Genomic DNA, 49,915 nt, shown 5'->3' with positions numbered 1-49,915 from the left:
CGCCACGGAGGAGGCGGAAGTGGTGGCGGTGGTGGCCATGGCGGCAGTGGCAGCGGCGGCAGTGGTTCTGGCCATGGCGGTGCGGCAGGCGGCCATGGTGCCGACGATGGCGGCAACCACGAAGCCGGCGGCCTGCACGGTGTCGGCCACGGTGCCGATGACGGGGCCAACCATGACGCTGGCCAAGCGCACGGCGTGGGCCATGGTGCCGATGACGGCGTCAATCATGATGTCGGCGATGACCGTGGTGGCACCTGATCCTGCTTGATCCTTGGCACGGGTGCCTGCCCGGCGCCCGTGCCGCTTCACCCGCAGGGCTCGGCATGCTAGCCTCCGCGCGCCCCGTCCACCGGGGCAGGAAGCCGTCAAGTCAAGGAGTCAGGCATGGACCTGCAGTTTCTGGGCACCTCATCCGGAGTGCCCACCAAGGCCCGCAACGTCAGCGCCACCGCCGTCATCGAGTCCACCGGCCACGGCTGGTACTTGGTCGACTGTGGCGAGGGTACCCAGCATCAGCTGTTGCACAGCCCACTGTCGCTGCGCGACCTGCGCGCCATCTTCATCACCCACGTGCATGGCGACCACTGCTTTGGCCTGCCCGGGCTTCTGGCCAGCGCCGGCATGTCCGGGCGCAAGGAGCCGCTGCCGCTGATCCTGCCCGACGCCTTGCAAGACTGGGTGCGCCAAGGCCTGGCCGTCAGCGATACCTACTTGCCGTTCGAGTTGCAATTGCAGGCGCTGGAAACGTTCAGCGGCTTCACCGCCGGCAATGTCGAGGTGAGCACGGTCGAGCTGTCGCATCGAGTGCGCTCGTGGGGCTATGTGTTCGACGAGCACGACCCCGAACCCCGGCTGGACACGGCGCGCCTGAAGGCCGACGGTATTCCGGCTGGGCCGCTGTGGGGCCAGCTGGTCCGTGGCGTGGCCGTCACGCATGAGGGGCGCACGCTCGCTCCACGCGACTACCAACAGCCCACCCGCGCGCCGCAACGGATCATCGTCTGCGGTGACAACGACCGCCCCGAGTTGCTGGCCGAGCTGGCCCGGGGTGTCGATGTGCTGGTGCACGAAGCGACCTTCACCCAACCGGTGGTTGAGCGCAGCCAGACCACCTTCGGCCACAGCACCGCGGCGCAGGTGGCGCAATTCGCTGAAGTTGCTGGGGTGAAGAACCTGGTGCTGACGCACTTCAGCGCGCGCTACCAGGCCAGCGCCAACGGGCGTGGCAACTCCATCGCCGAAGTACGCGACGAGGCGCTGGCACACTACAGCGGCAACCTGACCCTGGCGCGCGATCTGCAACGCTATCACCTCGGGCGCGACGGCTGCCTGGTCGAGGCCTGAGAGGGACAAGCCAGTTCCCTCCTGGCGGAATGCCCCCTGTGTAGGAGCGGCCTTGTGCCGCGAAAGGGCCGCAACGCGGCCCCAGGATTTCAAATACGCCTTTAGACTGCCGGGGCCGCAACGCGGCCCTTTCGCGGCACAAGGCCGCTCCTACAGAAGCCTGCGCCAGACAGTTGCTCCTGCAAAGCCTTCAGCGAATCGAATACGTCATGTGCTGATCCTTAGGGATGGATCAGAACCGCTCGACCACCATTTTGAACGGATACGGCTGCGCCTTGTACTTGCCCAGCTTGCCGCGCTTTGGCAGCTCAAGCTTGTGCTTGTGGCTGAGGTCCTTGTAGGGCACCTGTTGCAGCAGGTGGCTGATGATGTTCAGCCGCGCCTTGCGCTTGTCCTCGGAGCGGGCCATGTACCACGGCGCCCAGGAGGTATCGGACGCGGCGAACATGTCGTCGCGGGCGCGGGTGTAGTCATCCCAACGGTTGTACGACTTGAGGTCCATGGGCGACAGCTTCCACAGCTTGCGCCCATCGTCGATGCGGTCTTGCAAGCGACGCGTCTGCTCCTCGGCACTGACCTCCAGCCAGTACTTGAGCAGGATGATCCCCGACTCGACCATCATCCGCTCGAACAACGGCACCACGGTGAGGAACTTGTGCGCCTGCTCGTCGCTGCAAAAGCCCATCACCCGCTCGACGCCGGCGCGGTTGTACCAGCTGCGGTCGAAGATCACCACCTCGCCGGCGGCCGGCAGGTGGGTGAGGTAGCGCTGGGCGTAGATCTGCGTCTTCTCCCGTTCGGTGGGCGCCGGCAGCGCTACCACGCGGAACACCCTGGGGCTGACGCGCTCGGTGATGGCCTTGATGGTGCCGCCCTTGCCGGCGCCGTCGCGGCCTTCGAAGACGATGCACACCTTCAGGCCCTTCTCCACCACCCACTGCTGCAACTTGACCAACTCCACATGCAGCTTCTTCAGTTCGTTTTCGTAAGCTTTACGCCCGAGTTTCGCGGCGTCATCACCCTTGCTTTGCTTTCCCTTGGCCTTGGCCATTCATGCCCCCTTCTGTCATTTGCTGAGCACCATCGCGGATCAGAGCAGTATGGATGACCTTCGGCGATTTGCCGGGCGCACAGCGGGCATGTCCACTTGCCACGATTGCAGCCGCTCTGGCATGCGGGTTTTAATCCCGTCGCCGCTGGCCTGGACCAGCGTTCGCCCCGCACTTTGGTAACTCAAGGAAGCCTTTACGATGAACAGGACGCTCGTACCGCTGGCTCTGCTGGCGACGCTGTTCGGCTGCTCGGAAGACCGGCAAGCCACCGAAACCGGCCTGCGCCAGGCCGCGCAAAGCTGGCTCGACAGCCAATACCCGCATTGTTTCGTGGTCAGCAGCTTCCCCACCCGCACCCGCGACTTCGATATCGACGGCAACAACCAGGCGTTGCACGCCCTGGCCCAGGTCGGTGTGGTCAGCGAAACAGAGATCGCCCGTACCGAAGTGCCCGCCCGCCTCTGGCAACCGGCACGCACCGACATCTACTACGCCTACGCGCTGACCGAGGAAGGCCGCAAGTACTACAAGCCCGATGCCGTCAGCCGCAAGGACGGCAGCAAGGTTGGCGGGTTGTGCTTCGGCAAGGCACAGGTCACGGCCATCGAGCAGTTCACTGCGCCAACCGAACAGGCCGGCCAGACGCGGTCACAAGTGACCTACCGCTACACGATTGCCGAGCTTCCCGCCTGGGCAGCCGACAAATCGGTGCAAGCCAGCGTCAAAGGCCTTGGCCAAGCCATCGACAGCGCCCGCCAGCCACTCCAGGCCACCGCAAGCATGGCGTTGACCAAGCGAGGCTGGGTGCAACAGCAACGCTTGGCCAATTGAGCAGTACAGGAAGACCGCGATCCTCTGTAGGCGCGGCCTTGTGCCGCGATAAGAGCTGCGCAGCAGCCCCAGGGCTCTCAAAGCGTGCCTTAATCCGGAGACAATCCGCGTTCGCCATCCTTGCCCCGCCCCGGCCGCCCAGCGGCCGTTTCCCGGTTCAACGATGGAGTCACACCATGAAATCCCTGTCCTTCGCCCTCGCCTTGCTGGCCGCCACCTCGGTCACTTCAGCCTTCGCTGAAGGCGGCGCCGAGCGCCTGCAAGCCCGCAACGAGCAGTGGGCGCAGCAACGCCAGCAGCAGGCCGAGGCGCTCGCCAAGCGCGATACCCATGTCCAATCGCAGGCGCAAGCGCCGCGCCAGGGCGATGCACTCAACAGCAAGCCTTGCAGCTGATGCCCGCGAGGGCCGGCACAGCCCCGGCCCTCACAACCACCAGGCCAGCACGGCCGGTAACCACACGAACGACAGCAGCGTCGAGCACATCACCAGGTTGGCCACCTGCTCCGGTTCACGGTTGGCCCGCACCGCCAGCAGGTAGTTGAATACCGCCACCGGCATTGACGACTGCACCACCAGCACCGCCCGCTCCAAGTTCTCCAACCCCAGCGCGGTACCCACCGCCCAGCCCACTGCCGCCCCAGCACGATACGCAGCCCACCCAGCAACAGGCCGCTGCCGATGTGCTGTGGACGAATGCTGGCCAGCGAGACACCAAGGGTGAGCATCATTGATGTTGAGTCTCCCTAGGCTTTGTACGAAAAGTGCCTGCGCGACGATCATGCTGCGTTGAAAACAGGCTGGTGCGCCAGCCCGGTCGGAATGCTCATTTACAACCCGTAAAGTCGAGCGCGACTCCGACCGTTCCTCGCCTGTTATCGCCTTGCCTGATCGCCGCTCGGCGACTTTTCGTACAAACCCTAGGGCGCTTGTGCAAATACCATCATATGCAAGCTGTGATTTCTTACCTCGTCGTAAACCTGAATCCAATTAACGGGGGCCTATTCGGTAAGCTTTATTCACGCAGAGGTCCCATTTTTTGCATGTGTGATTTTAACCTATACGGTCTACTTCCGAGCATGTGATGGGTACCACATACCCGGTGATTCCTTTTCCGACCATGGACCGGAAATCGAAAGCCGGCCAGCCGAATTCGCTTGACTAACCAAGATATAGGAAGCGGAACGCTCCAAAGCGGTTGTTTGGCTGGTTTGGTGCCCATCACCATAACGGACCCGTTGTCCAACCTCGCGAATGCCATGTCGCTCAGGCCTGGTGGCTGAAATATCGCTAACCTCTTATCAACGTTGTGAGATCCCGCCTGAGCGCTGAACGAGCGTAGCCTAAATATTGTGAAGCGCAACTGATAATTCTGTCAGTTGCCGAAAGAATATATTTCGGCAACCCTACTCCCAAAGTCATTAAATAAGTCAGGGTGCAGATATGTACAACCCATTCGAATTGAACATTCTAAACATAACATCAGGAGACGAGATTTTCTTAAAACACAAAAGAATTAACAAAACAATCCCGGTTAGATTATATTTTGAATACTGCGGCGAAACAGGTATAACATACCACGCAAAAGAAAACAAGGACACAGGAGACGAATCCACGACTACACTTTTTGGAGCATGGGACGAATTATGTTACATCGGAAAAATCCCATTTGAGCAATACAAGAAAGATATAAAAACCCCATGCATCTTAATGGGTATTGATCAATGGATATTCTTAAACGATGATGACTTCATAATTAGCGAGGCCATTGCGGAAACAAAAGAAATAATTTGGGGGAGCGCGAAAGAGTACGAGACAGCAAAGCGCCTCAGAAAAGTTAAATTAAACAAGCCTGATTATTTTCTAGCGACACCAAACATGAGCGAAAAGCAGATACATGCCTATCTGACCAGCAACCCCACTGAAAAAGCTTATGAAACCTTCACGCCCCTAAAAATTACAGCGTGGCTAGAAAGATACATGCAAGAAAAGAAGGTAATCTTCCTACCAAAAGTACTGCCTGGCGAAAGTGAGCACTTAAGCCGTGTGTTTGATGGCACACCAGTGATTGGCAACTCCTTGTTCAATGTCACCCCTGAAAAACAAGTAATCTTTTTTGCTATTGGTAATACACCTCGACTTCATTTCAAATTTAGCAACTCCATTCCTTACGACGGCACCACTGGAACCGATGGAAACTTTGGAGCCTTTGAAACTACTGGAACCGTTGGAGTTGCTTTTCATAAAAGCGTGAATGCTGAGCAACTGCGTGATGAAATTGCAAAATATTATTCGCTCGAGCCAAACGATCAAGACAAGATAACAGGGCTGGATCTAATTGCATTCGAAGTCGCATGCATAACAGCAGAAAAAAGCAAAAAAGGCAAATATGACTACCACATGATCAATCGGCTATTTTCCGACGGTGACAAAATAACAATAAATGGCATAGGATTTGATATCAAAGATATTAAGCCTGACTACTTGCATACGGACAAATTTAAAATACCTTACCGCGCTATCGACAACATTGTTGAATACGATGGACGATTTGCAATCGTCAATCAAGCACTTGAGCACTTGCGTTCTTCAGGTTGGAAACCACTGAGTAGCGCTCACTGGTCGCGCCTTAAGGAGCTCTCGTTACCAGTGTTAGCCGGCTATCACGGCAGCCCAACCCTTGCTGGCTATAGGTATTCGTGCGGACGCATAGTTACCAAGAAGCTGTACGCCGATGAGTATACAGGTGTAGAGCTGGATGATGAGTGCTGGGGGTTTCTAACGAAAAACACCAACTCCTTTCTCATTGCACGCGACCAATTAAGTAAGTCAATCACCAACGACAGAATCGACTTTGTCTATTATTACTTGCCTTCTGGCGAGACAGAGCCAGTATTCCTCAATGAACCTGACGATTCTAAAAGCACTCCTGAAAACCCAAAAGATGCTGGCACAAAGGACGAACAGTCAGCGCAAGCCCCTGAATCCAGCGATACAAATGAATCAGCTAATGGGAGTAATAGCATGGACAACGAAGAGTCAATATCTCCTGGTCAGCAGGATGATAATACCGCCCCTCCCTCTTCGACAGGCACCAGTGGGGGCAGTCACTCACAGGCACTTGAAATCAGCCGTAATTGGTATGACAGCGACGTGCCCCCCAGGATCTCCAGCGACGCCCGACCACCGGCAGCTATCAATAATGATATTCAGGTAGTGCGGCGTTTCGCTGATCAGGGAAAAAAACTTCCGACAAATTCCGATCAGCTAAGCGCTCAATATGACTCGACCTTCAAGCCAGACATCGACAAACTCACCTCGCCCAAAACCCCGAAAGACACTTGGGCAAGCCGTTTCTTCGCGGAAATTCTGAGCATTTCGACTTTTATCAATACGCACGCAGAACAATGGGGCAGCATCGAGCAGCGAATGTGGGAGCTTAATGATGAAGTTAATTCTTTTACAGTCAGCATGAGTATTTTCCTCCACAAAACCCAAGAGCGGCTTGAGGACAGTCCGACTTTAGGGGACTTTGATATACCCCTCCTGTCTATTGGGCACGAGGACAACCAGTCTAGCAAGACAGTTGCAGAGATGCTTGGGCGGCTACAGGTACTTTTTGTAGCGTTTCACCGTTCGTGCCAGATCATGGCCCACGATATTGAGGCCTTTGCAATACCCATCACGCAAACCGTCGAGCCTTGGCTTGGCGATGCAATATGCATGAGCAACCCTGATCGATGGGAGTGGATACTTTACCGACATAATAAAGAGCTCCTGGCTTTTGACAGTAAAGCAAATGACTCTTCAGCGCAAAATACTTCGGTGCTTCCCATGATTTTTTTAGGACCGATGGGGATGGTGATTCAAGCGCTAGACACGAAGCAGAAAGACCTCAAATCAGCCGCAGGAAGAAAAAATGCACTTAAAGCAATTCGGGATCACAAGCAACTCCAAGAGTTGATGGCAGGCCTGTACAACCAATCCGGATCTATGTTTGATATTTCGGTCGCTGCAGCCGGAGCCCTACGCATGCTTAATAGTCACTGGGAGGGTTTGGCCGACTTGATGGCAAGTTGTGCGAGGCTATGCGCTGAACAGCGAGATGCCCAGATGACAGGTATCCACTTACGGCGTTTCCAGCGAATGACTTGGCTGGTGGCCGTCCTTGGCGAAAATACGCAAGATGTCGCTGCCACGTTAAGAGCTTGATCAATAGTAGAGAAGGAGGGAGCTGTATGTATTCGTTTCGCTTTCAAAGCCCGAATATGTCGATCGTCAGAGACTGCAGGTCGATGCTTGCGTACTATTCAAACATTCATCTGCGATCGCTCACCATCGGCGCCCTGAAGTCCGACCTGACGTACTTATGGAGCTACTTTATTGAACTCGATCAGAACACAAGTGACGCACTCAGAAAAGCCAGCAACTACTTGGACGTCACATTCGTGAGCGACGCACTGCATGACTTCAAGCAGCACGCGGAAGACAGCGATGAGTATGAGGAGCGCTTGAGGCTCGTGATGAATGACGTAAAATGTGAGATTTATAAATGGACACATGAGATTGAAAGGTCACTGATAAATTTTTCAAGCTTCAGCTATACAGGCAATAAGTACAGGCTCCGACAACTTCGAGAAACGGTATCAAACCTGCGCAAAATTGCCGACCTCACCGCAAAAGATTCAAACTATGAAAACCTCTTGACACAAGAAAAGAAACTGAACCTGGCAATTGAAGCCTATGAAAATCAAAACCTATATAATCAGATTGAGCCTGTAGCAAAGCAGATTGGAAGCACTGTTGAATCTGGCCTGGATGCAAATTCGCCAGCCAATTTCAAAAAGGCGATGATTGTGGGTGGCGTGCAAGTCGCGCTGAGCGTACTTAAAGTCGCGTCAGACATCATTACCTATGAGCACCTTTGCTCAGCACGTGACGAAATACGAAATTTGATTGCTGGCGTTCAAAGCAATTTGAGTGACATTCAACTTCAGGTAGGTGAAAAATACAGAGAACTTAGTTTGATCGAGGACTTCGAAAACCTGCAAGCACCAAGATCCGAATTCGTTTCCGAGGTTGAGAAACTGCTAAAAGCGCATTTGGCGTTCATTGACGGATTTGTCGAAGCGTCGGGGCCGGCGCAGGAAGCTGCTCACTATATTAAGTTTGCACCCGCATTCAAAAACTACGTAAACGACACATTGCGCGCCTGGAGAAAAATTTAAATACAACAAAACCACAAGCAGACTCAATGAGGAACTGATCATGCGAATTCCCGTCTCCCAGCTACCTGCATTTAACGCCGAAGTAGCAGTCACACCTCAAAACGAAGATACGACTATATTTAGAAATTGGGTTGGCGAGCGCAATGGAAAAGTCAAAGTCTATCGCTCATCCCAACCAAACTACTCTGGAAAAGACACTGCACCGGTATTCTCTCGCGGCATAATGCGTTGGCTTACCAGCGCCAATCTCAACATAAAACTGGTCATCAGTCTTAACGAGTTCAAATTAGGCGGCGGTGGCTTTGCAAAATTTCAACTTGAGAAAATCAAATACCTTCATGTTCCGGTGGAAGACTTTGGCGTGTGCGAATTAAAGCACCTGAAAGAAGCCTGCGAACTGATGGATCAAGCTTTGAAAGCGAAAAACAGCGTTCTTGTTTTTTGTGGTTACGGACAAGGCCGCACAGGCATGATGGTTACGGCTCATGAGATTTACGACAACATAAAAAACCAGAAGAAAAAGAGCTTGCAAACTTTTCTAGATGCGTCGACCGCGGAAGAAGAGGTTCAAGAGAAGCTACTTATAGATCTCCAAAAATCATTGATTTGACTGATTTAGAATGCATTGATGATTTTAATTGCTGGATATTCTTTCGGTGTCAGACTCGCACTGAGCAGGTGCTCGCGGGCCAGCGACCTCTCGTCGCAGCCCGCAGGCTCTTGGCAAATCCGCCACACCCCGTAAAATCCCGCCTCCCTTTTCGCCCGTCGCCCACCCGGTGGCAACCGCCCGCAAGGACAGCGTCCGCGCATATGCCTCAGGCTCAACCGCCCATGCCCGGCCTCCACTTCAGGTCCAGCGGTTGACTCTTGCCCAGGTCGCACCCGTGCACGCAGCGCAGAAAGGCACTGCTTGGCTTCTTCCAACCTTGAGGTACGTATGTCTCCGCGTTTGCTGGCCATGGCGCTGGCACCCCTGCTTGGCCTGTTCATCATTGCCCTGGGCAATGGCTTCATGTCTTCCCTGACCACCCTGCGCCTGGGCGCCGCCGGCGAATCGGCAACCACCATCGGTGTGGTGTCCTCGGCCTACTTCATCGGCCTCACCCTCGGCGCAGTGTTCAACGACCGGCTGATCCTGCGCATCGGCCATATCCGCGCCTACAGCAGCTTTGCCGCGCTGATCGGCGCGACCATCCTGCTGCAGGGCATGTTCTACGACACCACCTGGTGGTCAATCCTGCGCCTGCTCAACGGCTGGGCCGCGGTGGGCGTGTTCCTGGTGATCGAGAGCTGGCTGCTGCTGGCCGGTGACGCGAAGATCCGCGGCCGCCTGCTGGCGCTGTACATGATCGCTTTCTACGGTGCCGGGGTGATCGCCCAGGCCACCCTCGGCGAGATTACCGGCTGGGGCGAGACCGCGCCGTTCATGCTCGCCGGCATGCTCGCCACCCTGTCGGTGCTGCCGATCGTGATCCTGCCGCGGGTGTCGCCGCTGCTCGACCAGGTCGAGCCGCTCAAGCCGCGCCAGTTGCTGGGCGTGGCGCCTACCGGGCTGGTGGGCTGTTTCGGTTCGGGGGTGGCCATCGCCGGTATCTACGCGCTGCTGCCGCTGTACCTGCAACGGGTCGGGCTGGACGTGGGCGAGGTCGGCAGCATGATGGCCTGGGTGATCCTCGGCGCCATGCTGCTGCAGTACCCAGTCGGGCGCTGGTCCGACCGCAAGGACCGCCAGGACGTACTGATTGCCCTGGCCGCACTGTGCACCGTGCTGTCGCTGTTGATCGTGGTGCTGCCGGTGGACACCGTGCTGTTGCCGGCGTTGCTGTTCCTGCTCGGTGGCGGTGTGTTCGCGCTGTACCCGGTGGCGGTCAGCAGCGCGGCCGACCGCGCCCCAGCCGACGCGCTGGTGCCGATGATCCAGGGCCTGCTGCTGATCAACTCGCTGGGCTCTGCCATGGCGCCGCTGGCCATCTCGCCGATGATGACGTCCTATGGCGAGGTCGGGCTGTTCTGGGCCTTCGCCGTGATCAACCTGGCCATGGTCGGCTTCTTCCTCTGGCGCCGCGGCAAGCGCCCGAAACCCGAGCACCCGGCACCGTTCGCGCCGACCGCGACCTTCTCGCCGACCGGCGCCGAACTGCGGGTCACCGAAGACCTGATGCACGCCGCCCAGGAGCACCCGACGCTGGATGCCATGGACGCCAGCGCCCATTCACCGCGTAGCGAAACGCACTGAAACCCTCCGGGCCGCCTGGCGGCCCCTGCCGACCGCCCGTCGCTCGACGGGCACCTGCGCACTGGCTATGCGGCCGAAACCATGACAGTCCATCCGACAGGAGACTCACCATGGTCCGCACTCGCCCCCTCACTCTGCTGTTCGCCCTGGCCCTGGGCCTCACATGCGCTGGCAGCTACGCCGCCACCGATATGAACAACAGCCAGCCACGCACCGAACACGACAGCGGCGACCACCCCAAAGGCAAGACGGCTGGCGAAGGCAGCAGCGTCAACAGCCCTGGCAGCGGCAACAGCAACGACAGCAGCGATACCGGCACCCATTCCGATGCCGCCGATGGCGCCGCTGGTGGCTCCAACAGCACCGGCGAGGCTACCGGCAGCGGTGCAGGCCATTCTGGTGGTACCGCCGAAGACCAGGACAGCCGCTAGCGGCGCTTGGCTACACTGCTGAACGACATCCCTGCTCTGGAGACCGGGCATGAACCTCAGGTACGGGTTGCTGTTTACGCTGCTGCCGATCGGCGCACTGGCCACGGCGCTGAACTACAGCCCGGCACTGGATATCAGTTCGTCATCCTTCACCGACGGCGGGGTGATCGCCTTGCAACAAGTCGGGGTGGAACCTGCTTGCGGCAGCGGCGAGGAGAAGTCGCCCCAGGTGAGTTGGCGCAACCTGCCCCAGGGCACCCGCTCGCTGGTGCTGGTGATGTTCGACCCCGACGGTGGCAAAGGCCTGGGCGTGGTGCACTGGCTGGCCTACAACATCGACCCGGCAGCCGGTGCGCTGGAGGAAGGTGCTGGCGGGCAGAGCAGCAAAGTGGCGGCCCTGGGGTTGAACACTCGCGGCGCCATGGCCTATCGAGGGCCCTGCCCGCCGGCGGGGGATAACCCGCATCATTACGTCCTGACCTTGATCGCCACCGACCTGGCGCCTGGCAGCCTGCCCGGGGAGCTGGATCATCGCGGCCTGATGAAGGCGCTGCAAGGCCATGCGCTGGGTGCGCAGAGCCTGGTGGGGCGTTACGGGCATTGAGTGCGCGCAGAGTCTGCTACTGGGCCAGACTGATCTGCCTGCACATGCGCCTTGAGCTGCCCGATGATATGCGGGTCGGTCAACTCCACTGTCAGTTCTCGGCGTAGAGTCAGCGAGCGGCCAGCCTTGCTTGTCGCACAATATTGATAGTAGCAATGGGACAACCAGTTCCAGCTGCCTACGGTCGCAACCCGATCATCGGCCAGCAGCAACTTCTCATGAGTACCCTCTGGTACACGGATGACATTGTCATCTCCCAGCTTGCGTCGATAGGCCTTGATGAGCCCCTCATCGCCGTCATCGGCCTCGGGGTGGTCGAGCTTTTTCCAGCCGTAATACACCTTGACGTCGACACCTCGTGCCTGTGCAGCCGCCAGTAGGCGCAAGGGCGGATGATCGTGTTGCCGGCCCTGGAAGATCCACGGCGCAACCACCACGAACGAACGACGGGCGTCCGCAAGCAGCCTTTCGAAGGCCTCGATGTGCTCGCAGTCGTGATAGAGCCGCTCGCCGGCAGGGCGCAGCGCGTCGAAGGAAGGGCTCTGGCGCTCCATGTTGACGAAGAAGGATTCGGCACACGCATTCGCCATGATCTGCAACGACTTGCCTGCCGCCACCAGGCGCTGAAAGTTACCGACCACGATGAACTGCTGCTTTGCGCGCGATACCGCCACATTCAGCAGGTTCGGTTTGCGGTTCTGGAATCCGTCCTTGTCCCCGCGTCGACAGATAACCGGGGAATAGACGATGACTTCGAAACCAACCCCCTGGAACTGATGGACCGTGCCGATCTTCAGGCTCTTGTCATGGGCCAGACGCCCTCCATACGCCTCGATCAACAGCCTCTTCTGGTTGGCATAGGGGGTGATGATGCCGACATGCTCGGTCAGGTCATAACCAGCCTCCTCAAGTTTGTCGAGCAACAAACCGATGGCCTCGACCTCTTCTGGATTGGTGCCTGGCTGGTTGCCACGGCTGCCCTGAACGCCATAGAACATCAAGTTGTGACCGCCCATGTTGGCGCAGGCCGCCTGGATGGGCGCTGCGGGCGCATCAGTGCAGACCTGCACGCCTGCATAGCCGGCAATATCCTTGAACAGCTTCGCGATCTCCGGTTGGCAGCGACGGTGTTCATCCAGCACGATGCCCGCGCCGATATCATCCACGGCTCCCGACCGTGTCCCGGCGGCACGGTGATAGGCCGTCACTTGCATGGGTGAGACCGCCTCGTACTGGGTGTTGTCAGGAAAGAAACGTGCCTTGAGTGCTTCTGCGCTGCCCTCTGCCAACGTGCGGATCGGTTCGATCTGTAGCGGGTCGCCGACCACTACGGCGCGCTCACTGCGCGCCAGCAAGGGAACCAGCGACTCCACGGACACCATGCCCGCCTCATCGACCAGGCTCATTGGATAGGGGGTGTAGCCATCGAGATCAGCCAGGCGATAACCGGCAAGCTTGTGCACGGAAGCCAGTGTCGAGGCCATGACTGGATACGCCAATGTCAGTAGCCGGTAGAACGTCTCCAGACGATCCTTCCACGCATACAAACCCGCGTCCTTGTTGCCGGCGAGCAAGTTGCACCACAGTGGCAGCACCTCGGCCAGCTGCTTCTTCTGCCTGAGCAGCTCTTGCCAGAGATAATCGACCGATAGCTCGAACAGGACGCGGTGCTCGGCAATGAACCGCAAACGCAGGACCTGCGCCCAGTCACCTTCAGGAAAGGATTGTTTCAGCGCGCTGTTGGCGGCCTGGTAGCGCCTCCAGGTAATCAGGTCCTGTTCGACGCGGGTAATCAACGCACAGAGAGAAGCGTGCGCCTTTGCCCGCTGGCTGTCCGCAGCACCTTCGCGCAGGGCCCGAAGCATTGGCTGCAGCGATGCCGTCGTCGACATCGCCTTGCGGTTGCCGGCCAGTGTGGCCAGGCGATCGGCGCTCAGGTCACTCAGACCGAAACGCCGCACGTCGTCACCGAATGCGCCGCTCAAGTGCTTCTTGGCATTGGCGTAGCGTTTCCTACGCCACCAGGCACGTAGTGCCCCGAAACGGCCTGAGGGATAGTCGGCGAAATGGTATTCGACGGAGTCCGCCAATGCGCTTTCCAGCCACGCGGTGTAATGCGCTCGGGGAAACGGCGCCTGGCTCAATCTGCCGTAGCCACGAGCCAACTGCTCACAGGCTTGCTCATAATCGCGCTGTTGTATCAATAACCGGGCATGCTGTTCACGGCTAGCAGCCTGCAGGGTTGCATAACCACTTGCATCGAGCGTCGCTGCTGTCAGCAGGCCAAGCGTATGGCCCTGCTCGGCAATGGTTCGCTGGTTGGCCACCAGGTGGTTGCCAAACGATTGAGGGGCGTTACCCAGAGCCAGACGAGCCTGGTCGATGGCTTGGCACAGCTTTTGGTAGTGCGCGAAACTCCGGTCGATCACTTCCTTGCCGGCGAGGATGCGCGCCGCAAGACCTTGCTGTTTTAAGCCATCGTGCTGCTCGGCATCGAGTTGCTTGAGCAGCGCACCGACCCGTTCCAGCTCGCTGGCAGTGCGGTTCTTGTCGCCACCCTGGAAGTACAGCCATTGCCGGTCTCGGATGCACGGATCCTTACGCAGATCGTCAATGACATTCTCCACCGCTTTGCGCGCAGTGGAGGTCACCACGAGCCCGATGTTGCGGTCGCAACCTGAAATGCAGGCTAACGCACGCTCGACCAGTTGGTTGGCGATCAGCGATTTGAAGAGTGTGGTCTTGCCTGTACCTGGCGCGCCCTGCACGGCCACCAGCGACGCGCCGTGGGCCACGTGCATCAGGGTATGCATCTGCCCGCGGCCCAGAGGGTACTTGCGCTCGAACAGGCCATATGGGAAATGCATGGATGCAGGATCAGAGGCACTACTCGCACTCTCTCGCTGCAAGATATAGCGCTGCAACAATGCCGGCAGGCGGCCTCTTTGTTGCTGCAGCGCCTTATAGTCCTTCAACTGCTCGGCAGTGTTGTAGTCAGGGGCCACCTGGGGGCTTACAAGCGCAGTCACGTGTTTTTCCAATACGACCTTCGCCCCACCCATTTCTCCCTTCAGGGAGTCGAGGCGCTGCCTGATCCAGTTGAGGAAGGCAATGAAAGTAGCCTGGAAACTGTCATGCACCTGCCCCATGCAGGCAGCAGCCAACCCCATCATGTGCTGGTCCGCACCAAGCTCTTCGATGTCCACTTCCAGGTACTGACGCAGCGCCCAGAGATTGGGTACCACCTCGGCGCCCTGCTTGACCGGCACAACCAGGTTGAGGGCTGATAGCTGCAGCGCATCGTCAGGCAAGGTGTAGCTGAACAGCGGGATGAAACAGGTGGTGCCTCTCTCGCACACTTTCAGCAGTGGGAAACCCAACTGCACGTCGTCACGATGCTCCACCTGATTTTCGCCCTGCCTGACGAACAGCTGCCGTAGTTCCTGCGTCTGCTGCTCGGACAATGTGAAGCTGAAACCCGAGATATCTTCCTTGATCCTGTTTCGTGACAACACCACACGTTGTGCTTCGTGAAGCCCCTTGACCTGTACCCTGCTCTTGCAGGCGCCAGTCGCCTCGACGAAAGCTCGCCAACCCTCGAGAACGTCCATGCTCTGTTGCTCTTGCATCTGCCCTTCCAACGTGAAGCGAAAAGTGTTGGCATTCTACGACAATAGCCCTTCGCCATCACTGAGTTCGTCAACGCCAGTACTGCGGCTGGTCGACTATTTGCTGGTGTTCCTGGAATAGCAACGGCAGTTGCTCTTTGAGGTAATCGATCCACGTGCGCACCTTGGCATCCAGGTAATGCCGCGACGGGTAGATCGCATAGATTTCCCGCTGGCGCAGCCGGTGCGGTGCCAGCAACCGGCACAGGCGCCCTTCCTGCATGGCCTGGCTGGCCGAGTAATACGGCAACAACCCCACGCCCATGCCCAGCTCGGTGGCCTTGAGCATGGCGTCGGCGACGTTGGTGAGGAAAGTGTCCTGGGGCACGATCACGCAGTTGTCCGGCCCCCGCCCGAACGTCCAGTCCTCTTCGAACAGTGGATCGACGGTGCGCAAACAGATGTGCTCGTGCAGGTCTTCGGGTTGCTTGGGCACGCCATGCTGGGCCAGATACTCGGGTGATGCGCAAAGAATGCTGTTGATGTTGCCCAGCGGGATGGCAATCAGCTGCGAATCCGGCAGGCCCTGGCCGATGGTGATCACCACGTCGTGCCCCTCGGCCAGCGGGTCGGGGTTGCGCTGCGACAAGGTCAGCTCCATCACCACTTCCGGGCAGGAGGCGTTATAGCGCGCCACCAGTGGCATCATCAGCAACCCCAGGCCGTGGGTGCAGTGGAAGCGCAGGCGCCCACGTGGCGTGAGGTGGGCACCACGGGCTTCGTCCATGGCTTCCTCGGTGAGCAGCATGATCTGCCGCGAACGCTCGAGGAAGCGCTCGCCCGCCTCGCTCATGCGCAGGCGCCGGGTGGTGCGGTGCAGCAGGCGCGTCTGCAGCTGGTTCTCCAGTTCCGCGACGATCCGCGACACCTGCGCGGCGGAGATGTCCAGGGCATTGGCGGCAGCGGCGAAGCTGCCGCATTCCACTACCCGGGCGAAGGTGCGCATCGCATGCAGCATGTCCATGGGCTGGCGCTCTCATTCATACATGAAAGGCAGCAATCTATCACGGGATAGGCCATTTATTGTGAAACGTAAATGAATAGATGATGGGCTCATCCCGTAAAACCAGGAGCCCGTCATGAAACGCTCGATCGCTGTGCTTGCCCTGTCCGCCCTCTTCGCCTCGTTCGGAGCCTTCGCCGACCAAGCCGCCAGTGACACCTACGAATACGGCATGCCGCTAGATGTGGCCAAAGTCATCTCGATCACCCCGGCCAGCAACGTTGCCGACTGCCAGGTGGGCACCGCGCACATGGTCTACCTCGACCATCAGGGCCAGACCCACGAAGTCGCCTACCGTGAGATGGGTAACTGCTCGCAGCTGTGAAATCAGGCCAGCAGCTCGCTGATCCAGCGGGCCTGAAGGGTCATCTCGCGCACCTTGTCTTCTGGCACCGGTTGCCGGGCGCGAGCGAAGTTGGCGAGAGTCTGTTGCTTCTGGCGCAGCATGCGCTGCCACTTGAACAGGAATGCCGGGCTGCGTTGTGCCATCAACAACGGGCCGAAGTACAGCTGTTCGGCGCTGTAGACCACGTTTTCACAGGGTTCGGCGACGATGATCTCGTAGTCGAAGCGATTCTCCCGCAACACCTCTTCGCAAACGATGCGGTAACCATTGTCCATCAGCCACTGGCGTAGCGCTTGCTCGCCACCGTTGGGTTGCAGCACCAGGCGCTCATGCCCGGCCAGGTATTGCTTGCCGGCCTGAAGAATCTCGCGAATGGTCTCACCGCCCATGCCGCAGATGCTGACACAGGTGATGCCATCGCCCGGCTCGATGGCCGCCAGGCCACTGGCCAGGCGCACGCTGGCCTGCTGTTCCAGCCCGTTGTCACGTACTGTGCGCAGGGCCGATTCATATGGCGTCACCGCCACTTCCCCAGCCACCGCCGCGGCAATCGCGCCACGGCGCAGCAGCGCCACCGGCAGGTAGCCGTGATCCGAGCCGATATCGGCCAGCCGTGCACCGGCTGGAATATGCGCCGCCACGCGCTCCAGGCGCATGGACAATGTGTGTTCGTTCAACGGTGGCCTCGTGGTCGCCAGCAGGGTCCGGCCGTACGGCCAGATCGGGGACGCGATTCTGACCGGCGTCGGCGTGCATTTCAAATCCACGCGACCAGGCCCTGGCTCGACCCTGGCGTGGCGCTCGCGTAGGCTTGCCGGTTTCCCTCCGTTGCAAGGCGAAATTCCCATGGCAAACCAAGACATCATCTACACCCCCGACCCGGACGCCGACTCCATCTCCTCGGATGTAGCCGAGTACAACGGCATCCTGGTCAGCACCCAGATCCCCGTGCAGGCCGACGGCAGCCTCGAGCTGGGCGATATCACCACCCAGTGCGAATGCACCCTGCAGGCGCTGAAAGTAGCCCTGGAACGCGCCGGCAGCTCCATGGACCGGGTATTGCACCTGACCATCTACCTCACCGACATGGCTGACCGTGCGGCATTCAACGAGGTGTACCAGCGTTTCTTCAAGAAGCCCTGGCCGGTACGTGCAGCCGTGGGCGTTGCCTCGCTGGCCTTCGAAGGCATGCGCGTGGAAGTGACGGCGATGGCGGCCAAGGGCTGATCCGGTCACGTCATCGCGGGGCAAGCCCGCTCCCACGACCGGACCTGTGTGGGAGCGGGCTTGCCCCGCGATCAAGGCCACCCAGCACCCTGGGCGTGCCCCCAGCGCATTTCACCGCTACAATGCCCGCCTTACCGTGACAGCCCGAACCTATAACGACATGTCCCTTCCAAAGCACCACCTGGAACTGCTCAGCCCTGCCCGTGACGTGAGCATCGCCCGCGAGGCGATCCTGCACGGCGCTGACGCCATCTACATCGGCGGCCCGAGCTTCGGCGCGCGCCACAACGCCTGCAACGAAGTCGGCGAGATCGCCGAGCTGGTCGAGTTCGCCCGCCGTTATCACGCGCGGGTGTTCACCACCATCAACACCATCCTCCACGACAACGAGCTGGAACCGGCGCGCAAGCTGATCCACCAGCTGTACGACGCGGGTGTCGATGCGTTGATCGTGCAGGACCTGGGGGTGATGGAACTCGACATCCCGCCGATCGAGCTGCACGCCAGTACCCAGACCGACATCCGCACCCTGGCGCGAGCCAAGTTCCTCGACCAGGCCGGTTTCTCGCAGCTGGTGCTGGCCCGTGAGCTGAACCTGCAGGAAATACGCGCCATCGCCGCTGAAACCGACGCGGCCATCGAGTTCTTCATCCACGGTGCGCTGTGCGTGGCCTTCTCCGGCCAGTGCAACATTTCCCATGCCCAGACCGGGCGCAGCGCCAACCGTGGCGACTGCTCCCAGGCCTGCCGCCTGCCGTACACGCTCAAGGATGACCAAGGCCGCGTGGTGGCGTTCGAAAAGCACCTGCTGTCGATGAAGGACAACAACCAGACCGCCAACCTGGCCGACCTGGTCGATGCCGGCGTGCGCTCGTTCAAGATCGAGGGCCGCTACAAGGATGTGGGTTATGTGAAGAACATCACCGCCCACTATCGCAAGGAGTTGGACGCGATCCTCGAAGGCCGCCCCGAACTGGCCCGTGCTTCGAGCGGGCGTACCGAGCACTTCTTCGTGCCCGACCCGGACAAGACCTTCCACCGCGGCAGCACCGACTACTTCGTCAGCGACCGCAAGATCGACATTGGCGCCTTCGACTCGCCGACCTTCACCGGCCTGCCGGTGGGCGTGGTGGAAAAAGTCGGCAAGCGCGACCTGCAAGTGGTCACTGACGTACCGCTGAGCAACGGTGACGGCCTCAACGTGCTGGTCAAGCGCGAGGTGGTGGGCTTCCGTGCCAACATCGCCGAGCTCAAAAGCGAGTCCGAGGAAGACGGCCAGAAGCGCTACCGCTACCGCGTCGAGCCCAACGAGATGCCCGAGGGCCTGTACAAGCTGCGCCCCAACCACCCGCTGTCGCGCAACCTCGACCACAACTGGCAACAAGCGCTGCAACGCACTTCGGCCGAGCGCCGGGTGGGCGTCGAATGGCATGCGGTACTGCGTGAGCAGCGCCTGATGCTGACCCTCAGCAGCGAGGAAGGCGTAAGCGTGCAGGTGGCCCTGGACGGCCCGTTCGGCGTCGCCAACAAGCCGCAGCAGGCGCTGGACCAACTGCACGACCTGCTCGGCCAGCTGGGCACCACCATGTACCACGCCAACGCCATCGAGCTGGACGCCCCGCAGGCGTACTTCATCCCCAACTCGCAGCTCAAGGCCCTGCGCCGCGAAGCCATCGAGGCGCTGACCGAGGCGCGGGTCAAGGCCCACCCACGGGGCGGACGTAAGGCCGAGACCACACCGCCGCCGGTGTACCCCGAGTCGCACCTGTCGTTTTTGGCCAACGTCTACAACCAGAAGGCCCGCGACTTCTACCACCGCCATGGTGTGCAACTGATCGACGCCGCCTACGAGGCCCATGAAGAGCACGGCGAAGTGCCGGTGATGATCACCAAGCACTGCCTGCGTTTCTCCTTCAACCTGTGCCCCAAGCAGGCCAAGGGCGTCACGGGTGTGCGTACCAAGGTCGCGCCGATGCAGCTGATCCAGGGCGATGAAGTGCTGACGCTGAAGTTCGACTGCAAGCCCTGCGAGATGCATGTGATCGGCAAGATGAAGGGCCATATCATCGACCTGCCTACCCCAGGCAGCGCCGTGGCCCAGGTGGTCGGGCACATCAGCCCGGAAGACCTGCTCAAGACCATCCCCCGCGCGCCGCACTGACGGCCTTGTTCGCCGGCAAACCTGCTCCTGTAGGAGCCGGCTTGCCGGCGAACAATCCCCACTTAGATACACAATTGTCTCATTCGAGACATTCCCGCTTGATCCCGCCTGCATTTCCTGCACAATGCCAGGCATGCGATCAATGCGAGGCATTTCAATGCAACCTACGCCCCATGACGAACGCCTGCTCAAGGCCCTGGCCCACGCTATCGTGGTCCATCCCCGCGCCACCCTGAAGGCACTGGCCGAAGCCGCCGGTGTCAGCAAGGCCACCCTGCACCGCTTCTGCGGCACCCGCGACAACTTGATCGAGATGCTGGAGAACCACGGCGAGCAGGTGCTCAACCAGGTCATCCGCAACGCCGACCTGGAGCACGCCGAACCGTTGGCGGGTCTGCGGTACCTGATCGCCGAGCACCTCAAGCATCGTGAAATGCTGGCCTTCCTGATGTTCCAGTACCACCCGGACACCTTGCTCAGTGACGGTGAGGACCGGCGCTGGCATGCCTATACCCAGGCCATGGACGCGTTCTTTCTGCGTGGCCAGCAGCTGGGGGCGTTGCGGATCGACATCAGTGCGGCGGTGTTTACCGAGATGTTCCTCAGCATGATGTTCGGCATGGTCGATGCAGAGCGCCGTGGACGCTCGGCCAGTGCGGCCTCGGCGCAGGCGCTGGAGCAGTTGTTTCTGTATGGGGGGCAGGTTCGGGGCTGAGATGAGGTCGCGGTCGCGGTCGCGGTCGCGGTCGCGCATCTAGTGTGGGGGTGTTGGTATTGCGTGAATATCCATTGGCGAGGGTGACGCTGATTCACCTTTCCGCCCTTACGGCGGGTAACTTTTTGAAGGATCAAAAAGTCACCAAAAAATCCTTGCTCCATCATCCGGCCCCTACGCTTCGCTTCGGGGTTCCCTCACTCCGGCCTTGCTCCCGCGTGGACGCACCGAAGGGCCATCCATGGCCCATCGGTGCTCGATGGGCATCCATGCCCATCGCCCCGCTCCGCAAGTCCTACGTTCGGCCTCCTGAAGTCGCGTTTGGCGGTGACTGGACTATCGCGCGCTTAGAAGCAAGAGCAAGAGCAGCGAGTTTTAAATTGTTATTGATGTGTTGTTTGTAATGGCCTATTCGCCGGCAAGCCGGCTCCCACAGTGACCGCGTGAGTTTCGAGTTCAGCGCCACCCTGTGGGAGCTGCGGTTCGCCGCTGCGACTTGCCAGTGATTGCCATTTGAAGTTCAACAAAACAATCAACTAGCGACAGCTGCGCCAATATAGGCGCCGCCCCTAACTTCGCGACTTCAGGAGGCCGATCGGAGGGCTTGCGGAGGGAGGCGACGGGCATGGATGCCCGTCGAGCACCGATGGGCCATGGATGGCCCTTCGGTGCGTACTCCCGGGAGCAAGACCGGAGTGAGGGAACCCCGGAGCGAAGCGCAGGGGCCGTATGATGGGAGCGAGCGGTTTTGCTTACTTTTTCCAAGAAAAAAGTAAGCCGCCGTAAGGGCGGAAAGGTGAATAAGCGTCACCCAAGCAAATGGATATGCTCACAACTTTGAAACCACCAACTAAGCAACTAAGAATTACTCCTGCCCCTACCGATGTAACGCACAACCCTGCCGCCCCCACAATTACATGAAGAACCAAAAAAAAGGCCCCAGGGCAAAAAACCCAGGGGCCAAGCGGTTGGAATCCCCAACCAAAGGAGTCGTTACCTACCCCTGCCTCGACCAACCACCCCCCAGCGCCCGGAACAAGTCGACCAAAGCCAACTGCCGCTGCGTACTGGCCTCGATCGAAGCCGCTTCGTTCACATAGTGGCTACGCTGCGCATCCAGGTAGCGCAGGTGGTTATCCACCCCACCCTCATACCGCGCCCGAGCCAACTCAAGCGTGGCCCGGCTGGTATCGGCCAACGCCCGCCGCGCAGCCTCCTCACGGCGCAGGGTGTCGGTGGCAGCCAGGGCATCGGCCACCTCACGGAAGGCGGTCTGGATGCTGCCCTCATAGGCGGCCACCGCCGAATCCTTGCGCGCCTCGGCCAAGCTCAGGCCAGCACGATTACGCCCGGCATCGAACAACGGCACGGACAGCTGCGGCATGAAGCTCCAGCTACGCGACCCACCGTCGAACAACCCAGACATCTGCGCACTGGACGTGCCAAAGCTGCCGGTCAGGCTGATACGCGGAAAGAACGCCGCCCGTGCCGCGCCGATATCGGCATTGCGCGCCCGTAGCAGGTGCTCGGCGGCAAGGATGTCCGGGCGCCGCTCGATCAGCGAAGAAGGCGCGCCAGGGGCGATGTCCTGCAGCACCATCGGCGTGTCCAGGCGCTCGCCCGGGATCGCCTTGCCCACATCCTGGCTACCCAGCAGCAATACCAGGGCGTTATAGGCCTGGCGTTGCTGACGCACGATCGCCTCCAGCTCAGCCCGCGACTGCTCCACCAGCCCCAGCGCCTCTTGATGATCCAGCGCGGTGGCAGTACCGGCAGCACGGCGCTGGCCGACCAGGGCCAGCGAGTCCTCGCGGCTGGCCAGGGTCTGCCGGGTCAGGGCCAGGCGCCGTTCGGCGCCGTCCAGGGTCAGGTAGGCCTGACTGACCTCGGCGACCAGCGCGATACGCCCGGCACGGCCGGCCTCCTCGGTGGCCAGGTACTGCTCCAACGCCGCGTCGCTCAGGCTTTTCACCCGGCCGAACAGGTCCACCTCGTACTCCGGCAGCGACAACCCCACCTGATAGGTGCTGCTGACACCCTCGCGGCCGTCGCTGGCCAGGCTCGCCGGCAGGTGCTGGCGATTGCCGGAGGCTCCGGCATTCAACCCCGGCACCCGGTCGGCGCGCTGGATACGGTACTGCGCCCGGGCCTGCTCGATGTCCAGCAGGGTCTGGCGCAGCGAACGGTTATTGGCCAATGCGGTGTCGACCAACTGGCGCAATGCGGGATCGACGATGAACGTCTGCCAGTCCAACTGCTCCACCGCCAGGCCGCGATGGCCGGCGGCATCGCCCCACTGCGCCGCCACTGGCGCTTCCGGGCGCTGGTAGATCGGTGCCAGGGAGCAGCCCGCCAGGGCCAACGCCAGCACAAGCGGCATGACTGAGTTACGCATGACCATCACTCCCGGCCTGAACACCGACAACCTTGGGTTTGCGCTTGAGCAGCGACAGCACCCAGACAAAACAGATCGGCACGAACACCACCCCCAGCAACGTCGCGCTGAGCATGCCGCCGATCACCCCGGTACCAATGGCACGCTGGCTGGCCGCACCGGCGCCGGTGGCGATGGCCAGCGGCACCACGCCGAGGATGAAGGCCATGGAGGTCATCACGATCGGCCGGAAGCGCAGGCGCGCGGCCTCGATGGCGGCGTCACGCAGGCTGTAGCCCTTCTCCCACAATTCCTTGGCGAACTCGACGATCAAGATCGCGTTCTTCGCCGCCAAACCAATGATGGTGATCAGGCCAACCTTGAAGTACACATCGTTGGGCAGGCCGGTGAGCATCACCGCCCACACCGCGCCCAGGGCGCCGATCGGCACGATCAGCATCACCGTCAGCGGGATCGCCCAGCTTTCGTACAACGCCACCAGCAGCAGGAACACCACCACGATGGCCAGGGCGAACAGCCCGGCGGCCTGGCCGCTGGACACCTTTTCCTGGTACGACAGGCCCGTCCAGGCGTAGCCGATACCCGGTGGCAGCTCACTGACCAGCCGCTCCATTTCGGCCATCGCCTGGCCGGTGCTGTGGCCCGGCGCGGCGTCGCCGGCGATACGGATCGACGGGTAGCCGTTGTAGCGCACCAGCTGTACCGGGCCTTCTTCCCACTTCGTGGTGACGAATGCACCGAATGGCACCTGCTCGCCGCTGGCGTTCGGCGCATACAGGCGCAGCACGCTTTCCGGGGTCATGCGCTCACCCTGCTCGGCCTGCACCACCACGCGCTGCTGGCGCCCGGCATTGGTGAAGTCGTTGATCACCGCCGACCCGAAGGCGGTGGCCAGGGTACTGTTGATGGCCTCGAAGCTCACGCCCAGGGCGCGGGCCTTCTCGCGGTCGATCTGCACCCGCAACTGCGGTGCCTCGGCCAGGCCTTCCATCATCGCGTAGAGAATCACCGGGTTGCCGTTGGCCTGCGCCAGCAGCTGGTCACGGGCCGCCAGCAATGCCTCGCGGCCCAGTCCGCCACGGTCCATCAGGCGCAGGGCGAAGCCACCCGAGTTGCCCAGGCCGTCGATTGGCGGTGGCATTACCGCCGTGATGGTGCCGTCGCCGTTGGCGGCGAACTGCTCATTGATGGCTGCGGTTTCGGCTTCGGCCGACTGCGACTTGTCACGCAGCGACCAGTCCTTGAAGGTAGGGAATGCCAGCGCGGCGTTGTCACCCTGCCCCGAGAAGCTGAAACCACTGACGATGAACGAGCTGGCCACCGCCTCGCGGGACATCAAAAATTGCTCCAGCGCCTCGGCGGTGTGGTCGGTACGTACCCGGCTGGCACCCGGCGGCAACTGCACGTCGACGATGCTGTAGCCCAGGTCTTCAGCCGGCACGAAGGCCTCCGGCAGGCGTACGTAGGAGTAGCCCAGTACCACCAGGATGCCGACATAGGCCAGCATCCAGCGCCCGGCGCGGGCCACCAGGGCACTGTTCATCACCGAGTAGCGCTCGGTCACGCGGGCGAAACCGCGGTTGAACGCCCCGAAGAAGCCGCCCTTCTCGTGGTGCCCGTGGGCCACCGGCTTGAGCAGCGTGGCGCACAGCGCCGGGGTGAAGGTCAGGGCCAGGAACCCGGAGAACAGGATCGACACCGCCAGCGACACGGAGAATTGCTGGTAGATCACCCCCACCGAGCCGGACATGAATGCCAACGGCAGGAACACCGCCGCCAGCACCAGGGTGATGCCGATGATCGCCCCGGACACCTGCCCCATCGCCTTGATGGTCGCGTCCACCGGCGACAGGCCCTCCTCGGCCATCAACCGTTCGACGTTCTCCACCACCACGATGGCATCGTCCACCAGGATGCCGATGGCCAGCACCATGCCGAACATGGTCATCATGTTCACCGAGAAACCCAGCAGCTTCATGATCAGCAGCGTGCCCAGCAGGCACACCGGCACCACGATCGACGGTATCAAGGTGTAGCGCACGTTCTGCAGGAACAGGAACATCACCAGGAACACCAGCACCATGGCTTCGATCAGGGTATGGATGACCTTTTCGATGGCCACGTCGACGAAGCGCGAGGTGTCATAGGGCACTGAGTACTCGACACCTTCGGGGAAGAACTGGGAAAGCTCCGCCAGGCGTTCCTTGACCAGCGTGGCGGTCTGGATCGCGTTGGCCCCAGGGGCCAGCTGCACCGCACCGGCTACCGCCGGGTGACCGTCCAGGCGCGACGACAGGTTGTAGTTCTCGCTGCCAATGGCCATGCGCGCCACGTCGCCCAGGCGCACGCTGGAACCGTCCGGGTTGGCCCGCAGGACAATAGCGGCAAAGGCTTCTGGTGTGTCCAGCGTGCCCTGCACCGCCAGGGTCGCAGTCAGTTCCTGCTCGCTGGCACCCGGCGTGCTGCCGAAGCTGCCGGCCGGCACCTGGACGTTCTGGCCACGGATGGCGTTGTTGATGTCGTCGATGGACAGGCCATAGCCCACCAGCTTCTGCGGGTCGACCCAGACCCGCATGGCCGCTTCCGAGGCGAAGAACTGCAGCTTGCCCACGCCCGGCACGCGCAACAGTTCGTTGTTGATGTTGCGCGCGGCGTAGTCGGCCAGCGCCGTGGTGTCGCCGCTATCGGCGAGCTTGCTGGTCAGGGCGTAGATCAGCAGGAAGCCTGCGCTGGCCTGCTCGACCTTCAGGCCCTGGGTCAGCACCGCCTGGGGCATGCGTGCCTCGGCCTTCTTCAGGCGGTTCTGCACATCGACCTGGGCCATGTCCGGGTCCACGCCCGGCTCGAAGGTCACCAGCACCTCGGCGACGCCGTTGGAGTTGTTGGTGGACTCGTAGTACAGCATCCCTTTGGCGCCGTTGAGCGACTCCTCGATGATGCTGGTCACCGACTCCACCATCACCTTGGCCGAAGCCCCCGGGTAGGCAGCGGTGATGGAGATTTGCGGCGGTGCCACGCTAGGGTACTGGGCCACCGGCAGCGCCGGTATCACCAGCAGGCCGGCCAGGGAAATGAACAGCGCCACGACCCAGGCGAAGTTCGGCCGATTGATGAAGAACTTGGACATTTAGCTACCCTCGCCTCACTGCGCCGCGGCTTGTTGTGCCTGGGCCAGGGTCACCGGCATGCCAGGGGCCAGGCCCGCCGGGCTGCCGACGATGACCTGGTCACCGGCGCGCAGGCCCTCGGTGATCTGCCAGCGCGCGCCCTGCATCACCCCGGTACGCACGGCGCGGGCCTCGGCCAGGTTGCCGGTGCCCACCACCATCACCCGGGCCTCGCCATCGCTGCCGCGCTGCACCGCCCGCTGTGGCACCAGCAGCGCCTGCTGGTCGGTGCCCTGCGGTGTACGCACACGCACGTACATGCCCGGCAAAAGAATGCCGTCGGCGTTGTCGAAGCGTCCGCGCAGGGTGACCTGGCCGGTGCCACGGTCAACTTCCACGTCGGTGAACATCAGCGCGCCCTGGCGTTGGTAGCTAGTGCCCTCGACCTGGGCCACCAGGGCCTTGTCGCCACTGGCCAGCGTGCCGTCCTGCAGTGCCTGGCGCAGGCGCAGGGCATCGGCGGCGGACTGGGTGAAGTCGACGTAGATCGGGTCGAGCTGCTGGATGCGCGCCATCAGCGTGGCATCGCCCTGCCCCACCAGCGCACCTTCGGTGACCAGCGCGCGGCCGATGCGCCCGGAAATCGGTGCGGTAACCGTGGCGTAGCCCAGGTTCAGCCGCGCGGTCTGCACATCCGCCTGGGCCGAGCGCACCGCCGCCTGGGCGCTGCGCAGTTCGGCGCTGGCGCTGTCGAAGTCCTGCCGGCTGACCGCTTCGATCTGCACCAATGGCTCGTAGCGCTTGACCCGTGCCTGGGCCTCCTGCTGCACCGCCTGAGCCCGTGCCAGGTCGCCTTCGGCGCGAGCCAGCGCAGCCTTGAACGGTGCCGGATCGATCTGGAACAGCACATCGCCGGCCTTCACGTCCGCACCTTCTTCGAAACGCTTGTGCAGGACGATGCCGGCCACCCGGGCACGCACCTGCGCCACCCGCATCGGTTCGACCCGGCCCGGCAGGGTCGAGGCCAGGGCCAGCGGTTCGCTGGCCAAGGTCACCGTTTCCACCGGGAACGCCGCTGGCGCGGCGGCCTGCTGCTCGTCCGCCGCGTCACACCCGGCCAGCGCCACGGCCACCGCCAGCACGCTGGCCACCCCTATTGCACGCAAGTTGCTCATGAAATCACCCGAGCCTTTAGATTAAAAACGGCGCGAATGGTACTTCCGCATGCGAAATGAGTCAATTTAGTCTCATATGGTATTTGTGTGAATAAGTGTAAGCCCACCGCCAGTCGTCGGTTCTGCGCATACCCAGCCCAGGCCAAGCGTCAAATGAGCAGGAAGCCCAGTGGAGAACCGTCATGCCCCTGCACGCCGTGGCCACACTTGACCAACTCGATGAACAACGGCCATTGCGGGTCCAGGCCGGTAGCGAAGAACTGATCCTGGTGCGCCATGGCGACCAGGTGCGCGCCTACCAGGGCAACTGCCCCCATGAAGGGGCGCCGCTTGATGAAGGCGTGGTGTGCGGTGGCCTGCTGGTGTGCCCATGGCACAAGGCCGCATTCGCCGTGGATGAAGGTGCGGTGTGCGAACCGCCAGCGCTGACGGGCCTGCGCCGCTACCCGGTGCAGGTCAAGGACGGCCAGGTCTGGGTCGATGACCAACCTCTGCCCGAGGCTGCAACGCCCCGCCACAGCGATGCCCGGGTGTTTGTGGTAGTCGGTGCCGGTGCCGCGGGTTCGGCCGCCGTGGCCGCCCTGCTCGATCACGGTTTTGGCGGGAGACTGGTGTGGGTTGACCAGGAGCAACCGAACGCCTATGACCGCACCTCGCTGAGCAAATTCGTCATCGCCGGGCAGATGGCGCCGGACGAGGTGCCGACCCTGCTCGAGCCCGATGTACTGCGCCAGGGGCATCTGCAACGCCTGCACGGCAAGGTGCGCACCCTCGATACCAAGGCGCGGGAGATCGTCCTGGCCGATGGCCAGCGCCTGAAGTATGACGCCGCGCTGCTCGCCACCGGCGGCAAGCCGGTACGCCCTGAGCTGCCCGGGGTGCAGTTACCCGGCATCTGCGTGCTGCGTTCACGTGAGGATGCCGCCCAACTGCTCGACCTGGCCGAGCCCGGGCAGCCGGTGGTGATCGTCGGCGACGGTTTCATCGGCCTGGAAGCGGCCTCGGCCCTGCGCAAATACGGCCTGCTGGTGCATGTGGTGACCCGTCACCCCGTGCCGCTGGTGAAACCGCTGGGCGAACGCATCGGCCGCAGCCTGCGCGAGCTGCACGAGCGCAAGGGCGTGGTGTTCCATGGTCCCACCGAGGTAGCCAAATTCGAGGGTAATGAACAGGTAGAAGCCGTGCTCTTGACCAATGGCGAGCGCCTGGCCACCGCGTTGGTACTCCTGGGCACGGGGGTGACGCCTGCGACCAAATGCCTCCAGGGGCTGCAACTGAGCGAGGATCGCTCGGTGCCGGTCGACGCCCATTTGCAGGCCGCTGAAGGTCTGTGGGCCGCCGGCGATATCGCCACCTTCCCGCTCGCCGGGCGCCCGGTGCGCATCGAACACTGGCGCCTGGCCCAGCAGCATGGGGTGATCGCCGCCGCCAATATGCTTGGCGAGCGGCGCCGCTACGACGATGTGCCGTTCTTCTGGACCTACCAGCATGGCCGTACCCTCGAAGTGCTCGGGCACGCTCGGCACTACAACCGTATCGAGTACGTGGGCGAGCCCGAGCATGGCGACTTCATCGCCCTGCAATGCATCGACGACGAGGTCGAGGCAGTGATCGCCAAGGGCTACGCGCGGGCAATGGCGGTGCTGTCGCAGCGGATGAAGCGGCCGTTGTCCAGCCGCGAGGCGCGCGAGCTGATCGATAGCTGGCCGGAGTAGTTCCGTGCAACGCCCCGGGGCGACCGTGGGTGTGGTCCATGCCAAGCATAGGGCCAGCCCGGATCGTTGATCACGGCCGCCTCCTGCACCTTTCAAAGTGGCCGGGTTATGTGTAAAACCACTGGACCCCACTTCGCACGACAAGGATTCGCGCCCATGCTCTACCGCCCCCTCGGCCACTCTGGCCTGCAAGTCTCGGCCCTCACCCTCGGCAGCATGATGTTCGGCGAACAGACCAGCACCGAGGACGCGCTGCGCATCATCGACAAGGCCTGGGACCAGGGCATCAACTTCGTCGACACCGCCGATGTGTACAACGGCGGTCGCTCCGAGGAGATCGTCGGCGAAGCCGTGGCGCGCCACCGCCAGGAATGGATCGTCGCCTCCAAGGCCGGCTACGGCCCGGTGGACGGCATGCCCAACCGCAGCGGGCTGTCGCGCAAGCACCTGTTCAACGCCCTCGACGCCACGCTCACGCGCATGGGCACCGACTACCTGGACATCTACTACCTGCACCGCGAAGACCACAACGTGCCGCTGGAAGAGACCGTGCGTGCCATCGGCGACCTGCTGGCCCAGGGCAAGATTCGCTATTGGGGCGTGTCCAACTTCCGCGGCTGGCGCATCGCCGAAATCTGCAACGTCGCGGGCCAGCTGGGCGTGGCCAAGCCCGTGGTCAGCCAACCGCTGTACAACATCGTCAACCGCCAGGCCGAGCCCGAGCAACTGACCGCCGCCGCTTACCACGGCCTGGGCGTGGTGCCGTTCAGCCCGCTGGCCCGTGGCGTGCTCAGCGGCAAGTACGCACCCGGCTCCACTCCTGACGCCGGCAGCCGCGCCGGGCGCCAGGACAAGCGCATCATGGAAGTGGAATGGCGCCAGGAGTCTTTGACCATCGCTCAGAAGATCCACGCCTACACCGAAGCCAAGGGCGTGGGCATCGTCGAGTTCGCCATTGCCTGGGTGCTGAACAACAGGTTGGTCAGTTCGGCCATCGTCGGGCCGCGCACCGAGGCGCAATGGGACACCTACGCCGGTGCGCTCGAGGTGAAGATCACTGCGGAAGATGAAGTATTCATCGATTCGCTGGTCACCCCGGGACACGCCTCCACCCCCGGGTTCAACGACGTGGCGCACTTCGTCAGCGGGCGCCTGCCGCGCGCCTGATGGCGCTCAGGGTGGCGTGGCTCAGCGCCGCGCCACCTGCCACAACCGCGCCACATCCCCTGCCCGTGCCTTGAGCAGCTCGCCTGCTTGCTTGCAGGCCTGTTCCAGGCTCATCGGCCCACTGGCCAGGGCGAAGGCGGCGTCGATGCCGTGCTCATACAACTGCTCATAGCCCGCACCCAAGGTGCCGGCCAGCACCACCACGGGTACGCCATGGCGCTTGGCGACCCGCGCCACGCCCATGGGCGTCTTGCCACGCAAGGTCTGGGCGTCGAAGCGGCCCTCACCGGTGATGACTAGGTCGGCACCCTGTACAAGCGCATCCAATCCCGCCAGTTCCGCCACCACTTCTACCCCCGGGCGAAATTGCGCGCCCATGAACGCCTTGGCCGCGAAGCCCATGCCACCGGCTGCGCCGCTGCCAGGCTGATCGCGAACATCCCTGCCCAGCAGCTGCGCGCAGTGCTCAGCGAAATGGCCCAACGCCTGGTCCAGCGCCTGCACCTGCTCGGGGCTGGCGCCCTTCTGCGGGCCGAAGATCGCCGAGGCACCGTTTGGTCCGCACAGCGGATTGTCGACGTCGGCGGCGACTTCCACCTGCACCTCGGCCAACCGTGGGTCGAGATCGCTCGCATCAATGCGGGCCAGTTGCGCCAGAGCCAGGCCGCCCTCGGCCAATGGCTGGCCATTGGCATCGAGCAAGCGCAGGCCGAGTGCACGCAACATGCCGCTGCCGCCGTCGTTGGTGGCGCTGCCGCCTATGGCCAGGACGATGCGTTTGGCACCGGATGCCAGGGCGGCGGCGATCAGCTCACCAGTGCCCCAGGTACTGCTGCGACAGGCATCGCGCTGGGCACTGGGAACCAGCTGGATACCGCTGGCCTGGGCCATCTCGATCACCGCGGTACGGCTTTGCGGCAGCCAGCCCCAGGTTGCTTCGACACTGGCGCCCAGCGGGCCGCGCACCACCTGACGGCGCAGCTCACCGTGGCTGGCGGCGACGATGGCCTCCAGGGTGCCCTCGCCGCCGTCGGCCATCGGGCATTCGATCAATTCGGCCTGCGGCCAGACATTCGCCAGACCGCTGGCAATGGCCCGGGCGACACCGGCAGCGTCGAGGCTGTCCTTGAACGAATCGGGGGCGATGACGACTTTCATGGGGCTACTCCTGTGCTGATACCTCGCATGCTGACAGCTGCGCGGCAGAGCGGCCTCTGTCGGATGCACAAAAGTGGGGGTGGGTTGTTTGGGCGGATGCCTGTCTTGCGATTCGGGAATGGCCACTAGGTGCTTGCCGGTGTTTTTGCNGCGCTCTCCAGATCGAGCGCCGCNCGNGCGGCGCATCGCTGGCAAGCCAGCTCCCACATTTGTTTCGGGCCAATCCATTCTGTGAGGTCTCCACTGTCCGCCTTGGTGCATGCCTCAAGTCTGGTGGTGCAGCATCGGCGCCAACGCTGAAACCTTGTCGTACAAACAAGGCGGACAGTGGAGATGGACCAGGAGTAACTGGCCAGAAACAGATGTGGGAGCTGGCTTGNCAGCGATGCGCCGCGCGGGCGGCGCTCGATCTCAAGGGCGAAGAAAAATCACCGGCAGGCACCTGGTCGCCCTCATGCAATCCCAAGCCAGCCCTCAGGCGTCACATCGGCGGAATAACCTGGATCAACAAACCTCGCGATCAAAACAACTGCCAGGTGTACATCAATATCAACCGGTTCTCGTCGATATCACTGCGGTAGTTGGACCGCGCCATGGCATTGCGCACCCGGATCCCCAACCCCTTGAGCACCCCACTCTGCACTGCGTACCCCAGGTCGATGTCGCGCTCACGGTCGCGCCCCTCGAAGCCCTTGCCGGTATCGACGTTGTCGCCAGTGATATAACGCACCGTCGCCGTCAACCCGGGGATGCCCATGGCCGCGAAGTTGTAGTCGTAGCGCAGCTGGTACGAGCGCTCATCGGTATAGGCGAACTCATAGGTCGGCACTTCGTTGCCCAGCGGGCTGATGTTGGCGAACACCCGTGGGAACGGGCTGTCGCCGTACATGGCCTGGTAGCCGGCGCCGAAGCTATGGCCACCTAGCTTGGCGGTGAACATGGAGAAAAATGCCTGGTTGTCGATATTGCCCAACAGCGCATCGCCGTCCTCACGGGCAGTGAAATAACCCAGGTTGGCACTGAGCACCCAGTCCCCCACCGGTTTGCTGTGCTTGAAACCCACGAAGCCCTGCGCGTAGATGTCCTCCAATTGCCCATACCACAGGCTCAGGCTGCTCTGGTTGGCATTGAAGGCATAGTCGCCGCCGACATAGTTGAACGCGTCACTGTCGACCTGACGCATCGGCACGTGGCCAAGCATGGCGTTGAGCTTGGCGTCCCCAGCTTCGTTGCGCAGATGCGTGGAGCTCAGGTGCCCGGCCTGCACGGTCAGGCCTTCGAGCTCGGCGGAACTCAGGCTGACACCCTGGTAGGTAGGCGGCAGCAGGCGGATATCACTGAAGGTCAGCACCGGCAAGTTCGGTTGCAGCTCGCCAACCTTCAGCTCGGTCTTCGACAGCCGCGCCTTGAAGGTCGGGGCCAGGCGGCTGTACTCGCTGGCGGCGCGACCGTCGCCGTGCACCGGTAAAAGGCCGGTGTTGACCCGGTCGGGGCTGCTGTCCAGGCGCAGGCCCAACAGGCCCAATGCATCGACACCAAATCCCACCGGGCCGGGTGTGTAGCCAGACTTGAAATCGAGGATGAAACCCTGGGCCCACTCCTCGGCCTTGGACTGCGGGTTGGCGCCGACGATGTCCGAATAATCGCGGCTGAAGTAGTAGTTACGGGTACTGAGGCTAGCCTTGGCATCCTCGAAGAAGCCGCCGTCGTCGGCGAGCAAGGGTTGGCTGAGCAGGCTCAGGCCGATGGCGACACAAGGGGTGTGGTTCATTCCGAAGCTCTCTGATCTTGTTGTTATGTGTTGAAGCGCAGAACCGGAAGGTGGTAAGTGGCTCAGGTCTCCTGTTTGGTGGCGATGGCGCGTGGTTGTGGCCTGCGCACGTTGATCAGGGCGTGGGCGAGCAGCCCGAACAGCAACCCCCAGAACGCCGCCGACAAGCCGAGAAAGCTCACGCCCGAGGCGGTCACCAGGAAGGTGAACAGCCCGGCATCGCGCTCGCCGGGTTCGGCCAGGCTGCGCGCCAGGGCCTCGCTGATCGCGCCGTACAGCGCCAGGCCCGCCAGGGCGGCGATCAGCGCGGCGGGAAAGGCGGCGAACAGCGATATCAAGGTGGCGCCGGCGATGCCCAGCAGCAGGTACAGGCCGCTGCCTGCGACCGCCGCCACATAGCGCCGACGCGGGTTCTCATGCGCCTCTGCGCCAGTGCACAGGCTGGCGGTGACCGCCGCCAGGTTCAGCCCATGGCAGCCGAACGGCGCGAGCAACAAGCCGCCAAGCGCACTGGCACTGATCAGCGGGCTGGCTGGGGTGGCGTAACCGGCATTGCGCAGCACCGCCATGCCCGGCATGAACTGCCCGGTCAGGGCCACCAGCACCAAGGGCAAGGCCAGGCTGAAGGTCGCGGCCAGGCTGAACTGCGGGGTGGTCCATTGCGGCGTGGCCAGGGCCAGCACCAGTTCGCTGCCGCGAAATTCGCCACTGGCCACGGTCACCAAGGCGCCCACGGCCAGTACCACCGCCACCGCATAGCGCGGCTGTACCCGGCGCACCAGCACGTAGGTGGCGAACATCGCCAACACCAACAGTGGCTGCACCGGCAAGGCGCGGAACACCTCGATGCCAAAACTGAACAGGATCCCGGCCTGCATGCCGGCGGCGATAGAGCCCGGTAGCCGGGCGATCAGGTGGTCGAAGGCGCCACTGATGCCGATCAGCAGCAGCACCGTGTTTGCCACCAGGTAGGCGCCGATCGCCTGCTCCAGGCCAATCTGCGGCAAGGCGGTGACCAGCAGCGCCGAGCCTGGGATCGACCAGGCGATCACCACCGGTACGCGGTAACGCAGACTCAGCAGGCCACCGAGCACAGCACTGCCCATGGACACCGCCCATACCCAAGAGGACAGCTGGCCATGGGACAGGCCAGCGGCTTCGGCGGCGTGGAAGATGATCACCAGGGGGCCGGCGTAGGAGATCAGCGTGGCGATGCAGCCGGCCACCACGGCGGACAGGGAGCAATCCTTGAACAGGGTTTTCATGGGATTTCTCGCAGGGCGTATAAAAAAGTGGCGCAGTCAATCGCGGGGCAAGCCCGCTCCCACAGCGTTACTGCAAACCTGTGGGAGCGGGCTTGCCCCGCGAAGAGGCCTTCAACCGTGCTGCAAGGCCCGCGGCCGCCCGCTGCGTTGCTCGGCTTCACTGCCCAGGGCCTGCTGCAACTGGAAATCAAAGCGCAGCTCGGCCAAGCGCCCCTGCTCGCCCTCACGGAACACCACTTCCCCTACCAACCCATCCCGGGTGGCATAGGCAAAGTCATCCCACAGGTACTTGTCCCCGGCCAGGTTGATCTGGGTGGTCAAGTGCCGGTGCCCCGGCGCAGAGATGAAGAAATGAATATGCGCCGGGCGCTGGCCGTGGCGACCGAGCAAGTCCAGGCATTCCTGGGTCGGCCCCTGCGGGTCGCAGCCATAGCCTGACGGCACGATGGAATGCGCGCGGTAGCGGCCTTGCGCGTCGGTAATGATGCGCCGGCGCAGGTTGTACTCGGACTGGCTCTGGTCGAAGAACGAATAGGTGCCCCGGGTGTTGGCATGCCACAGGTCCACCGTGGCCCCGGCCAGCGGCTGGCCATCGGGGCCGCGCACCACGCCTTCGAGCAGCATCGGCGTGGCGACATCCGCCTCGCTGCCGTCGTCCATGCGCGTTTCGCCCTGGGCAATTGGCGCACCGGCCACGTACAGCGGGCCTTCGATGGTGCGCGGGGTGCCGCCGGCCAGGCCCACCGCGGCATCCTTGGCGTCCTGCAACAGGTCGAGGAAATGCTCGATGCCCAGCCCCGCCACCAGCAGGCCGGCTTCACCGCGGCCACCGAGGCGGTTGAGGTAGTCGACGGCGAGCCAGAACTCGTCCTCGCTGATCTCCAGGTCTTCGATCAGGCGCGCGGTGTCCTGCAACACGCGCTGAACGATGCGCTTGAGGCGCGGGCTGCCCTCGTCGTTGCCAAAGCCTGCGGCTTGTTCGAAGAATTTCTGCACATCAGGGGTGTGGGCGATCTTCACGGTCATGATCAGGTACCTCGTGTTGTTCTTGTCGTAGGGGTGTTCAGCGGTCGTCGCTGTGGATCGACGAGGGGTGGCGGCACAGGCCGGCGACCTCGATGTCCATGTAGGGGAACAGCGGCAGTTGCATCAGGGTGTCGTGCAGTGCCTCGACGCTGGGCACGTCGAACACGCTGTAGTTGGCGTAGTGGCCGGCGATGCGCCACAGGTGGCGCCAGGTACCGTCGCGCTGCAAGCGCTGGGCCAGCGCTTTTTCATCGGCCTTGAGTTGCGCGGCCTTGGCCGGGTCCATGTCGACCGGCAGCTTTACGGTCATCTTCACGTGGAACAGCATGGGGATCTCCTTGCGTAGCACTGGATCATTGATTTGGCAGGAACCCTGTGGGAGCGGGCTTGCCCGCGAACACCGGCATCGCCGGTGCCATCCACCGTGTCGCCTGCTTCGCGGCTAAAGCCGCTCCTACAGGGCTGAGTGTTTCTGCCGCTAACGGCGGGCGAATCGCGCGAACTGCGCCTCGTCCAGGGTCAGCCCCAGGCCGGGGGTGGTGGGGACGTGCAGCTGGAAGTCGCGGTACACCGGCGGCTGGCTGACGATTTCCTCGGTCAGCAGCAACGGCCCGAACAGCTCGGTGCCCCAGGTCAGCTGGCGAATGGTCAGGAAGGCGTGGGCCGAGGCCAGGGTGCCCACGCTGCCTTCGAGCATGGTCCCGCCGTACAGCGCAATACCGGCCGCCTCGGCGATCTGCGCGGTGCGCAGCACGGCGCGCGGGCCGCCGTTCTTGGCGATCTTCAGGGCGAAGATGCTCGCTGCGCCATCGGCGGCCAGGCTGAACGCATCCTCGACGCTTTCGATCGACTCGTCGGCCATGATCGGCGCCTGGCTGCGCTGGTTCAGGCGAATCTGGCCGCCACGGTTGATGCGCGAGATCGGCTGTTCGATCAGGTCGATGCCGTTGTCCCCCAGCACCTGGCAGGCACGAATGGCCTGGGACTCGTCCCAGTACTGGTTGACGTCGACGCGCACGCTGGCGCGCTCGCCCAGCTCACGCTTGATCGCCACCACGTGCTTGAGGTCCTGCTCCACCGGGTTGGCGCCGATCTTCAGCTTGAACACCCGGTGCCGGCGGATGTCGAGCATGTGCTCGGCCTCGGCGATATCGCGGGCGGTATCGCCGCTGGCCAGGGTCCAGGCCACTTCCAGGCTGTCGCGCACCCGGCCACCGAGCAGTTCGCTGACCGGCAGCCCCAGGCGCTTGCCCTGGGCGTCAAGCAAGGCGCTCTCGATGCCGGACTTGGCGAAGGTATTGCCCTTGGCCAGCTTGTCGAGCTTGAGCATGGCGGCGTTGATGTTGTCGGCGGCCATGCCGACCAGCGCCGGCGCCAGGTAAGCGTCGATATTGGCCTTGATGCCTTCCGGGCTTTCGTAGCCGTAGGCCAGGCCACCGATGGTGGTGGCTTCGCCAATGCCTTCCACGCCGTCGCTGCAACGCAGGCGCAGGATCACCAGGGTCTGCTGCTGCATGGTGTGCATGGCCAGCTTGTGCGGGCGGATGGTCGGCAGGTCGACGATGAACGTCTCCAGCCGGTCGATAGTCGGGCTTGTCATGCCAGGCTCCAGTTCAGTCAGTAAAGGGTCAGGCCGTCGCCGCCAGGGCCTGGCGCCGGCCACTGGCCAGGTGCACGGCCATGGCCAGCGCGGCGATTGCGCCGGGGATGGCGAAAGCGATGAAGTTGAGTTGCAGCGGCAGGTTGATACCCATCAGCGCGCCCCCGAGCAGCGGGCCGACGATGGCGCCGTTGCGGCCGATGCCGGAGGCCCAGCCCAGGCCGGTGGAACGCACCGACAGGCCATACAGCTGGGCGGCGCCGGCATACAGCAGGATCTGCGTGCCGATGGTGGTGGCGCCGGCGATGAAGATCAGCAGGTACAGCACCGGCATCGGGCTGTTGACCCCCAACAGGCTGATCGACAGCGCGGCGGCGATGAAGAACGCCACCTTGACCTTGACCAGGTTGTAGCGGTCGCCCAGCCAGCCACCGAGGATCGCCCCGGCCATGCCGCCGAAGTTCAGCACCAGCAGGAACGAAAGGCTCGACCCCAGGCTGTAGCCAGCGTTGGCCATGAGTTTTGGCAACCACGAGCTCAGCGCATAGACCATCAGCAGGCAGCAGAAGAACGCCAGCCACAGGGCCAGGGTGCGGATGGCCAGGCCGTTCTGGAACAACTTCAAGACCGAAGTGAAAGTGCCGGCCTTATCGCGGGGCAAGCCCGCTCCCACGCTCAGGGTGTCTTCAGGTTTTACGTCGCACTTGGGGTCGAGGCGCTTGAGCAGCGTGCGCGCCTCGTCCATGCGGCCCTGGCGCACCAGGAAGCCAATGGACTCGGGCAGGTAATAGAGGATCACCGGCAGCAACAGTAGCGGCACGGCGGCGGCGAAGAACATCGACTCCCAGCCGAAACGCGGCAACAGGAAGATACCAACCCCGGCCGAGAGCATGCCGCCTAGCGAATAGCCGCTGAACATGATCGCCACCAGGGTGCTGCGCAGGCGCTTGGGCGCGTATTCGTTCATCAGCGCCACGGCGTTGGGCATCAGCCCGCCGCAGCCCAGCCCGGCGAAGAAGCGGTAGAGGCCGAACTCGGTGGGGCTGCTGGCGAAGCCGTTGAGGATGGTGGCGCCGGAGAACAACGCAAAACAGATGGCGATACCCTTCTTGCGCCCGATGCGGTCGGCCAGGCTGCCGAACGCCAACGCGCCGAACATCATGCCGAACAGCGCGTAGCTGCCCAGGGCACCCGCTTGCAGCGGGGTCAGGCCCCACTCTTTCATGATGGTCGGCAGGACCACGCCGTAGATGAACAGGTCGTAGCCGTCGAAGATCAGCAGCAGGCCGCACCAGGCCATGACCATCCAGTGGAAGGGGCTGAAGCGGGCGTTATCGATGATCGGGTGCACGTCGAGTGTTCGCATGGCATCTGTCTCTTTTGTTTTTGTTGTGTGAAGAGAAAACCTTGCCGGGGCGACCGTCAGCCGAGGTCGCCACCGCCCACCGGCAGGGTCGTGCCGGTGATGTACGAGGCCTCGTCGGAGGCCAGGAAGAGGATTGCGCCGACCTGTTCGTCGAGGCTGCCGTAGCGCTTCATCAGGCTGCTGGCGACGGTCTGGTCGACGATCTGCTGGTACCAGTGCTTTTCCTGCTCGCTCTGCGCGGCCTGGTTGCGCGGGATGCGCCGTGGCGGCGCCTCGGTGCCGCCGGGGGCGGTGGCGTTGACGCGGATGCCGCGCCCTGCGGTTTCGAACGCCAGGCACGCGGTGAGTGCGTTGACGCCGCCCTTGGCCGCGCCGTAGGGCACGCGGTTGACCCCCCGGGTGGCGATGGACGAGACGTTGACGATGGCGCCGCTGCCGCGTTCGAGCATGTACGGCAAGGCGGCGTGGCAGCACCACAGGGTCGGAAACAGCGAGCGGCGCACCTCGGCCTCGATCTGCTGCACGTCGTAGTGCTCGAACGGCTTGGCCCAGATGGTGCCGCCAACGTTGTTGATGAGGATGTCGAGGCGGCCGTAGGTGTCCACGGCGCGGGCCATGACCTTGGCGCAGTCGTCGTGTTGCTCAAGGTCGGCGGTGAGGGTCAGCATGCCCTCGCCGGCCAGCTCATGGACCAGTTCGGAGCGGTCCACAGCCACCACCTGCGCGCCTTCGGCCTTGAGCCGCCAGCACACGGCGCGGCCGATGCCCTGGGCGGCGCCGGTGACCAGGGCGACTTTGTTGTGGAATCTGTTGTTCATCATCTATCTCCGCTTCCCCGCTGGTCCCTGTGGGAGCGGGCTTGCCCGCGAAGGCGTCCGACCAGGCACCGTTGTTGAACCTGCTGGCCTCTTCGCGGGCAAGCCCGCTCCCACAGGGTTGGCGTATTGCCAGGAATAAAAAGAGGCCACCCTCACCCGCACGATGCGGGCAGCCCCGTGAAAACCTCAGGCGGACGCGGCGAACTTCTCGTAGTAGAAGTTGGCCGGGGTGATGCCCTGTTCGCGGATGTACTGGCTGACCGCCTCGACCATCGGCGGCGGGCCGCACAGGTATACGTCCACATCGCCTTCGTTGAGGTGGCGCGGCTCGATGTGCTGGGTCACGTAGCCCTTCTGCGGGTACTGGCTGTTGGGGTTGGCCACGCAGGCGCTGTAGGTGAAGTTGGGGATGCGCGCGGCCAGGGCCTGCAAGCGGTCCAGCTCGACCAGGTCGAAGTCGTTGGTCACCCCGTAGATCAAGTGCAGCGGGTGTTCGCTGCCCTGCTCGGCGACCTTCTCCAGCATCGCGGTGAACGGCGCCAGGCCTGTGCCGCCGGCCAGCAGCAACAACGGGCGCTGGATCGGCCGCAGGTAGAAGCTGCCCAAGGGGCCCGCCAGGCTCATGCTGTCGCCGGCCTTGGCCAGCTGGGTGAGGAAGCTGCTCATCAGCCCGCCCGGGACGTTGCGGATCAGGAAGCTGACTTCGCCGTCCTTGGGCAACGAGCTGAACGAATAGGCACGGCTCTGCTCGCTGCCCGGCACCCTGAGGTTGACGTACTGCCCCGGCAGGAACGCCAGGCGGTTCAGCGCCTCGCCCTTGATCGACAAGGCGATGGTGCTGGCCGACAACTGGCGCACATCGCTGATGGCGGCCTCGAAGCTGGCCTGCTCGGTCTTGCACAACTGCGACGAGGCCGGGATGCGTACCACGCAGTCGCTTTCGGCGCGCATCTGGCAGGTGAGCACGTAGCCCTGGGCGATTTCTTCCTCGCTCAGGGCGTCCTCGATGAAGTTGTCGCCCAGGTCGTAACGGCCCGATTCGGCCTTGCATTTACAGGTGCCGCAGGCGCCGTCACGGCAGTCCAGGGGGATGTTGATGCCCTGGCGGTAAGCGGCGTCGGCCACGGTTTCCTGGCCGTCGGCCTCGATGAAACGGGTCACCCCGTCTTCGAAATTCAGTGCGATGTGGTAGCTCATGGTGCACCTCACGGGCGAGCCTGGCCGCGGCGCGCCATAGGGCACACCGACAGGCTCCGCCGGGTGGATCAGATGTGGTAGATGTCGATGACCTGACGCACGTAATCGTTCTTCAGCACCACCTTCTTGTGCCTGATCAGCGGCTGCTCGCCGCGCAGGTCGAGGGTGTAGAAGCTGGTGCCGAAGTAACTGTCGGTGGTCTTGTAGCGAAAGCTCAGGGTGTGCCAGTTGAAGCGCACCAGGCAGCTGCCCTCGCCCTGCTCGACGATCTCGATGTTGCTGATGTTGTGCGAGGTGCGGGTGTCCGGCACGGTCGCACTGGAACGCTCGGTCTTGATGCGGAAGACCCGGTCCTCGAGGCCGCCACGGTTGCCGTACCAGATCAGCGAGATTTCGCTTTGCGGGTCTTCGGTCAAGGTGTCGTCATCGTCCCAGGACGGCATCCAGAAGGTCGCGTCGCTGGCGTACAGCTCCAGCCACTGGTCCCACTGGGCATCGTCCAGGTAGCGCGCTTCGCGGTAGAGGAAGTCGCGCACGGTGTCATGCAGGCTCATTGCACGGCCTCCACGGGGATCAGTTGCTGTTCGTCTTTGAGCGCCTGGATCATGGTGTCCTGCCAGTACTTGTGTTGCAGCACGAACAGGCCCTCATCCTCGGTGCGCACGCCCGACAGCAGCGGCTCGAGTTCGATTTCCTTGGCCGCTTCGTCGGCACCTTCGACCCAGTGCTGCGCGCCGCGGGACATGTCGTTCCAACCGGTGCCGCCGCCGTAGCCGGTCTGGCAGGAACGGAACTCTTCCAGGTCATCCGGGGTGGCCATGCCACTGACGTTGAAGAAGTCCTCGTACTGGCGAATACGCTTGGCCCGGGCATCGGCGCTCTCGCCCTTTGGCGCGATGCAGTAGATGGTGATTTCGGTCTTGTTCACCGAAATCGGCCGGGCGATGCGGATCTGCGAGCTGAATTGGTCCATCAGGTACACGTTGGGGTACAGGCACAGGTTGCGCGAGTTCTCGATCATCCAGTCGGCGCGGGCCTGGCCAAAGTCAGCGGCCAGCTGCTCACGGCGCTCGTAGGCCGGGCGATCCTCGGGGTTGGCCCAGCGGGTCCACAGCAGCAGGTGGCCGTGGTCGAAGCTGTAGAAACCACCGCCCTGCTTGGCCCAGGCCCCGGCGCTCATGGTCTTGATCTCGTCGCCTGCCTCGCGCTGCTTGCGCTGGTTCTGGGTGGCGGCGTAGTTCCAGTGCACCGAGCTGACGTGGTAGCCGTCGGCGCCGTTCTCGGCGGTGAGCTTCCAGTTGCCTTCGTAGATGTACGAGCTGGCGCCGCGCAGCACTTCCAGGCCCTCAGGGGACTGGTCGACGATCATGTCGATGATCTTCGCCGACTCGCCCAGGTGCTCGACCAAGGGTTTCACGTCAGCGTTCAGGCTGCCGAACAGGAAGCCACGGTACGACTCGAATCGCGCGACCTTGGTCAGGTCGTGGGAGCCGTCGCAGTTGAAGCTGTCGGGGTAGCCGGCGTTGCTCGGGTCCTTGACCTTGAGCAGCTTGCCGCTGTTGTTGAAGGTCCAGCCGTGGAACGGGCAGGTGTAGCTTGAGCGGTTGCCGCGCTTGTGCCGGCACAGCATGGCGCCGCGGTGGCTGCAGGCATTGAGGAAGGCGTTGAGCACCCCGTCCTTGTTGCGCGCGATGAAGATCGGCTGGCGCCCCATGGTCAGGGTGAGGAAGTCGTTGTTTTCGGGGATCTGGCTTTCGTGGGCCAGGTAGATCCAGTTGCCCTCGAAGATGTGTTTCATCTCCAGGTCGAACAGGCGCGGGTCGGTGAACATTTCACGCTTGCAACGATAGACGCCCTTTTCCCGGTCATCTTCGAGCATGGCATTGAGGTAGTCGAATCCCAGGGACATGGCCAGGGCCTCCATTGTTATTGTTCAGGCCGGGTCAGGTTATGCCCTGGGTGGGGGCGCAGATATCCAGATTGTGCAGAGTGCTATCCGTTTTGTGCAGGCAGTTGTGTCTCATCGCCGACAAGCCGGCGCCCACCCTGACCTCGCCGTGCTCAAGACTTGCGCTGTACCTGTGGGAGCGGGCTTGCCCCGCGATGACGTTCGCCAGCCATCGCGGGGCAAGCCCGCCCACAACGTCGATCGTTGCTGTTACTGTGGGAAGTCCGTGGACATCGACAGCTCACGCCACACCTTGAGCTCCCCCTCGACCAGCGCATGCTTGGCCTCGATCCGCGCCACCGCATCACTGCCCAGCGCCAGACGCTGCGGTGGTTGCGCCATGTCGGCCAAGGCCAGCATGGCCCGGGCGAACTGCTGCGGGTCGCCCGGTTGGGCGTGATTGGCTTCGGCGGCGAAGTGGCGCATGCGCCCGACCGTCTCGGCGTAGTCATCCAGCTCCAGGGCCGTCTTCACCAACGATTGCTCGTCGAGGAAGTCGGTGCGGAAGAACCCAGGCTCGACCACCGTCACCTTCACCCCCAGCGGCGCAAGTTCCTGGTGCATGGCTTCGCTGATGCCCTCCACGGCGAACTTGGTCGAGCCGTACACACCCCAGCCCATGTAGGCCTGGTAGCCACCCAGCGAGGAGATGTTGATCACATGCCCGCTGCGCTGGCGGCGCATATGTGGCAGTACCGCGCGGGTGACATTGAGCAAGCCGAACACGTTGGTGGCGTACAGCCGCTCGGTCTCTGCGGCGCTGGTCTCCTCTACCGCGCCGAGCACGCCGAAGCCTGCGTTGTTCACCAGGATGTCGATGCGCCCGAAGCGCCGGATACCGGCAGCTACCGCTTCCAGGGCTTGCGCTTCGCGGGTCACGTCCAGGCGCACGGCCAGCAAGTTGGGGTGTTGGCCCAGGCGGGCCTCGATGTCTTCGGGTTTACGGGCAGTGGCGATAACGGCATCGCCGGCGGCCAGCGCCTGTTGTGCGACAAGGGTGCCAAAACCACGGGAAGCGCCAGTGATGAGCCAGGTACGCATGATGATTCTCCGCTTGCGACCCTGCACCGCGCAGGGTCTTCTCGATCAGTCGAGGCCACTGTACGTCCACAGAATTACTGTGATAATCCCACTTATTTCGCATGCACCTATGAGAGTTTTTCAGCAATGAAGACCCCCAACACGGCCGACCTCTCGCTGTTCCTGTGCATTGCCCGACACCTTAATTTCAGCCGCGCCGCCGTAGAGCTGGGCCTAAGCCCCTCGGCACTGAGCCATGCTTTGCGCACACTGGAAACCCGCCTGGGGGTGCGCCTGTTCAACCGCACCACCCGCAGCGTGGCCCTGACCGAGGCTGGCACGCGCCTGTACCAGCGCTTGCAGCCAGCATTCCGCGATATCGCCGATGCCCTGGCAGACCTCGACCACTTGCGCGACACGCCCTCCGGCACCCTGCGTATCACCGCTGGGCGTGCCGCCGTGCGTCTGGCCCTGCTGCCCCTGGCCAGCCGCTTTCTCGCCGCCTACCCCGATGTGCGCCTGGAGATCAGCGACGACGATGCGTTCATCGATATGGTCGGCGAAGGTTTCGATGCCGGCGTGCGCCTGGGTGAGCGACTGCAAGCCGACATGGTGTCACTACCGCTGGGGCCGTATTTGCGCTCGGTGGTGGTCGGCTCACCGGCCCTGTTCACGCGCTATGCCAAACCGCAGCAACCCCATGAACTGCGCCAACTACCGTGCATTGGCCACCGCTTCCCCAGCGGTGCCCTGTACCGCTGGGAGTTCGAGCGCGCAGGCCAACGCCTTGAAGTGGATGTCCAGGGGCCACTGGTGCTGGGCGATGTCAGCCTGATGCTCGGCCCGGCGCTGGACGGCGTGGGGCTGGCCTATCTGTTCGAGGACATGGTCCGCAAGCAGCTGGCCAGCGGCGAACTGGTCCAGGTGCTCGGCGAATGGTCCTACTACTACCCAGGCCTGCATCTCTACTACCCCAGCCGGCGCCAAGTGCCGGCGGTGCTCAGGGCCTTCATCGAGTTCGTGCGCAGCCAGCGCTGAACACAATTGATCACGCCGATAGCATTTATCCATTGAATGCCGGCGCACAGGTGCAGTAAGCTCGGGCTCATTCACTGGAGAGCAACATGTCGAAACAACCCCGCAACCTCGCCAATCACACCGGTCGCCCAGCGCACCGCGTGCTGGCCGTTGCCGGTCGTAACGCCGTTGCACCCTTTTATTTTGGTTATTGGTTTAGCTACTAGGCGCCGATAACCCACCCGGCGCCCACTTTCGAGGGGCCGCCGAACACGAGAATACTCAAACCCCCGGTCGGCTCCCCGACCGGGGGTTTTGTTTTTCCGGGCTATCGAACATCACCGATTCATCTTGAGGACTGCGACATGAACTACATCACCTATTCCTACCCAAGCACCTTTGCATGGCGATTTAGCCAATCCCGTTCGGGCCAGCCTGCCGCCTCCGTTCGGTCGATTTCCGGTGGCATTGCCGCACAACAACCCAATTTGACGACCAGTCGAACACCTCGATAGGGCCGACCACGCGGGCCAGAACCCGCCGTCCGCCCAGGGAAAACACGCCATGCACGCCTCGAACCTCGCCCTGCCCCTGACCCAACCGCAAGCGGCCAACACCACTGTCAGCCGACGCCTGCCCAGCCCGCACCTGCTCAAGCAGCAGATGCCGCTGTCGACCGAACTCAGCCAGCAAGTCCACACCCACCGCCAGGCCATCCGCGCCATCCTCGAAGGCCGCGATGAGCGTCTGCTGGTCATCGTCGGCCCATGCTCGATCCACGACCCGCGCTCGGCGCTGGAATACGTCGACCGCCTGGCGGCACTCAACCATGAAGTCGGCGACAAGCTGCTGCTGGTGATGCGCGCCTACGTTGAGAAACCCCGCACCACCGTCGGTTGGAAAGGCCTGGCCTACGACCCGCACCTGGATGGCAGCGACGACATGCACGCCGGCATCGCCCTGTCCCGTGGCTTGATGCTGAGCATGATCGAACGTGGCCTGCCGATCGCCACCGAGCTGCTGCAACCGATGGCCGCCGGCTACTTCGACGACCTGCTGGGCTGGGCCGCCATCGGCGCGCGCACCACCGAATCGCAAATCCACCGCGAGATGGTCAGCGGCCTGGAGCTGCCGGTCGGTTTCAAGAACGGCACCGACGGCGGTATCGGCATCGCCTGTGACGCCATGCGCAGCGCGGCGCACCCGCACCGGCACTTCGGCATGGACGCACAAGGCTACCCGGCGATCATCGAGACCCTGGGCAACCCTGACACCCACCTGGTGCTGCGCGGCGGGCACAAGGGGCCGAACTACGATGCGGTGAGTGTCGCCCAGGCGCGCCAGGGCCTGGCCAAGGCGGGCCTGGCGCCACGGATCATGGTCGATTGCAGCCATGCCAACAGCGGCAAGGACCCGATGCGCCAGCCCGCGGTGTTCGAGGATGTGCTGCAGCAACGCCTGAACGGCGACCGCTCGCTGGTCGGGGTGATGATCGAGGGCCACCTGTTCGACGGTTGCCAGGCACTGGGCGCCGGTGCGCTGAAGTACGGGGTGTCGATCACCGACGGCTGCCTGGGCTGGAGCGCGACCGAGAGCATGCTGCGCGAAGCGGCCAAACGTTTGTAGGAAGCAGTCGGCAAGCCTTGCGAGACATGGCCTGGACAAGTGCGCTAGGCTTGCCCTTTTTCACCCCTAGGAGCAGTACCCCATGGCCCGAGCCACCGCCCGCCACATCCTGGTTGCCACTGAAGACAAGTGCAACGAACTCAAAGCACAGATCGAAGCCGGCGCCGACTTCGCCGAAATCGCCAAGGCCAACTCCACGTGCCCATCCAGCCGCCAGGGCGGTGACCTGGGTTCGTTCGGCCCAGGCCAGATGGTGCGTGAGTTCGACACCGTGGTGTTCAGCGCACCCCTGAACGTTGTCCAAGGCCCGGTGAAAACCCAGTTCGGTTACCACCTGCTGGAAGTGACCAGCCGCCAGGACTAAGTCATCGCAGACGATGATGACTTCTGTGGGAGCGGGCTTGCCCGCGAATGCGTCAGGCCAGGCGACGATGTTGCCTGAGCGGATGCGTTCGCGGGCAAGCCCGCTCCCACAACTGTTATGTGGCATTGCACTCATGTGCATGGCCTGCTTCGCCCAGGCCGCCCCAAGCCACGCCCTCACCGTTTACGGTGAAGCCCCCCGCTACCCCGCAAATTTCCAGCACTTCGATTACGTAAACCCTGGCGCCCCCAAGGGCGGCAGCCTGCGCCGCTCGGCGCTGGAGATCGGCCAGTTCGACCATATCCTGCCCTATATCGACAAAGGCATCGGCGTCAGCCAGGTCGATGGCTGGCTGTACGCACCACTGGCCATGCGCTCGCTCGACGAGCCCTTCACCGTCTATGGGTTGCTCGCCCAGCGCCTGGAGCGTGGCCCGGACGATGCCTGGCTGCGCGTCTACCTCGACCCACGGGCGACCTTCGCCGACGGCAAGCCGGTGCGCGCCGAGGACGTGCGCTTCACCTACGAATTGCTGCTGTCCAAGGGCAGCCTCAAGTACCGCACCCAGTTCGCCGAAGTCAGCGCCGTGACGGTCGAAGGGCCACGCCAAGTGCGCTTCGACTTCAAGCAACCTCATGGCCGTACCCTGGCGCTGGAACTGGCCAGCCTGCCGGTACTGCCCGAGCACGACTGGCAGCAGCGCGATTTCGCCGGCGGCGCCGGCTTCGACAAGCCGGTGGGCAGCGGCCCATACCGTATCAGCCGGATCGACAACGGCCGCAGCATCACCTTCGAACGCAACCCCGACTGGTGGGCGAAAGACCTGCCGGTCGCCCGTGGCCTGTACAACTTCCAGCGCCTGCGCATCGAGTATTTCGGCGATACCGAAGTGGCACGCCAGGTGCTCAAGGGCGGTGGCTACGATTACAACCGCGAGTTCTCCGCCACCGCCTTCACCCTCGGCTACAACGGTGCCCCGCTCGACGACGGCCGCCTGCAGCGCGCCCATCTGGGCAAGGCCAAGCCACAGGTCGCCCAGGGCTTCGTGTTCAACCTGGACAAGCCGCAGTTCAAGGACCGGCGCGTGCGCCAGGCGCTGGGCCTGCTCTGGGACTTCGAATGGAGCAACCGGCAGATGATGCGCACTATGTACATCCGCCAGCAGAGCCTGTTCTCCAACACCCCGCTGGCCGCCCGCGCATTGCCCGATAAAGATGAACTGAAACTGCTCGAACCGCTGCGCGGCCAGGTGCCCGACGAGGTCTTCGAGCAGGTGTTCAACGCCCCGGTAACCGACGCGTCGGGGATCGTGCGCAAGCAACAGCTGCAAGCCCTGGCCCTGCTCGAAGCTGCCGGCTGGCAGCCGCAGGGCGACCGCCTGGTCAACGCCCAGGGCGAACCGCTGAGCTTCACATTTCTCAATGGCCAGTCGGGCCTGGAGCGCCTGCTGTTGCCGTGGAAACGCAACCTGGCGCAGATCGGCATCGAGCTGAACATCCGCAACGTCGATTCAGCCCAGTACGTCAACCGGCTGATGGCCCGCGACTACGACATGATCGTCACCGGCTACCCGGTGACCCTGTCACCAGGCAGCGAGCTGTACAACTATTTCGGCTCTGCCGCCGCCAACGACCCCGGCTCGAACAACCTGATGGTGCTCAAGGACCCGGCCGTGGACCGCCTGCTCGACGGCCTGGTGCGTGCCGACACCCAGGCCGACATGCTGCGCCACGCCCATGCCCTGGACCGGGTGCTGCAGTGGAATTACTACTGGATCCCCAACTATTACCCGCCGGGCAGTTCCACCGTGTGGTGGAACCGCTTCGGCCTGCCCAAGGTGCAAGCCACCTACGACGAAGGCCTGGACACCTGGTGGGAGGTCAGCCCGACGGCGTTGACCAACGGACAGATGGTCGAACAGCTCGGGAAGCAGCCATGACCGGATACATCGTGCGCCGCTTGCTGCTGATCATCCCCACCTTGCTGGCCATCCTGCTGGTCAACTTCGCCATCGTCCAGGCAGCGCCCGGCGGCCCGGTCGAACAAGCCGTGGCACGGCTGCAAGGTATTGGCGGCGGCGCCCCCGGCGCGCGGGCAGAGGTGGTACACGGCGAGTCCCGTGCCACCCGCGGGCTCGACCCCAAGCTGATCGAGGAGATCAAGCGCCAGTATGGCTTCGACAAGACGGCCCCCGAACGCTTGTGGTTGATGCTCGGGCAATACGCGCGGCTGGACTTCGGCCAGAGTTTCTTCCGGGGTGCCAAGGTCACCGACCTGATCCTTGAGAAAATGCCGGTGACGCTGTCGCTGGGCTTCTGGGCAACCTTGATCACCTACCTGGTGTCGATCCCGCTGGGCATTCGCAAAGCGGTGCGCCATGGCAGCCGCTTCGATGCCTGGAGCAGCGCGCTGATCGTGATCGGTTATGCCCTGCCCTCGTTCCTGTTCGCCCTGTTGCTGATCGTGCTGTTCGCCGGTGGCACCTCGCTCAACTGGTTCCCGGTGCGCGGGCTGGTGTCGGACGATTTCGACCAGCTCAGCCTGCTGGGCAAGGTCGCCGACTACTTCTGGCACCTGGTACTGCCGGTGGGCGCCCTGGTGATCGGCGGCTTCGCCACCCTGACCCTGTTGACCAAAAACGCCTTCCTCGACGAAATCTCACGGCAATACGTGGTCACCGCCCGGGCCAAGGGCCTGAGCGAGCGGCGGGTGCTGTACGGCCACGTGCTGCGCAACGCCATGCTGCTGGTGGTGGCCGGGCTGCCCCAGGCACTGATCACGGTGTTCTTCGCCGGCTCCCTGCTGATCGAGGTGATCTTCTCCCTCGACGGCCTGGGGCGCATGAGCTATGAGGCGGCGGTGTCACGGGACTACCCGGTGGTGTTCGGCACGCTGTTCATCTTCACCTTGGCGGGGTTGCTGATCCGCCTGATCGGTGACCTGTGCTACACGGCGCTCGACCCGCGCATCGACTTCGATGCGAGGGCGCACTGATGCTCTCGCCCATTGCCCTGCGCCGTCTGCGGCGTTTTCGCAGCAATCGCCTTGGCTGGCTGTCGCTGTGGCTGTTCGCCGGTGTGTTGCTGCTGAGTCTGGGTGCGGAACTGGTGGCCAACGACAAGCCGTTGCTGCTGTCGTACAAAGGCCAGCTGTATACCCCCGCGCTCAAGCGCTACACCGAGCAGCAGTTCGGCGGCCAATTGCCGTTCCAACCCGATTATCGCAGCCAGTACGTACGCCAACTGATCGAGGGCCAGGGCGGCTGGATGCTGTTCGCGCCGATCCCGTTCAGCGCCGACACCCCCAACTACGACCTGCAAGTGCCCACCCCC

40 protein-coding genes and 2 pseudogenes are annotated in these 49,915 nt (G+C 62.9%); 21 read left to right on the top strand and 21 right to left on the bottom strand.

The features are described from left to right. The coding region (locus IX761_RS22180; protein WP_194791652.1) for a hypothetical protein at positions 1–228 on the bottom strand (228 nt) is incomplete at its 3' end. Between the two features lie 156 nt (positions 229–384). On the opposite strand from IX761_RS22180, the gene IX761_RS22175 reads away from it, so the two are divergent. Then, the gene (locus IX761_RS22175; protein WP_194791651.1) at positions 385–1,344 is read left to right on the top strand and encodes a ribonuclease Z; all 960 of its coding nucleotides are present in this window, start codon (positions 385–387) and stop codon (positions 1,342–1,344) included. Positions 1,345–1,576: 232 nt separating this feature from the next. Here the strand turns inward: IX761_RS22175 and ppk2 are convergent, their stop codons facing one another. Next, positions 1,577–2,395: a polyphosphate kinase 2 gene (gene ppk2 / locus IX761_RS22170; protein ID WP_194791650.1), complete on the bottom strand. Its 819-nt coding sequence runs from the start codon at positions 2,393–2,395 to the stop codon at positions 1,577–1,579. 199 nt (positions 2,396–2,594) lie between these two features. Between ppk2 and IX761_RS22165 the strand changes: the two genes are divergently transcribed. Beyond that, positions 2,595–3,227, top strand: a complete 633-nt coding sequence (locus tag IX761_RS22165) for a hypothetical protein (protein ID WP_194791649.1) — start codon at positions 2,595–2,597, stop codon at positions 3,225–3,227. Positions 3,228–3,403: 176 nt separating this feature from the next. Next, positions 3,404–3,622 (top strand): hypothetical protein, encoded by a 219-nt coding sequence (locus IX761_RS22160; protein WP_194791648.1) that lies wholly within the window; start codon positions 3,404–3,406, stop codon positions 3,620–3,622. A 30-nt stretch (positions 3,623–3,652) separates the two neighbouring features. Here IX761_RS22160 and IX761_RS22155 read toward each other — a convergent pair. Then, positions 3,653–3,957, bottom strand: a pseudogene (locus IX761_RS22155) (AEC family transporter); the annotation flags it as partial. A gap of 712 nt (positions 3,958–4,669) precedes the next feature. On the opposite strand from IX761_RS22155, the gene IX761_RS22150 reads away from it, so the two are divergent. From IX761_RS22150 to IX761_RS22125, 6 genes are all read left to right on the top strand, one after another. Next, positions 4,670–7,438 (top strand): hypothetical protein, encoded by a 2,769-nt coding sequence (locus tag IX761_RS22150; protein ID WP_194791647.1) that lies wholly within the window; start codon positions 4,670–4,672, stop codon positions 7,436–7,438. A gap of 26 nt (positions 7,439–7,464) precedes the next feature. After that, complete coding sequence (locus IX761_RS22145) at positions 7,465–8,454, top strand: hypothetical protein (RefSeq protein ID WP_194791646.1); 990 nt, start codon at positions 7,465–7,467, stop codon at positions 8,452–8,454. Positions 8,455–8,494: 40 nt separating this feature from the next. Continuing rightward, positions 8,495–9,064: a protein-tyrosine phosphatase family protein gene (locus tag IX761_RS22140; protein WP_194791645.1), complete on the top strand. Its 570-nt coding sequence runs from the start codon at positions 8,495–8,497 to the stop codon at positions 9,062–9,064. A gap of 330 nt (positions 9,065–9,394) precedes the next feature. After that, entirely contained in the window at positions 9,395–10,693 is a 1,299-nt protein-coding gene (locus IX761_RS22135; RefSeq protein ID WP_194791644.1) for an MFS transporter, read from the top strand. 110 nt (positions 10,694–10,803) lie between these two features. Further along, a complete protein-coding gene (locus IX761_RS22130; RefSeq protein WP_194791643.1) occupies positions 10,804–11,124 on the top strand; it encodes a hypothetical protein in 321 nt (106 codons plus the stop codon). A gap of 49 nt (positions 11,125–11,173) precedes the next feature. Then, a complete protein-coding gene (locus IX761_RS22125) occupies positions 11,174–11,728 on the top strand; it encodes a YbhB/YbcL family Raf kinase inhibitor-like protein (RefSeq protein WP_194791642.1) in 555 nt (184 codons plus the stop codon). On the opposite strand, the gene IX761_RS22120 is transcribed toward IX761_RS22125, so the two are convergent. Continuing rightward, on the bottom strand, positions 11,716–15,339 hold the full coding sequence (locus IX761_RS22120; RefSeq protein WP_194791641.1) for an AAA domain-containing protein: 3,624 nt from the start codon (positions 15,337–15,339) through the stop codon (positions 11,716–11,718). The two genes, IX761_RS22125 and IX761_RS22120, sit on opposite strands and share 13 nt — an antisense overlap. A gap of 88 nt (positions 15,340–15,427) precedes the next feature. Next, entirely contained in the window at positions 15,428–16,360 is a 933-nt protein-coding gene (locus IX761_RS22115) for a LysR family transcriptional regulator (protein ID WP_194791640.1), read from the bottom strand. A gap of 115 nt (positions 16,361–16,475) precedes the next feature. On the opposite strand from IX761_RS22115, the gene IX761_RS22110 reads away from it, so the two are divergent. After that, positions 16,476–16,724, top strand: coding sequence for a DUF2790 domain-containing protein (locus tag IX761_RS22110; protein ID WP_194791639.1), 249 nt, complete (start codon positions 16,476–16,478; stop codon positions 16,722–16,724). Between the two features lie 2 nt (positions 16,725–16,726). On the opposite strand, the gene IX761_RS22105 is transcribed toward IX761_RS22110, so the two are convergent. After that, complete coding sequence (locus tag IX761_RS22105) at positions 16,727–17,422, bottom strand: tRNA (adenine(22)-N(1))-methyltransferase (RefSeq protein WP_323744598.1); 696 nt, start codon at positions 17,420–17,422, stop codon at positions 16,727–16,729. A 169-nt stretch (positions 17,423–17,591) separates the two neighbouring features. Here IX761_RS22105 and IX761_RS22100 point away from each other — a divergent pair, with 169 nt between their 5' ends. From IX761_RS22100 to IX761_RS22090, 3 genes are all read left to right on the top strand, one after another. Next, positions 17,592–17,972, top strand: coding sequence for a RidA family protein (locus IX761_RS22100; RefSeq protein ID WP_194791638.1), 381 nt, complete (start codon positions 17,592–17,594; stop codon positions 17,970–17,972). A 160-nt stretch (positions 17,973–18,132) separates the two neighbouring features. Next, positions 18,133–20,133, top strand: coding sequence for a peptidase U32 family protein (locus IX761_RS22095; RefSeq protein WP_194791637.1), 2,001 nt, complete (start codon positions 18,133–18,135; stop codon positions 20,131–20,133). 157 nt (positions 20,134–20,290) lie between these two features. After that, positions 20,291–20,848: a TetR/AcrR family transcriptional regulator gene (locus IX761_RS22090; RefSeq protein ID WP_194791636.1), complete on the top strand. Its 558-nt coding sequence runs from the start codon at positions 20,291–20,293 to the stop codon at positions 20,846–20,848. 997 nt (positions 20,849–21,845) lie between these two features. On the opposite strand, the gene IX761_RS22085 is transcribed toward IX761_RS22090, so the two are convergent. Genes IX761_RS22085 through IX761_RS22075 form a run of 3 tightly spaced genes read right to left on the bottom strand, consistent with a single transcriptional unit; the run spans position 21,846 to position 27,525 of the window. Next, a complete protein-coding gene (locus IX761_RS22085) occupies positions 21,846–23,249 on the bottom strand; it encodes an efflux transporter outer membrane subunit (RefSeq protein WP_194791635.1) in 1,404 nt (467 codons plus the stop codon). Continuing rightward, a complete protein-coding gene (locus IX761_RS22080; RefSeq protein ID WP_194791634.1) occupies positions 23,236–26,370 on the bottom strand; it encodes an efflux RND transporter permease subunit in 3,135 nt (1,044 codons plus the stop codon). The genes IX761_RS22085 and IX761_RS22080 overlap by 14 nt, the downstream gene beginning before the upstream one ends. A 15-nt stretch (positions 26,371–26,385) precedes the next feature. Beyond that, positions 26,386–27,525, bottom strand: a complete 1,140-nt coding sequence (locus tag IX761_RS22075) for a MexC family multidrug efflux RND transporter periplasmic adaptor subunit (protein ID WP_194791633.1) — start codon at positions 27,523–27,525, stop codon at positions 26,386–26,388. 182 nt (positions 27,526–27,707) lie between these two features. Between IX761_RS22075 and IX761_RS22070 the strand changes: the two genes are divergently transcribed. Next, positions 27,708–29,240, top strand: a complete 1,533-nt coding sequence (locus IX761_RS22070; RefSeq protein ID WP_194791632.1) for an FAD-dependent oxidoreductase — start codon at positions 27,708–27,710, stop codon at positions 29,238–29,240. Between the two features lie 156 nt (positions 29,241–29,396). After that, a complete protein-coding gene (locus IX761_RS22065) occupies positions 29,397–30,407 on the top strand; it encodes an aldo/keto reductase (RefSeq protein WP_194791631.1) in 1,011 nt (336 codons plus the stop codon). A 21-nt stretch (positions 30,408–30,428) separates the two neighbouring features. On the opposite strand, the gene IX761_RS22060 is transcribed toward IX761_RS22065, so the two are convergent. From IX761_RS22060 to IX761_RS22005, 12 genes are all read right to left on the bottom strand, one after another. Next, on the bottom strand, positions 30,429–31,565 hold the full coding sequence (locus IX761_RS22060) for a glycerate kinase (protein ID WP_194791630.1): 1,137 nt from the start codon (positions 31,563–31,565) through the stop codon (positions 30,429–30,431). A gap of 520 nt (positions 31,566–32,085) precedes the next feature. Continuing rightward, positions 32,086–33,336 (bottom strand): OprD family porin, encoded by a 1,251-nt coding sequence (locus IX761_RS22055; RefSeq protein ID WP_194791629.1) that lies wholly within the window; start codon positions 33,334–33,336, stop codon positions 32,086–32,088. Between the two features lie 62 nt (positions 33,337–33,398). Beyond that, entirely contained in the window at positions 33,399–34,601 is a 1,203-nt protein-coding gene (locus tag IX761_RS22050) for a benzoate/H(+) symporter BenE family transporter (protein ID WP_194791628.1), read from the bottom strand. A 111-nt stretch (positions 34,602–34,712) separates the two neighbouring features. After that, the gene (gene catA / locus IX761_RS22045; RefSeq protein WP_194791627.1) at positions 34,713–35,627 is read right to left on the bottom strand and encodes a catechol 1,2-dioxygenase; all 915 of its coding nucleotides are present in this window, start codon (positions 35,625–35,627) and stop codon (positions 34,713–34,715) included. Positions 35,628–35,664: 37 nt separating this feature from the next. Next, entirely contained in the window at positions 35,665–35,955 is a 291-nt protein-coding gene (gene catC, locus IX761_RS22040; protein WP_194791626.1) for a muconolactone Delta-isomerase, read from the bottom strand. Positions 35,956–36,105: 150 nt separating this feature from the next. Beyond that, complete coding sequence (locus tag IX761_RS22035; RefSeq protein WP_194791625.1) at positions 36,106–37,227, bottom strand: muconate cycloisomerase family protein; 1,122 nt, start codon at positions 37,225–37,227, stop codon at positions 36,106–36,108. Between the two features lie 28 nt (positions 37,228–37,255). Next, positions 37,256–38,593, bottom strand: coding sequence for an MFS transporter (locus tag IX761_RS22030; RefSeq protein WP_194791624.1), 1,338 nt, complete (start codon positions 38,591–38,593; stop codon positions 37,256–37,258). A 56-nt stretch (positions 38,594–38,649) separates the two neighbouring features. After that, positions 38,650–39,411 carry a 1,6-dihydroxycyclohexa-2,4-diene-1-carboxylate dehydrogenase gene (locus IX761_RS22025; protein WP_194791623.1) on the bottom strand — a complete coding sequence of 254 codons (762 nt, stop codon included), beginning with the start codon at positions 39,409–39,411 and terminating at the stop codon, positions 38,650–38,652. A gap of 186 nt (positions 39,412–39,597) precedes the next feature. Beyond that, positions 39,598–40,608, bottom strand: coding sequence for a benzoate 1,2-dioxygenase electron transfer component BenC (gene benC / locus IX761_RS22020; protein WP_194791622.1), 1,011 nt, complete (start codon positions 40,606–40,608; stop codon positions 39,598–39,600). Positions 40,609–40,676: 68 nt separating this feature from the next. Continuing rightward, positions 40,677–41,162, bottom strand: a complete 486-nt coding sequence (gene benB / locus IX761_RS22015) for a benzoate 1,2-dioxygenase small subunit (protein ID WP_194791621.1) — start codon at positions 41,160–41,162, stop codon at positions 40,677–40,679. Further along, positions 41,159–42,517 carry a benzoate 1,2-dioxygenase large subunit gene (gene benA, locus IX761_RS22010; protein ID WP_194791620.1) on the bottom strand — a complete coding sequence of 453 codons (1,359 nt, stop codon included), beginning with the start codon at positions 42,515–42,517 and terminating at the stop codon, positions 41,159–41,161. The genes benB and benA overlap by 4 nt, the downstream gene beginning before the upstream one ends. Before the next feature lie 249 nt (positions 42,518–42,766). After that, complete coding sequence (locus IX761_RS22005; protein WP_194791619.1) at positions 42,767–43,597, bottom strand: oxidoreductase; 831 nt, start codon at positions 43,595–43,597, stop codon at positions 42,767–42,769. Positions 43,598–43,723: 126 nt separating this feature from the next. On the opposite strand from IX761_RS22005, the gene IX761_RS22000 reads away from it, so the two are divergent. The 6 genes and pseudogenes from IX761_RS22000 to IX761_RS21975 all read left to right on the top strand — a co-directional run. Further along, complete coding sequence (locus IX761_RS22000; RefSeq protein ID WP_194791618.1) at positions 43,724–44,614, top strand: LysR family transcriptional regulator; 891 nt, start codon at positions 43,724–43,726, stop codon at positions 44,612–44,614. A 543-nt stretch (positions 44,615–45,157) separates the two neighbouring features. Continuing rightward, positions 45,158–46,219: a 3-deoxy-7-phosphoheptulonate synthase gene (locus tag IX761_RS21995; RefSeq protein ID WP_228533850.1), complete on the top strand. Its 1,062-nt coding sequence runs from the start codon at positions 45,158–45,160 to the stop codon at positions 46,217–46,219. Positions 46,220–46,301: 82 nt separating this feature from the next. Continuing rightward, on the top strand, positions 46,302–46,583 hold the full coding sequence (locus IX761_RS21990) for a peptidylprolyl isomerase (protein ID WP_194791617.1): 282 nt from the start codon (positions 46,302–46,304) through the stop codon (positions 46,581–46,583). Between the two features lie 13 nt (positions 46,584–46,596). Next, positions 46,597–48,522 carry an extracellular solute-binding protein gene (locus IX761_RS21985; protein WP_194791616.1) on the top strand — a complete coding sequence of 642 codons (1,926 nt, stop codon included), beginning with the start codon at positions 46,597–46,599 and terminating at the stop codon, positions 48,520–48,522. Further along, the gene (locus IX761_RS21980) at positions 48,519–49,577 is read left to right on the top strand and encodes a microcin C ABC transporter permease YejB (RefSeq protein WP_194791615.1); all 1,059 of its coding nucleotides are present in this window, start codon (positions 48,519–48,521) and stop codon (positions 49,575–49,577) included. The genes IX761_RS21985 and IX761_RS21980 overlap by 4 nt, the downstream gene beginning before the upstream one ends. After that, positions 49,577–49,915 (top strand): annotated as a pseudogene (locus IX761_RS21975) (ABC transporter permease); the annotation flags it as partial. The gene IX761_RS21980 and the pseudogene IX761_RS21975, both read left to right, overlap by 1 nt.

Origin of the sequence: Pseudomonas sp. UFMG81 (assembly GCF_015354575.1) — a bacterium.
In the GTDB taxonomy this organism is placed as follows: Bacteria; Pseudomonadota; Gammaproteobacteria; order Pseudomonadales; family Pseudomonadaceae; genus Aquipseudomonas.
This window is presented reverse-complemented; position numbering and strand designations above follow the sequence as displayed.

Excerpts from the sequence above, each read along its gene's own strand:
- IX761_RS22175 (WP_194791651.1), top strand. The coding sequence starts at position 385 with ATGGACCTGCAGTTTCTGGGCACCTCATCCGGAGTGCCCACCAAGGCC.
- ppk2 (WP_194791650.1), bottom strand. The coding sequence starts at position 2,395 with ATGGCCAAGGCCAAGGGAAAGCAAAGCAAGGGTGATGACGCCGCGAAA.
- IX761_RS22165 (WP_194791649.1), top strand. The coding sequence starts at position 2,595 with ATGAACAGGACGCTCGTACCGCTGGCTCTGCTGGCGACGCTGTTCGGC.
- IX761_RS22160 (WP_194791648.1), top strand. The coding sequence starts at position 3,404 with ATGAAATCCCTGTCCTTCGCCCTCGCCTTGCTGGCCGCCACCTCGGTC.
- IX761_RS22150 (WP_194791647.1), top strand. The coding sequence starts at position 4,670 with ATGTACAACCCATTCGAATTGAACATTCTAAACATAACATCAGGAGAC.
- IX761_RS22145 (WP_194791646.1), top strand. The coding sequence starts at position 7,465 with ATGTATTCGTTTCGCTTTCAAAGCCCGAATATGTCGATCGTCAGAGAC.
- IX761_RS22140 (WP_194791645.1), top strand. The coding sequence starts at position 8,495 with ATGCGAATTCCCGTCTCCCAGCTACCTGCATTTAACGCCGAAGTAGCA.
- IX761_RS22135 (WP_194791644.1), top strand. The coding sequence starts at position 9,395 with ATGTCTCCGCGTTTGCTGGCCATGGCGCTGGCACCCCTGCTTGGCCTG.
- IX761_RS22130 (WP_194791643.1), top strand. The coding sequence starts at position 10,804 with ATGGTCCGCACTCGCCCCCTCACTCTGCTGTTCGCCCTGGCCCTGGGC.
- IX761_RS22125 (WP_194791642.1), top strand. The coding sequence starts at position 11,174 with ATGAACCTCAGGTACGGGTTGCTGTTTACGCTGCTGCCGATCGGCGCA.
- IX761_RS22120 (WP_194791641.1), bottom strand. The coding sequence starts at position 15,339 with ATGGACGTTCTCGAGGGTTGGCGAGCTTTCGTCGAGGCGACTGGCGCC.
- IX761_RS22115 (WP_194791640.1), bottom strand. The coding sequence starts at position 16,360 with ATGGACATGCTGCATGCGATGCGCACCTTCGCCCGGGTAGTGGAATGC.
- IX761_RS22110 (WP_194791639.1), top strand. The coding sequence starts at position 16,476 with ATGAAACGCTCGATCGCTGTGCTTGCCCTGTCCGCCCTCTTCGCCTCG.
- IX761_RS22100 (WP_194791638.1), top strand. The coding sequence starts at position 17,592 with ATGGCAAACCAAGACATCATCTACACCCCCGACCCGGACGCCGACTCC.
- IX761_RS22095 (WP_194791637.1), top strand. The coding sequence starts at position 18,133 with ATGTCCCTTCCAAAGCACCACCTGGAACTGCTCAGCCCTGCCCGTGAC.
- IX761_RS22090 (WP_194791636.1), top strand. The coding sequence starts at position 20,291 with ATGCAACCTACGCCCCATGACGAACGCCTGCTCAAGGCCCTGGCCCAC.
- IX761_RS22085 (WP_194791635.1), bottom strand. The coding sequence starts at position 23,249 with ATGGTCATGCGTAACTCAGTCATGCCGCTTGTGCTGGCGTTGGCCCTG.
- IX761_RS22080 (WP_194791634.1), bottom strand. The coding sequence starts at position 26,370 with ATGTCCAAGTTCTTCATCAATCGGCCGAACTTCGCCTGGGTCGTGGCG.
- IX761_RS22075 (WP_194791633.1), bottom strand. The coding sequence starts at position 27,525 with ATGAGCAACTTGCGTGCAATAGGGGTGGCCAGCGTGCTGGCGGTGGCC.
- IX761_RS22070 (WP_194791632.1), top strand. The coding sequence starts at position 27,708 with ATGCCCCTGCACGCCGTGGCCACACTTGACCAACTCGATGAACAACGG.
- IX761_RS22065 (WP_194791631.1), top strand. The coding sequence starts at position 29,397 with ATGCTCTACCGCCCCCTCGGCCACTCTGGCCTGCAAGTCTCGGCCCTC.
- IX761_RS22060 (WP_194791630.1), bottom strand. The coding sequence starts at position 31,565 with ATGAAAGTCGTCATCGCCCCCGATTCGTTCAAGGACAGCCTCGACGCT.
- IX761_RS22055 (WP_194791629.1), bottom strand. The coding sequence starts at position 33,336 with ATGAACCACACCCCTTGTGTCGCCATCGGCCTGAGCCTGCTCAGCCAA.
- IX761_RS22050 (WP_194791628.1), bottom strand. The coding sequence starts at position 34,601 with ATGAAAACCCTGTTCAAGGATTGCTCCCTGTCCGCCGTGGTGGCCGGC.
- catA (WP_194791627.1), bottom strand. The coding sequence starts at position 35,627 with ATGACCGTGAAGATCGCCCACACCCCTGATGTGCAGAAATTCTTCGAA.
- catC (WP_194791626.1), bottom strand. The coding sequence starts at position 35,955 with ATGCTGTTCCACGTGAAGATGACCGTAAAGCTGCCGGTCGACATGGAC.
- IX761_RS22035 (WP_194791625.1), bottom strand. The coding sequence starts at position 37,227 with ATGACAAGCCCGACTATCGACCGGCTGGAGACGTTCATCGTCGACCTG.
- IX761_RS22030 (WP_194791624.1), bottom strand. The coding sequence starts at position 38,593 with ATGCGAACACTCGACGTGCACCCGATCATCGATAACGCCCGCTTCAGC.
- IX761_RS22025 (WP_194791623.1), bottom strand. The coding sequence starts at position 39,411 with ATGAACAACAGATTCCACAACAAAGTCGCCCTGGTCACCGGCGCCGCC.
- benC (WP_194791622.1), bottom strand. The coding sequence starts at position 40,608 with ATGAGCTACCACATCGCACTGAATTTCGAAGACGGGGTGACCCGTTTC.
- benB (WP_194791621.1), bottom strand. The coding sequence starts at position 41,162 with ATGAGCCTGCATGACACCGTGCGCGACTTCCTCTACCGCGAAGCGCGC.
- benA (WP_194791620.1), bottom strand. The coding sequence starts at position 42,517 with ATGTCCCTGGGATTCGACTACCTCAATGCCATGCTCGAAGATGACCGG.
- IX761_RS22005 (WP_194791619.1), bottom strand. The coding sequence starts at position 43,597 with ATGCGTACCTGGCTCATCACTGGCGCTTCCCGTGGTTTTGGCACCCTT.
- IX761_RS22000 (WP_194791618.1), top strand. The coding sequence starts at position 43,724 with ATGAAGACCCCCAACACGGCCGACCTCTCGCTGTTCCTGTGCATTGCC.
- IX761_RS21995 (WP_228533850.1), top strand. The coding sequence starts at position 45,158 with ATGCACGCCTCGAACCTCGCCCTGCCCCTGACCCAACCGCAAGCGGCC.
- IX761_RS21990 (WP_194791617.1), top strand. The coding sequence starts at position 46,302 with ATGGCCCGAGCCACCGCCCGCCACATCCTGGTTGCCACTGAAGACAAG.
- IX761_RS21985 (WP_194791616.1), top strand. The coding sequence starts at position 46,597 with ATGATGACTTCTGTGGGAGCGGGCTTGCCCGCGAATGCGTCAGGCCAG.
- IX761_RS21980 (WP_194791615.1), top strand. The coding sequence starts at position 48,519 with ATGACCGGATACATCGTGCGCCGCTTGCTGCTGATCATCCCCACCTTG.